This is a genomic window from Streptomyces sp. HPF1205, from assembly GCF_020400825.1.
Taxonomy (GTDB): domain Bacteria; phylum Actinomycetota; class Actinomycetes; order Streptomycetales; family Streptomycetaceae; genus Actinacidiphila.
Genome location: NZ_JAINVH010000006.1, coordinates 57,672 through 113,632 on the forward strand (window position 1 = coordinate 57,672; position 55,961 = coordinate 113,632).

The 55,961-nt window shown below is 72.9% G+C and carries 53 protein-coding genes (2 of these 53 cut by a window edge); 28 read left to right on the top strand and 25 right to left on the bottom strand.

What is annotated here, in order from left to right; genetic code table 11:
- The 4 genes in view from K7G61_RS08945 to K7G61_RS08960 are tightly spaced (at most 13 nt apart) and all read left to right on the top strand, a layout consistent with a single transcriptional unit that may run on beyond the window.
- A protein-coding gene (locus K7G61_RS08945) for an ABC transporter permease (protein ID WP_225846166.1) crosses the window boundary here: on the top strand, window positions 1–802 show its 3' portion. The gene continues 122 nt to the left of window position 1, outside the view; only the last 802 of its 924 coding nucleotides appear in the window; the start codon falls outside the window, past its left edge; its stop codon occupies window positions 800–802.
- Window positions 795–1,796, top strand: coding sequence for an ABC transporter permease (locus tag K7G61_RS08950; protein ID WP_225846167.1), 1,002 nt, complete (start codon window positions 795–797; stop codon window positions 1,794–1,796). The genes K7G61_RS08945 and K7G61_RS08950 overlap by 8 nt, the downstream gene beginning before the upstream one ends.
- A gap of 13 nt (window positions 1,797–1,809) precedes the next feature.
- Window positions 1,810–2,871: an ABC transporter ATP-binding protein gene (locus K7G61_RS08955; RefSeq protein ID WP_225846168.1), complete on the top strand. Its 1,062-nt coding sequence runs from the start codon at window positions 1,810–1,812 to the stop codon at window positions 2,869–2,871.
- The gene (locus K7G61_RS08960) at window positions 2,834–3,922 is read left to right on the top strand and encodes a dipeptide ABC transporter ATP-binding protein (RefSeq protein WP_308190611.1); all 1,089 of its coding nucleotides are present in this window, start codon (window positions 2,834–2,836) and stop codon (window positions 3,920–3,922) included. Before K7G61_RS08955 ends, K7G61_RS08960 begins: the two co-directional genes overlap by 38 nt.
- Before the next feature lie 174 nt (window positions 3,923–4,096).
- Here K7G61_RS08960 and K7G61_RS08965 read toward each other — a convergent pair whose 3' ends face one another.
- The 5 genes from K7G61_RS08965 to K7G61_RS08985 all read right to left on the bottom strand — a co-directional run bounded on the left by K7G61_RS08965 (window position 4,097) and on the right by K7G61_RS08985 (window position 10,381).
- Window positions 4,097–5,209 carry an ABC transporter ATP-binding protein gene (locus K7G61_RS08965; protein WP_225846169.1) on the bottom strand — a complete coding sequence of 371 codons (1,113 nt, stop codon included), beginning with the start codon at window positions 5,207–5,209 and terminating at the stop codon, window positions 4,097–4,099.
- A 21-nt stretch (window positions 5,210–5,230) separates the two neighbouring features.
- Window positions 5,231–6,304, bottom strand: a complete 1,074-nt coding sequence (locus tag K7G61_RS08970) for an ABC transporter ATP-binding protein (RefSeq protein WP_225846170.1) — start codon at window positions 6,302–6,304, stop codon at window positions 5,231–5,233.
- Between the two features lie 52 nt (window positions 6,305–6,356).
- Window positions 6,357–7,334 (bottom strand): ABC transporter permease, encoded by a 978-nt coding sequence (locus tag K7G61_RS08975; protein ID WP_225846171.1) that lies wholly within the window; start codon window positions 7,332–7,334, stop codon window positions 6,357–6,359.
- Between the two features lie 156 nt (window positions 7,335–7,490).
- Window positions 7,491–9,281 carry an ABC transporter substrate-binding protein gene (locus K7G61_RS08980; protein WP_225846172.1) on the bottom strand — a complete coding sequence of 597 codons (1,791 nt, stop codon included), beginning with the start codon at window positions 9,279–9,281 and terminating at the stop codon, window positions 7,491–7,493.
- A gap of 71 nt (window positions 9,282–9,352) precedes the next feature.
- Window positions 9,353–10,381, bottom strand: coding sequence for an ABC transporter permease (locus K7G61_RS08985; protein WP_225846173.1), 1,029 nt, complete (start codon window positions 10,379–10,381; stop codon window positions 9,353–9,355).
- Window positions 10,382–10,952: 571 nt separating this feature from the next.
- Between K7G61_RS08985 and K7G61_RS08990 the strand changes: the two genes are divergently transcribed.
- From K7G61_RS08990 to K7G61_RS09015, 6 genes are all read left to right on the top strand, one after another.
- Window positions 10,953–12,167: a hypothetical protein gene (locus K7G61_RS08990; protein ID WP_225846367.1), complete on the top strand. Its 1,215-nt coding sequence runs from the start codon at window positions 10,953–10,955 to the stop codon at window positions 12,165–12,167.
- A gap of 464 nt (window positions 12,168–12,631) precedes the next feature.
- A complete protein-coding gene (locus K7G61_RS08995; protein WP_225846174.1) occupies window positions 12,632–12,826 on the top strand; it encodes a hypothetical protein in 195 nt (64 codons plus the stop codon).
- Between the two features lie 31 nt (window positions 12,827–12,857).
- Window positions 12,858–13,766, top strand: a complete 909-nt coding sequence (gene mshB, locus K7G61_RS09000; protein WP_225846175.1) for an N-acetyl-1-D-myo-inositol-2-amino-2-deoxy-alpha-D-glucopyranoside deacetylase — start codon at window positions 12,858–12,860, stop codon at window positions 13,764–13,766.
- Window positions 13,763–14,188, top strand: a complete 426-nt coding sequence (locus K7G61_RS09005) for a DUF6113 family protein (protein WP_225846176.1) — start codon at window positions 13,763–13,765, stop codon at window positions 14,186–14,188. Before mshB ends, K7G61_RS09005 begins: the two co-directional genes overlap by 4 nt.
- Before the next feature lie 150 nt (window positions 14,189–14,338).
- Window positions 14,339–16,564: a hypothetical protein gene (locus K7G61_RS36375; protein ID WP_263984112.1), complete on the top strand. Its 2,226-nt coding sequence runs from the start codon at window positions 14,339–14,341 to the stop codon at window positions 16,562–16,564.
- A gap of 194 nt (window positions 16,565–16,758) precedes the next feature.
- Complete coding sequence (locus K7G61_RS09015) at window positions 16,759–17,847, top strand: esterase family protein (RefSeq protein WP_225846177.1); 1,089 nt, start codon at window positions 16,759–16,761, stop codon at window positions 17,845–17,847.
- A gap of 41 nt (window positions 17,848–17,888) precedes the next feature.
- On the opposite strand, the gene K7G61_RS09020 is transcribed toward K7G61_RS09015, so the two are convergent.
- The 5 genes from K7G61_RS09020 to K7G61_RS09040 all read right to left on the bottom strand — a co-directional run bounded on the left by K7G61_RS09020 (window position 17,889) and on the right by K7G61_RS09040 (window position 23,839).
- Window positions 17,889–18,809 (bottom strand): hypothetical protein, encoded by a 921-nt coding sequence (locus K7G61_RS09020; protein WP_225846178.1) that lies wholly within the window; start codon window positions 18,807–18,809, stop codon window positions 17,889–17,891.
- 10 nt (window positions 18,810–18,819) lie between these two features.
- Window positions 18,820–20,082, bottom strand: a complete 1,263-nt coding sequence (locus K7G61_RS09025) for a sensor histidine kinase (RefSeq protein ID WP_225846179.1) — start codon at window positions 20,080–20,082, stop codon at window positions 18,820–18,822.
- 8 nt (window positions 20,083–20,090) lie between these two features.
- Complete coding sequence (locus K7G61_RS09030) at window positions 20,091–20,831, bottom strand: ABC transporter permease (protein ID WP_225846180.1); 741 nt, start codon at window positions 20,829–20,831, stop codon at window positions 20,091–20,093.
- The gene (locus tag K7G61_RS09035) at window positions 20,828–21,748 is read right to left on the bottom strand and encodes an ABC transporter ATP-binding protein (protein WP_225846344.1); all 921 of its coding nucleotides are present in this window, start codon (window positions 21,746–21,748) and stop codon (window positions 20,828–20,830) included. The genes K7G61_RS09030 and K7G61_RS09035 overlap by 4 nt, the downstream gene beginning before the upstream one ends.
- 222 nt (window positions 21,749–21,970) lie before the next feature.
- Window positions 21,971–23,839, bottom strand: a complete 1,869-nt coding sequence (locus K7G61_RS09040) for a multicopper oxidase family protein (RefSeq protein WP_225846181.1) — start codon at window positions 23,837–23,839, stop codon at window positions 21,971–21,973.
- A gap of 487 nt (window positions 23,840–24,326) precedes the next feature.
- Here K7G61_RS09040 and K7G61_RS09045 point away from each other — a divergent pair, with 487 nt between their 5' ends.
- From K7G61_RS09045 to K7G61_RS09055, 3 genes are all read left to right on the top strand, one after another.
- Complete coding sequence (locus K7G61_RS09045) at window positions 24,327–24,659, top strand: nuclear transport factor 2 family protein (RefSeq protein WP_225846182.1); 333 nt, start codon at window positions 24,327–24,329, stop codon at window positions 24,657–24,659.
- A 150-nt stretch (window positions 24,660–24,809) separates the two neighbouring features.
- On the top strand, window positions 24,810–25,205 hold the full coding sequence (locus tag K7G61_RS09050; protein WP_225846183.1) for a hypothetical protein: 396 nt from the start codon (window positions 24,810–24,812) through the stop codon (window positions 25,203–25,205).
- Between the two features lie 9 nt (window positions 25,206–25,214).
- Window positions 25,215–25,820, top strand: a complete 606-nt coding sequence (locus K7G61_RS09055; RefSeq protein WP_225846184.1) for a response regulator transcription factor — start codon at window positions 25,215–25,217, stop codon at window positions 25,818–25,820.
- 112 nt (window positions 25,821–25,932) lie between these two features.
- On the opposite strand, the gene K7G61_RS09060 is transcribed toward K7G61_RS09055, so the two are convergent.
- Together K7G61_RS09060 and K7G61_RS09065 are read right to left on the bottom strand one after the other, a co-directional pair.
- Window positions 25,933–26,757, bottom strand: a complete 825-nt coding sequence (locus K7G61_RS09060) for a transglutaminase-like domain-containing protein (protein ID WP_225846185.1) — start codon at window positions 26,755–26,757, stop codon at window positions 25,933–25,935.
- A complete protein-coding gene (locus tag K7G61_RS09065) occupies window positions 26,754–27,728 on the bottom strand; it encodes a GNAT family N-acetyltransferase (protein WP_225846186.1) in 975 nt (324 codons plus the stop codon). Before K7G61_RS09065 ends, K7G61_RS09060 begins: the two co-directional genes overlap by 4 nt.
- Before the next feature lie 108 nt (window positions 27,729–27,836).
- On the opposite strand from K7G61_RS09065, the gene fdxA reads away from it, so the two are divergent.
- Together fdxA and dapC are read left to right on the top strand one after the other, a co-directional pair.
- A complete protein-coding gene (gene fdxA / locus K7G61_RS09070; RefSeq protein ID WP_225846187.1) occupies window positions 27,837–28,163 on the top strand; it encodes a ferredoxin in 327 nt (108 codons plus the stop codon).
- A gap of 187 nt (window positions 28,164–28,350) precedes the next feature.
- Complete coding sequence (gene dapC, locus K7G61_RS09075; RefSeq protein WP_225846188.1) at window positions 28,351–29,451, top strand: succinyldiaminopimelate transaminase; 1,101 nt, start codon at window positions 28,351–28,353, stop codon at window positions 29,449–29,451.
- Between the two features lie 108 nt (window positions 29,452–29,559).
- Here the strand turns inward: dapC and K7G61_RS09080 are convergent, their stop codons facing one another.
- The 5 genes from K7G61_RS09080 to K7G61_RS09100 all read right to left on the bottom strand — a co-directional run bounded on the left by K7G61_RS09080 (window position 29,560) and on the right by K7G61_RS09100 (window position 33,816).
- Window positions 29,560–30,120 carry an ATP-binding protein gene (locus K7G61_RS09080; RefSeq protein WP_225846189.1) on the bottom strand — a complete coding sequence of 187 codons (561 nt, stop codon included), beginning with the start codon at window positions 30,118–30,120 and terminating at the stop codon, window positions 29,560–29,562.
- 454 nt (window positions 30,121–30,574) lie between these two features.
- Entirely contained in the window at window positions 30,575–31,786 is a 1,212-nt protein-coding gene (locus K7G61_RS09085) for an RNA polymerase sigma factor (protein WP_225846190.1), read from the bottom strand.
- Entirely contained in the window at window positions 31,783–32,124 is a 342-nt protein-coding gene (locus K7G61_RS09090; protein WP_225846191.1) for a YciI family protein, read from the bottom strand. Before K7G61_RS09090 ends, K7G61_RS09085 begins: the two co-directional genes overlap by 4 nt.
- Window positions 32,125–32,130: 6 nt before the next feature.
- A complete protein-coding gene (locus K7G61_RS09095; protein ID WP_225846192.1) occupies window positions 32,131–32,715 on the bottom strand; it encodes a dihydrofolate reductase family protein in 585 nt (194 codons plus the stop codon).
- Window positions 32,716–32,916: 201 nt separating this feature from the next.
- Window positions 32,917–33,816, bottom strand: a complete 900-nt coding sequence (locus tag K7G61_RS09100; protein ID WP_225846193.1) for a heavy metal transporter — start codon at window positions 33,814–33,816, stop codon at window positions 32,917–32,919.
- Window positions 33,817–33,900: 84 nt separating this feature from the next.
- Between K7G61_RS09100 and dapE the strand changes: the two genes are divergently transcribed.
- From dapE to K7G61_RS09115, 3 genes are all read left to right on the top strand, one after another.
- Window positions 33,901–34,968 (top strand): succinyl-diaminopimelate desuccinylase, encoded by a 1,068-nt coding sequence (dapE, locus tag K7G61_RS09105; RefSeq protein WP_225846194.1) that lies wholly within the window; start codon window positions 33,901–33,903, stop codon window positions 34,966–34,968.
- A 216-nt stretch (window positions 34,969–35,184) separates the two neighbouring features.
- Window positions 35,185–36,255: an esterase family protein gene (locus K7G61_RS09110; RefSeq protein ID WP_225846195.1), complete on the top strand. Its 1,071-nt coding sequence runs from the start codon at window positions 35,185–35,187 to the stop codon at window positions 36,253–36,255.
- A gap of 90 nt (window positions 36,256–36,345) precedes the next feature.
- A complete protein-coding gene (locus K7G61_RS09115; protein WP_263984114.1) occupies window positions 36,346–37,152 on the top strand; it encodes a TIGR00730 family Rossman fold protein in 807 nt (268 codons plus the stop codon).
- A gap of 27 nt (window positions 37,153–37,179) precedes the next feature.
- Here K7G61_RS09115 and folP read toward each other — a convergent pair whose 3' ends face one another.
- A complete protein-coding gene (gene folP, locus K7G61_RS09120; RefSeq protein WP_225846346.1) occupies window positions 37,180–37,992 on the bottom strand; it encodes a dihydropteroate synthase in 813 nt (270 codons plus the stop codon).
- Between the two features lie 146 nt (window positions 37,993–38,138).
- Between folP and K7G61_RS36910 the strand changes: the two genes are divergently transcribed.
- Entirely contained in the window at window positions 38,139–38,693 is a 555-nt protein-coding gene (locus K7G61_RS36910; RefSeq protein WP_308190612.1) for a DivIVA domain-containing protein, read from the top strand.
- A complete protein-coding gene (locus K7G61_RS09130; RefSeq protein ID WP_374204092.1) occupies window positions 38,686–39,288 on the top strand; it encodes a DNA-3-methyladenine glycosylase I in 603 nt (200 codons plus the stop codon). The genes K7G61_RS36910 and K7G61_RS09130 overlap by 8 nt, the downstream gene beginning before the upstream one ends.
- Window positions 39,289–39,355: 67 nt before the next feature.
- On the opposite strand, the gene K7G61_RS09135 is transcribed toward K7G61_RS09130, so the two are convergent.
- Together K7G61_RS09135 and K7G61_RS09140 are read right to left on the bottom strand one after the other, a co-directional pair.
- Window positions 39,356–40,138 carry an enoyl-CoA hydratase/isomerase family protein gene (locus K7G61_RS09135; RefSeq protein ID WP_225846196.1) on the bottom strand — a complete coding sequence of 261 codons (783 nt, stop codon included), beginning with the start codon at window positions 40,136–40,138 and terminating at the stop codon, window positions 39,356–39,358.
- A gap of 189 nt (window positions 40,139–40,327) precedes the next feature.
- Window positions 40,328–40,912, bottom strand: coding sequence for a PadR family transcriptional regulator (locus K7G61_RS09140; protein WP_225846197.1), 585 nt, complete (start codon window positions 40,910–40,912; stop codon window positions 40,328–40,330).
- Between the two features lie 217 nt (window positions 40,913–41,129).
- Here K7G61_RS09140 and K7G61_RS09145 point away from each other — a divergent pair, with 217 nt between their 5' ends.
- Together K7G61_RS09145 and K7G61_RS09150 are read left to right on the top strand one after the other, a co-directional pair.
- Window positions 41,130–41,990, top strand: coding sequence for an SDR family oxidoreductase (locus K7G61_RS09145; protein WP_225846198.1), 861 nt, complete (start codon window positions 41,130–41,132; stop codon window positions 41,988–41,990).
- Window positions 41,991–41,998: 8 nt separating this feature from the next.
- Entirely contained in the window at window positions 41,999–42,874 is an 876-nt protein-coding gene (locus K7G61_RS09150) for an SDR family NAD(P)-dependent oxidoreductase (RefSeq protein WP_225846199.1), read from the top strand.
- Between the two features lie 109 nt (window positions 42,875–42,983).
- Here K7G61_RS09150 and K7G61_RS09155 read toward each other — a convergent pair whose 3' ends face one another.
- Entirely contained in the window at window positions 42,984–43,664 is a 681-nt protein-coding gene (locus K7G61_RS09155; protein ID WP_225846200.1) for a BTAD domain-containing putative transcriptional regulator, read from the bottom strand.
- A gap of 359 nt (window positions 43,665–44,023) precedes the next feature.
- Here K7G61_RS09155 and K7G61_RS09160 point away from each other — a divergent pair, with 359 nt between their 5' ends.
- Complete coding sequence (locus K7G61_RS09160) at window positions 44,024–44,773, top strand: AfsR/SARP family transcriptional regulator (protein WP_225846201.1); 750 nt, start codon at window positions 44,024–44,026, stop codon at window positions 44,771–44,773.
- Window positions 44,774–44,896: 123 nt separating this feature from the next.
- On the opposite strand, the gene K7G61_RS09165 is transcribed toward K7G61_RS09160, so the two are convergent.
- Window positions 44,897–45,619: an AfsR/SARP family transcriptional regulator gene (locus K7G61_RS09165; protein ID WP_308190613.1), complete on the bottom strand. Its 723-nt coding sequence runs from the start codon at window positions 45,617–45,619 to the stop codon at window positions 44,897–44,899.
- Between the two features lie 134 nt (window positions 45,620–45,753).
- Window positions 45,754–47,355 (bottom strand): FAD-binding oxidoreductase, encoded by a 1,602-nt coding sequence (locus K7G61_RS09170; protein WP_225846203.1) that lies wholly within the window; start codon window positions 47,353–47,355, stop codon window positions 45,754–45,756.
- A 674-nt stretch (window positions 47,356–48,029) separates the two neighbouring features.
- Here K7G61_RS09170 and K7G61_RS09175 point away from each other — a divergent pair.
- The 5 genes from K7G61_RS09175 (at window position 48,030) to K7G61_RS09195 (ending at window position 52,892) form a co-directional block, all read left to right on the top strand.
- Window positions 48,030–49,592, top strand: coding sequence for a beta-ketoacyl reductase (locus K7G61_RS09175; RefSeq protein WP_225846204.1), 1,563 nt, complete (start codon window positions 48,030–48,032; stop codon window positions 49,590–49,592).
- 151 nt (window positions 49,593–49,743) lie between these two features.
- Window positions 49,744–50,745 carry a phosphotriesterase gene (locus K7G61_RS09180; protein WP_225846205.1) on the top strand — a complete coding sequence of 334 codons (1,002 nt, stop codon included), beginning with the start codon at window positions 49,744–49,746 and terminating at the stop codon, window positions 50,743–50,745.
- Window positions 50,735–51,235 (top strand): hypothetical protein, encoded by a 501-nt coding sequence (locus tag K7G61_RS09185; protein WP_225846206.1) that lies wholly within the window; start codon window positions 50,735–50,737, stop codon window positions 51,233–51,235. Before K7G61_RS09180 ends, K7G61_RS09185 begins: the two co-directional genes overlap by 11 nt.
- A gap of 2 nt (window positions 51,236–51,237) precedes the next feature.
- Window positions 51,238–52,083, top strand: coding sequence for an SDR family NAD(P)-dependent oxidoreductase (locus K7G61_RS09190; RefSeq protein WP_225846207.1), 846 nt, complete (start codon window positions 51,238–51,240; stop codon window positions 52,081–52,083).
- Window positions 52,080–52,892, top strand: a complete 813-nt coding sequence (locus K7G61_RS09195; RefSeq protein WP_225846208.1) for a thioesterase II family protein — start codon at window positions 52,080–52,082, stop codon at window positions 52,890–52,892. The genes K7G61_RS09190 and K7G61_RS09195 overlap by 4 nt, the downstream gene beginning before the upstream one ends.
- A 76-nt stretch (window positions 52,893–52,968) precedes the next feature.
- Here K7G61_RS09195 and K7G61_RS09200 read toward each other — a convergent pair whose 3' ends face one another.
- Both K7G61_RS09200 and K7G61_RS09205 read right to left on the bottom strand, forming a co-directional pair.
- Window positions 52,969–54,738 (bottom strand): polyketide synthase, encoded by a 1,770-nt coding sequence (locus K7G61_RS09200; RefSeq protein ID WP_225846209.1) that lies wholly within the window; start codon window positions 54,736–54,738, stop codon window positions 52,969–52,971.
- A gap of 35 nt (window positions 54,739–54,773) precedes the next feature.
- Window positions 54,774–55,961 carry the 3' end of a type I polyketide synthase gene (locus tag K7G61_RS09205; protein WP_225846210.1) on the bottom strand. It continues 5,196 nt past the right edge of the window, so the window shows 1,188 of its 6,384 coding nt (coding positions 5,197–6,384); its start codon lies off the right edge, out of view — the gene reads right to left on this strand; the stop codon is at window positions 54,774–54,776.

Sequence of the window (55,961 nt, forward strand, 5' to 3'; positions counted from 1 at the left end):
CGCGCCCGACCCGGCCACGGCCGCGCGGATCCGGGCCGACCTGCACCTCAACGACTCGCTGGGCGAGCAGTACCTCATCTACATGCGCAACATCTTCACCGGCGACTTCGGCACGGCCTTCAACGGGCAGTCCGTCACCAGCCTGATGGCGAGCGCCTTCCCGGTGACCATCAGGCTGACGATCGTGGCGATCGTCTTCGAGATCATCATCGGCATCACGCTGGGGGTTCTCACCGGGATGCGGCGCGGCCGGCCGGTGGACACCGGGGTGCTGCTGCTGAGCCTCATCGTGATCTCGGTGCCGACGTTCGTCACCGGCTACGTGCTGCAGTACCTGTTCGGCGTGCAGTGGAAGCTGACCAGCCCCTCGGTGTCGCCGAGCGCACCCCTCAACGAGCTGATCCTGCCCGGCCTGGTGCTGGCCCTGGTGTCGCTGGCCTACGTCACCCGGCTGACCCGTACCTCGATCGCCGAGAACACCCGGGCCGACTACGTGCGCACCGCCGTCGCCAAGGGCCTGCCCCGGCACCGGGTGATCACCCGGCACCTGCTGCGCAACTCGCTGATCCCCGTGGTGACCTTCATCGGCACCGATATCGGCGCCCTGATGGGAGGCGCCATCGTCACCGAGCGGATCTTCAACATCCACGGCGTCGGCTACCAGCTCTACCAGGGAATCCTGCGCAACAACGCGCCGACCGTGGTCGGCTTCGTGACCATCCTGGTGCTGGTCTTCCTGATCGCGAACCTGCTCGTCGACCTGCTCTACGCGGTCCTGGACCCGAGGATCCGTTATGCCTGACGGGAAAGACCCCCTTGAGCCGCTCGACCCCAAACAGGCGGTGGCGCCGGCCGGCGGCTACGGCGGCGGCTTCGACCTGGCCGCCGCCGACGCGCAGACCCTGGAACGCGAGCCGGGTCACGAGCAGGAGCCCGGCGGCCCGCTGGCCAAGCCGCGCAGCCTGTGGTCGGACGCCTGGCACGACCTGCGGCGCAACCCGGTCTTCATCGTCTCCGCGCTGATCATCCTGTTCCTGCTGTTCATCGTCATCTGGCCGCAGGCGATCACCACCCAGGACCCGCTCAGGGCCAACCTCGCCAAGTCCCAGGCCGGCCCGTCCTCCGGGCACCCCTTCGGCTTCGACAACCAGGGCCGTGACGTCTACACGCGGGTGGTGTACGGGGCCCGGGCCTCGGTCAGCGTCGGCGTGGCCGCCACCGTGGGCGTGGTCCTCGTCGGCAGCCTGCTGGGCGCGCTCGCCGGCTTCTTCGCCGGCTGGTGGGACGCGGTCCTGTCCCGGATCAGCGACGTGTTCTTCGGCATCCCGGTGATCCTCGGCGGCCTGGTGTTCCTGTCGGTGATCACCAACAGCACCATCTGGCCGGTGGTCGGCTTCATGGTGCTGCTGGGCTGGCCGCAGGTCGCCCGTATCGCCCGCGGCTCGGTGATCACGGCCCGGCAGAACGACTACGTGCAGGCCGCGCGCGCCCTGGGCGCCGGCAACACCCGCATGCTGGTGCGGCACATCGCGCCCAACGCGGTCGCGCCCGTCATCGTCGTCGGCACCATCGCCCTGGGCACGTACATCGCGCTGGAGGCCACCTTGTCCTACCTGGGGGTGGGGCTGCGGCCGCCGACCGTCTCCTGGGGCATCGACATCTCCGACGCCTCCACCTCGATCCGCGACGCGCCGCACATGCTGCTGTGGCCGGCCGGCGCGCTCAGCCTGACCGTACTGGCGTTCATCATGCTCGGCGACGCCGTGCGCGACGCCCTCGACCCCAAGCTGCGCTGAGGAGACCGGACCGATGGGCACGAGCCTGGAGAGGGAACCCGCGTCCGAGGGGGCGGGGGAGGGGCCGCTGCTGGAAGTGCGCGACCTGCACGTGGAGTTCCGCACCCGCGACGGCGTCGCCAAGGCCGTCAACGGCGTCGACTACGCCGTCGGCGCGGGCGAGACGCTGGCGGTGCTCGGCGAGTCGGGCTCGGGCAAGTCGGTCACCGCGCAGGCCGTGATGGGCATCCTGGACAGCCCGCCCGGCTTCGTCACCCGCGGCGAGGTGCTCTTCCGCGGCCAGGACCTGCTGAAGATGTCCGCCGAGGAGCGGCGCAAGGTGCGCGGCGCCAGGATGGCGATGATCTTCCAGGACGCGCTGTCCGCGCTCAACCCGGTCCTCACCGTCGGCGAACAGCTCGGCGAGATGTTCCGGGTGCACCGCGGGGCGTCCCGCAAACAGGCCCGCGAGAAGGCCGTCGAGCTGATGGAACGCGTCCGCATCCCCGCGGCCCGCGAGCGGGTGCGCAGCTACCCGCACCAGTTCTCCGGCGGCATGCGCCAGCGCGTCATGATCGCGATGGCGCTCGCGCTGGAGCCGGACCTGATCATCGCGGACGAGCCGACCACCGCGCTGGACGTGACCGTGCAGGCCCAGGTGATGGAGCTGCTGGCGGAGTTGCAGCGCGAGTACCACATGGGCCTGATCCTCATCACCCACGACCTCGGCGTGGTCGCGGACGTCGCCGACAGGATCGCGGTGATGTACGCGGGCCGGATCGTGGAGACCTCGCCGGTCCACGACATCTACCGGGCGCCCGCCCACCCGTACACCAGGGGCCTGCTGGACTCGATCCCGCGGCTGGACCGCAAGGGCCGCGAGCTGTACGCGATCAAGGGCCTGCCACCGAGCCTGCTGCACATCCCGCCCGGGTGCCCCTTCCACCCCCGCTGCCCGCAGATGCGCGGGCGCGAGGTGTGCCGCACCGACCTGCCGCCGCTGTACCGCGTGTCCGCCGGCCGGGCCAGCGCCTGCCACTTCTGGAAGGAGACCCTCGGTGACGACAGCGCCGCGGCCCACGACACCGCCACCTGAGGGCGGCGCGGCCGGCTCCGGCGGCGAGCCGATCCTGCGGGTGCAGGGCCTGGTCAAGCACTTCCCGCTGACCCGCGGCATCGTCTTCAAGAAGCAGGTCGGCGCGGTCAAGGCCGTGGACGGCGTCTCCTTCGACCTGCTCGCGGGCGAGACGCTGGGCATCGTCGGCGAGTCCGGCTGCGGCAAGTCCACGCTGGCCAAGCTGATCGCCCACCTCGAAGCGCCCACGGCGGGCGGCATCCTGTACAAGGGCGAGGACATCACCCGGCTGTCAGGCAAGGCCCTCAAGGCCGTCCGCCGGAACATCCAGATGGTCTTCCAGGACCCGTACACCTCGCTCAACCCGCGGATGACGGTCGGCGACATCATCGGTGAACCGTACGAGATCCACCCCGAGGTGGCGCCCAAGGGCGACCGCCGCAGGAGGGTGCAGGAACTGCTCGACGTCGTCGGGCTCAACCCCGAGTACATCAACCGCTATCCGCACCAGTTCTCCGGCGGCCAGCGCCAGCGCATCGGCATCGCCCGCGGGCTGGCGCTGCGGCCGGAGGTGATCGTCGCCGACGAGCCGGTCTCGGCGCTGGACGTGTCGGTGCAGGCGCAGGTGGTCAATCTGATGGAGAAGCTGCAGGACGAGTTCGGCCTGTCGTACATGTTCATCGCGCACGACCTGTCGATCGTGCGGCACATCTCCGACCGGGTCGGGGTGATGTACCTCGGCAAGATCGTGGAGATCGGCCCGGACGAGGCGATCTACGAGCACCCCACCCACCCGTACACCCAGGCGCTGCTGTCGGCGGTCCCGGTGCCGGACCCCGAGGCCCGCGAGTACCGCGAACGCGTCATCCTCAGCGGCGACGTGCCCTCGCCGGCCGATCCGCCGTCCGGCTGCCGGTTCCGCACCCGCTGCTGGAAGGCGCGGGAGCGGTGCGCCCTGGAGGAGCCGCTGCTGGCCGTCCCCTCCGTCTACGCGGGCAGCGGCACCCCGGCCGCCCACGAGTCGGCGTGCCACTTCGCGGAGGAGAAGCGGGTCGTACCCCCGGGGGAGTGAGCGCGGCGCGGGCGGGCGGGTCCGGGAACGGAGGGGCTCGGCGGCCCCGGGTACGGACGAGCGGCGGCCCCGGGCGCGGACGGACCCGGCCCCGGACACGCCGATGGCCGCATCCCGGGAAAAGGGGTGTCCGGGATGCGGCCTGGCGCCGAGCGGAAGCGGTCCGAGCCCGGGTCAAGGGGTCTGGTCAGCCGCCTCCTCGATCGCGGCCAGAGCGGGGTCGAGGACGATGTCCTCCTCCCGCGCCGTGATCGTCGGTTCCTCCGGGAAGTGGCAGGCCGTCAGATGGCCCGCCGCGCTCCCGCCGAGCTGGACCAGCGGCGGCTCCTCGGTCGCGCACTTGTCCTGCGCCTTCCAGCAGCGGGTGCGGAACCGGCAGCCGGAGGGCGGGTTGATCGGGGAGGGCACGTCGCCGGCCAGCCGGATCCGCTCCCGGCCCTCGCCGTCCGGGTCCGCCTCGGGCGCCGCGGACAGCAGCGCGTGCGTGTACGGGTGCCGGGGCCGCTCGTAGATCGAGGTGCGGTCGCCGACCTCGACGATCTTGCCCAGGTACATCACCGCGACCCGCTGCGAGAAGTGCCGCACGATCGCCAGGTCGTGCGCGATGAACAGGAACGCGATGCCCAGCTCCTCGCGCACCTTCTGCAGCAGGTTGACCACCTGCGCCTGGATCGACACGTCAAGCGCCGAGACCGGCTCGTCGGCCACGATCAGCTTGGGGTTGACCGACAGCGCCCGGGCGACGCCGATGCGCTGCCGCTGCCCGCCGGAGAACTCGTGCGGGAAGCGGTTGTAGTGCTCCGGGTTGAGGCCGACGATCTCCAGCAGCTCGCGGACTCGCTTCTCGCGTCCGCCGGACGGGGTGATCCCGTTGATCTCCATCGGCGCGGCGATGATGTTGCCGACGGTCTGCCGCGGGTTCAGCGACGCGTACGGGTCCTGGAAGATCATCTGGATCTCGGACCTGATCGGCGCGAGCTGCTTGCGGTTGGCGTGCGTGATGTCCTGCCCGGCGTACGTCACCTTGCCCGCGGTCGGCTCCAGCAGGCGGGTCACCAGCCGGCCGGTGGTCGACTTGCCGCAGCCGGACTCGCCGACCATGCCAAGCGACTCGCCGGCGGCTATGGAGAAGTCCACGCCGTCCACCGCCCGCACGTCCCCCACCTTGCGCTTGACCAGGAAGCCGCCCGTGACCGGGAAGTACTTCCGCAGGCCGGCGACCTCCAGCAGGGGCTCCCCGGGGGCGGGGCGCGGCGCCGAGACCTTGTCCAGGGTCTGTTCACTCATTGGTTTTCCCTCGACTCCTGGTCAGCGCAGCCGCGGCTTGATCTGCTCGGTGAAGATGGTCTGCTTCTGCTCGGCCGTCAGGTGGCACGCGGAACCGCGGCCCGCGGGCAGCGCCGGCCGCTCGGCGCTGCACCGGTCGCCACCCACCTCGCCGGTGAACTCGCACCGCGGGTGGAACGGGCAGCCGGACGGCGGGTTGAGCAGGCTCGGCGGGGAGCCGGGTATGGGCGCCAGCGGCACATTGACGTCCGCCGACAGCCGCGGGATGGAGCCCAGCAGGCCCCAGGCGTACGGGTGCTCGGGCGTCTTGAGGATGTCCCGCACGGTGCCGCGCTCCACGGCCCGGCCCGCGTACATCACCACCACGTCGTCGGCGGTGTTGGCGATCACGCCGAGGTCGTGGGTGATGAGGATGATCGCGGTGCCGGTCTCCTGCTGCAGGTCCTTGAGCAGGTCCAGGATCTGCGCCTGCACGGTCACGTCCAGCGCGGTGGTCGGCTCGTCCGCGATCAGCAGTTCGGGATCGCAGACCAGGGCCAGCGCGATCATCGCGCGCTGCCGCATACCGCCGGAGAACTGGTGCGGGAAGTCGTCCACGCGGGTCTCCGGCTGCGGGATGCCGACCTTGGCCAGCATCTCGATCGCCCGCTGCCGGGCCTCCCGCTTGGAGGCCCCGGTGTGCTTCATGAACGGCTCGGCGATCTGCCGCCCGACGGTGTAGTACGGCGACAGGGCGGTCAGCGAGTCCTGGAAGACCATGGCCATCTTGTTGCCGCGCAGCTTCTCCAGCTGCCGCTGGGTGGCGCCGGTCAGCTCCTGGCCGTCCAGCATGATCTCGCCGGTGATCGTGGTGTTGCGCGGGTTGTGCAGGCCCAGGATCGCCAGGTTCGTCACGGACTTGCCGGAGCCGGACTCGCCGACGATGCCGAGCGTCTGGCCGCGCTCCAGGTCGAACGACAGACCGTCGACGGCTTTGACGACGCCGTCCTCGGTCGCGAACCGCACGTACAGGTCGCGTACGGACAGGAACGGGCCGCCGCCTGCCTGGGAACCGCCAGGCGCGGAGGCGGGGTCCGGCTTGGTCAGGGTGGTCACTTTCGGGCTCTCCTCGGGTCCGGAACCGGGGTCGGTACGACGTTTGCCGGGTTCATGCGAGCCGGATCCGTGGGTCGATGAAGGCGTAGCAGGCGTCGATGATGATGTTGAAGAACACGATGAGCGCGGCGCCCACCAGCATCACGCCCATCTCCAGCGGCAGGTCGGTGGCCTGCACCGACGAGACCGCGAGGTTGCCCAGGCCGTGCAGGCTGAAGGTCGCCTCGGTGATGATGGCCCCGCCGAACACCGAGCCGGCGTCGATGCCGAAGATGGTGATGATCGGGCCCATCGCGCCGCGCAGGGCGTAGCGCATGAAGACGTAGCGCGAGCTCATGCCCTTGGCCCTGGCGGTGCGGACGTGCTCCTCGGACAGCTGCTCGACCATCAGGGAGCGGGTCTGGCGGCTGTAGTTCGACCAGAAGATCACCGACATGATCACGCAGGGCAGGATCATCCCCTGGACCGAGCCCCAGATGTCGTGCGACCAGTCGGGGTCCGAACCGCGCTTGAGCCAGCCGAGCTTGAAGACGAACAGGTACAGCGCGAGCGGGCCGATGAAGTAGATCTGCACCGACTGGCCCAGCAGGGACAGCGAGCTCGCCACCCGGTCGAAGACCGAGCCCTGCTTCCACGCGGAGATCAGGCCGAGTCCCACGCCGATGATCAGGAAGATGGCCGATCCGCCGACGGCCAGCGACAGCGTGGTCGGGTAGCGGTCCTTGATCAGCGCCCACACCGAGGTGTCATTGGTGAACGACAGCCCGAGGCACGGCGCCGGGCAGTTGCCCAGCGGCAGGTGGCGGCCGCCGAAGATGCCGACGACGTAGTCCCACCACTGCACCGGGACGGGCTTGTCCAGGCCGAGGTTCTTGTGGATCTGGGCGATGTTCGTGGGGTTGCAGTTCTTGCCGCAGGAGAGCAGCGCCGGGTCGCTCGGCAGGGTGAAGAACAGCAGATAGGTGACGAAGCTGATCAGGAGGAGGATGACGGCGGCGCCTAGCACCCGGCGTACGAGGAAACGGAGCATGGGTCGGGCTCTTCCGTAGGGGTGCCGCTGGCTGTGCGGCGCCGGTCGGGAGCGGATGGAGGGGGCGCCCCCAGTCCGGCGTCCGGCCCCGCGGACCTGCCGCGGGGCCGGACACCGGTGGAGGCTGTTTCGGCGGTACTGCCGTACTGCCGGGGGCTACTTCACGAAGACGGTGTTCGGGCTCAGGGTGCCGAGCGGCGAGTTGTAGCTCACGCCACCGAGGCCGTTGCCGTAGACGTTGTAGTACTTGTCGTACAGGTACGGGACCGACGGGACGTCGTTGCCCTCGATGTACTCGGCCAGCTTCTGCCACTCGGCGGTCTGCTGGGTCAGGTCGGCGATGTTGTTGATCCGGTCGATCTCGCTGTTGACGTGCGGGTCGTTCAGGTGCGAGTAGTCCGGGTCGTCATCGGCGACCAGTCGGCCGTCCTGGGTCGGCGGGATGACCGTCGAGGCGTTCGGCCAGTCGGCGCCCCAGCCCGTGCGGTACATGTCGTACGGGTTGTTCACCTTGCCGATCAGCGTGTAGTACTGCGTCGAGTCGATCGGCGTGGCGTTCAGCGTGATGCCGGCCTTCGCGAAGGCGTTCTTCAGCGTGGTGGCCACGTTCTGCCAGCGCGGGGTGTTGGAGTAGGCGTAGGTCAGCTTGAGGTTGGTGACCCCGGCCTCCTTCAGCAGCTCCTTGGCCTTCTCCGGGTCGCCGGTCGGCTTGGTGAGCTTGCCGAACGGGTCGGCCGGCTTGAACCCGGCGACCGTCGGGCCTATCAGGTTGGTGCCCAGGTCGCCCTGGGTCGGGCCGCCGAGCGCGGTCTGCACCTGCTGCAGCGGGAACGCGTACTCGATGGCCTTGCGGACCCGGACGTCCTTGACGCGCGTCACGTTGATGTTGAACACGTCGACGAACGGCTGGACCTCGTTGACCAGGCGCGGCTTGAGCGAGGCGTCACCGGCGATGACCGAGGTCTGCGTCGGCGAGGCCGAGGCGACCAGGGCCAGCGAGTTCTTGTCGTCGCCGGACGAGGCCTGCAGCCGCTGGGTGAGGCTGTCCTGGTCGATGCCGAGCTGGATGTCCCACTTGTTCGGGTAGGCGTTGCGGATCGGGTCCGAGTTCGGGTCCCACTGCGTGTTGCGGACCAGTTCCAGCGCCTTGCCCGCCTGGTAGCTGGCGATCTTGTACGGGCCGTCGGAGAACGGGGCGGTGTCGTACTTCGGGCCGGTGTCCTTGGACTTCAGGATCGGGCCGGAGCCGGACAGGGCCATCGCGTACGGGGCGTCGGCGTGCGGCTTGAGGAAGTGGAAGACCACGGTCTTCGAGTCCGGCGTCGCGATCACCGAGTCGGGCAGTTCCTTGCCCTTCTGCGGACCCTGGTAGACCTTGCGGAAGTTCTCACCGGACAGCCACACCTGCAGGTACTGCGGGCCGGCGGTCTCGAAGCTGGAGTAGAGCCGCTCGATGCCGTACTTGACCTGGTCGGAGGTGATCGGCGTGCCGTCCTCCCACTTCAGGCCGTCCTTGAGGTGGTAGGTCCAGGTCTTGCCGCCGTCGGACGAGGTGCCCGCGTCGGTCGCCAGGTCGCCGACCAGGACGGTCTTGCCCGTCGCCGGGTCGATCTTGTAGTTGGTCAGCTGGCGGCTGAACAGCTGCCCGATGACCTGCTCCTGGTTGACGTACGCCTGCGCCGGGTCCAGGTGGTTGATGCCGCTCTGCTCGAGGTCGTGGACGGTGCCACCCTGCTTGGCACCGCTGACCGCGAGGGCCGGGCCCTTGGAGTCGGCGGCAGTGCCGACCGTGATCTCCTGGACCTTGGCCTGGACAGCGGTGGGGCTGGCGCCGGACGAGTTGCTCCCGCCCGAGGGACCGCCGCCCCCGCCGCTGCTGCACGCGCTCAGGGCCAGTGCCCCCACCGACAGCACGGCTGCCGCGTATTGCGCCCTACGCTTATTCATTGATTCCTGCCTGTCATCGAACTGGCCTTGTCGTCCCCGGGTTCGGCAAGACGACCTGGACACTCATGAACTCAACGGATGGTCTTGGGATCGAGAGCGTCCCGGACGGAGTCCCCGAGCAGGTTGAAGGCGACGACGAAGATGACCATCGCGATGCCGGGGAAGAACATGTAGGTGATGTCGGCCTGGTAGTTGGCCGCCGCGTCCTGGAACATCAGGCCCCAGTCGGGGGTCGGCTGGCGCATGCCCACGCCGAGGAACGACAGGCCGGCCTCCGCGGTCACGTTGACCGGGAGCAGGAGGGTCGACTGCACCAGGATGGTGGTCCACAGGTTCGGCAGCAGTTCCTTGCGGATGATGCGGCCGGTGGAGGCGCCCGACAGCCGCGCCGCCTCGATGTACTCGCGCTCGCGCAGGCTCAGCACCTGCGCGCGCACCAACCGGCCCAGCGACATCCAGCCGAGCAGGAACATCACCAGGACCAGGGTGAGGAAGCGCAGCGACGTCGGCTCCTCGCTGCCCGGCTTGACGAACAGCGACAGCAGGACCGGCGTGAAGGTGATGTAGAACAGCTGCTGCGGGAACGACATCATCAGGTCGGAGAAGCGGCCGAGGAAGTAGTCGGTCCGCCCGCCGAGGTAGCCCTGGATCAGTCCGATGGCGACACCGACGACGACGGACAGCACCGTCACGGCCAGGGCCACGCACAGCGAGGTGCGGATGCCGTAGATCAGCAGGGCGAAGATGTCCCGCCCGAGGTGCGGCTCGATGCCGAACCAGTGGTCCCCGCTGATGCCGCCGTTGGGCTTGATGGGCATCCCGTAGGCGTTCAGCAGGCCGTCGTCCTGGCCGTAGAGGGCGTACGCGTTCTTCCCGTACAGCTTGACGATCAGCGGGGCGAAGATCGCGATGAACACGAACGCGCCGACGACGAAGGCGCAGATGACCCCCACCTTGTCGCGCTTGAACCGTATCCAAGCGAGCTGCCGCGGCGACCGCCCGACGAGTTCCGGGGACTTGCCCGGGCCGCCGGAGTCGCCGCCCTCGGGGTCGAGGGTGAGGCTGCCCGAGCTCTCAGCAGCCTGACTTGGACTTGTCATCACACTTCCCCAGGACCGTAAAACGTGCGTGCGGCACCGATGCGCAACGCGGGTTGAGCGGACTTTCGCAATGGAATGAACTTGCAGTCAAGAGGGGACGGAGGGAAGAAAGCTTGTTGTTTGGCATCTTGAGCGAAGGTTTTGCAGATCGTCCCCAAGGCGTGCTTGACAGAGATCCATCCCAAGCCGCATATCGGACATGTCGTATCGAACCGCGTTAACATTCCGGCAACTTGACTGTCGCAACACCGATATACGGACCGAGCAGTCTGAACAACGTACGGCCGTGCGGGTGCCGTAGGCCGGCCGGAGCGTGTCGAGCGCTCCGGCCGGCCGCTCCCGCGGCCCTTCCGGACCCCCCTTCGGGGGGTGGCTGTTCCTCCCCGGTGTGTGCGGGTATATCTGAGGCAACATCGGGCCCCGGGGGAGCAGGCCAATGCAACAACCCATGCAACAACCCATGCAGTACGGCGCCGGCACGGGCGCTGGAGCGGGACAAGGTTACGGAGCCGGTGCGCGCGGGGCGCTCGCCCCCGGCGCGCGGGCCGCCGGAGCGGCACTCTGCGCGGCCATGCTGGCCGTGGAGATCGCCTGGGTGATCAGGGACCTCAAGGCGGTCGGGCTGCACGACACCCTGTGGACCTGGCTGGGCCTGCTGCTGCCGGGCAACGAGCACGGGCTGCTCGCCACCGGCGGACTGGACGCGGTCCTGATCGTCGTGCTGGCCGGCGCCCTCGTCGCGTCCCGGCGGCCGAGCGCCGGCTGGGCGTTCGTCGCCGCCGGCCTGTTCGCCGCGGTCTACCGGCTGCCGGAGGTGTGGATCTTCACCGCCGACTGGACGAAGGGCGCGCCGCTGCACGACCGGGCGCTGAGCACCGGCATCGGCTTCGTCGTGGCGGGTATCGCGCTGATCGTCCTCGGGCTGGCCGGCCGGCGGCCCGCGGACGCCCCGCCGCCCGGCCCGTACCCGGCGTACGGTGCCTACCAGGGCCCGGCCGCGGCCCCGGCGCCGTACGGCGGGGGCGGCGCGGCGACGGGCGGGCAGGTGCCCGCGCGCCCGGGTGACGGGCCCGCCGTCGTCGCCGGACTGCTGGCGCTGGCGCTCGCCCTGGAGCTCACCGGCTGGCAGTTCTACTACGTCCAGAAGTACAACGACCCCGGCTACGGCGAGCCGCACCTGTACAAGCACCTGATCACCGGCGAGCGGACCATCGAGTACCTGCTCGCGGCGCCCACGTACTACGGGGCCTGGGCCGCGGTCGCGCTCGGCGTGGTGCTCGCGGTGGCGGCCCTCGCCCGCGCCCCGCTGGCCCGTACCCTCGGGACGGCGCTCGGCTTCCTGGTGGCCCTCAACGCCGTGATCTCGCTGGACGCGTGGCACAAGGAGAGGCTGCTGTTCAAGGACGGGATACCCACCTTCTTCGTCGCCCAGCAGGGCTTCGAGATCGGCGAGCTGGTGGCCGGGCTGCTGCTCCTCGTGCTGCTGATCCCGAAGGCCGGCGGCCCCCGTCCGGCGCCCGCGCCCGCCTGGGGACCGCCGCCCGCCGGCGGCTTCCCGCACCCCCCGCAGGCACCGCCGCCACCGGCCTACGGGGGCGCCGCCGACACTCCCGGAGCCTTCGGCCCGCCGCCGAACTTGCCGCCCAACTTGCCCCCTCAGCAGTCACAACCACCTCAGCGGCCACCGGCGTCCTACGGTTACCCGCCGAGCGCGCCGCCGAGCACCCCGCCCCGCACCCCGCCGAACGCGCCGCCCCCGCCGGCCGAACCACCGCGCGGCCAGTAGTCGAACGACGATGGGAACAAGCCAAGTTCGTTCATTCGCGCCGGTCGGACCCGCCGCCCCGGGCGCCCGCGGCCCGCTCGCCCGCCCACCCGCCGGCCGGTGAGCGGGCGCCGCCCCGAGGACCCCCGTACTCCGGGGCGGCGCCCGCCACGCACCCCCGCGCCACCGGCCGGCGCCGGCCCGGCGGATGAGAGGTACGTCATATCCGTGACACTAGGGGAGACCACTGACAACGGCCGCCCCGATGCCGCCTGTTGGCCGCCCACCCGGCGCCACCTGCGGCGAAGTCCCGCGGTGCGGCGCGGTGGCCCTTCCGGCCGGTGGCCGGATCCGGTCATGCGCCCCCGTGTGCTTCCGTGCTCCGACATATGCGGTCGCACGGAAAGTTATGATCCGTAGCCGTGGGTGGGTAATAAGCATGTGGCAACTGACATGAACCCTGCGTACCTGGGAGGTGAGCCGCTGTGGCGCTGTCGATTTCGGCGGTACTGCTGCTGCTGATCGTCGTGGTCCTGCTGGTCCGCCGCTCGGGGCTCAAGCCAGGCCACGCCATCGCGTGCACGCTGCTCGGCTTCTACCTCGCCAGTTCCTCATGGGCGCCGCAGATCACCGACCTGACGACCAACGTCGCCCAGACCATCTCCAACATCAAGATCTGACGCGACCGGGATCGGGCCGTAGGCTTCGGCCATGACCGATCTTCCGGCGAGTCCTCCGGCGGGCCTTCCGGCGCGGCGGCTGCTGCTCGTCCACGCACACCCGGACGACGAAACGATCCAGAACGGCGTGACCATGGCCAAGTACGCGGCCGAGGGCGCGCTGGTCACCCTCGTCACCTGCACCCTGGGCGAGGAGGGCGAGGTGATTCCCGAGGAGCTGGCGCACCTCGCCGCCGACCGGGACGACACCCTCGGGCAGCACCGGATCGGCGAGCTGGCCGCCGCCATGGCCGAACTCGGCGTCACCGACCACCGCTTCCTCGGCGGCCCCGGCCGGTACCGCGACTCCGGGATGATGGGCGTGCCGCAGAACGACCGCCCCGACTGCTTCTGGCAGGCGGACCTGGACGAGGCGGCCGGCCACCTCGCCGACGTCATCCTCGACGTCCGCCCCCAGGTACTGATCACCTACGACGACTTCGGCGGCTACGGCCACCCCGACCACATCCAGGCCCACCGCGTCGCCATGCGCGGCTACGAACTCGCCGCCGAGCGCGGCCACCGCGTCGAGCGCGTCTACGAGACCCGCGTCCCGCGCTCCGTGGTCGAGGCCGGGTTCGCCCGGCTCGCGGCAGCCGGGAAGGACTTCCCCTTCCAGGGCATCGCGACCGTGGACGACGTGCCCGGCGTGGTGGACGACGACCAGATCGGCGTGGCCGTGAACGGCGAGGCGTACGCCGACCGCAAGACCGCCGCCATGCGCGCCCACGCCACCCAGATCGCCGTCGACGGCCCCTTCTTCGCCCTGTCCAACGACCTGGGCCAGCCGTTCTTCGCCGTCGAGTACTACCGCCAGGTGCGCGGCGAGGCGCTCACCGAGGGCCTGGGCACCGACCTGTTCCCGGCCGTCGCGGCCACGGCCCCGGAGGGCGCCCGGTGAACCCGGTGAACCCCGCGGGCAGGGCGGGAACGGCGGGAGCGAGGACAACGGCCGACCGCGCGCCCTCCCCGCGCACGCGCCTGCTCGTCTACGCGGGACTCGCGGTGCTCGCCGCCGTGGTCGCCGCCGCCGGCGCGCTGGTGCAGGCGGCCTGGTTCCCCGGCGGGCTGCTGCTCGCGCTCGCCGGGTGCCTGGCGCTGTTCTACGGCGGCGTGAAGGTCAGCGGCACCCGGCTCGGCGCCGTGGTGCCCGCCGCGGTGTGGGTGGTGTGCGTGATGCTGCTCAGCACCTCGCGGCCCGAGGGCGACTTCCTCTTCGCGGCCGGTGTGGGACCGTACATCTACCTGCTCGGCGGCGCGATGGGCGCGGTGATCTGCGCCACGGTGCCGCAACTTCCGCGGGGCGGCCCGAATCGCCTCTGACGTGGCACACGGGGCGCCGATCATGGTTGGCTGTCCCGGCCGCGTTCCCAGGGACGCGGGCCGCCTCCGCGCCCCGCTCGGTATGGTGGTCGCGCCGGCGAGCCGCCCGCTGTGCGATGAGGGCGGCGCAACCAACCGGGAGAGCCTGCTTTGAGTCGTGAAACAGACAGTTCGTCCTCCGGCCCCCAAGGGCGCGGCGGTGCCGCGTACCCGTCGGGCACGCCGCCGTACGGCACGCGTTCCTTCCCGTCGCTGCACCCGCAGGAGGAGCAGCCGGCCCCGGGCACTCCCGGCTCCCCGGAGGCCGCGCCCGAGGGGGGCGACGGGCCGCCGGCCGGCGAGCCCAGGACCGAGACGACCCTGACCACCCGGATCAGGATCAACATCCCCGGCTCCAGGCCGATTCCGCCGGTCGTGGTCCGCACTCCCGTCGAGGAGCCGTCGCCGGCCGCGGCGGCCCCCGCCGGCGACGACCCGACCGGCCGCACGCCGCTCCCGCAGCGCCCCGTGGCCGAGGCCGCGCCCGAACCGGAGAAGAAGGAACCGAGCGACTGGTTCGCCCCCCGCAAGCCGGTCACCCCCGCCCCGGGCCAGACCCCGCCGGGCGACCCGGAGTTCGGCGCGGGCGCGGACGCCGGCGGCGCGGACTTCGGTACGGGCATCGGCGGCTCCGACTTCGGCTCGGGTACGGGTACGGGTACGGGCGTCGGCGGCGACTTCGGCGCGACTCCCGGTGCCGGGCCCGACCCCATCGCCGCCGCCTTCGCGGCCGGGCCCGCGAGTCCCCCGCCCGCTCCCGCCGCTCCCGCCGGGCCGGGCGCCGACGACCCCACCGGGGCCTTCCCCGCCTTCGCTCCGCCGCCGCAGGCGCCGGCGGACGAGGCCGCGCGCGGGCCGCACGACACCCCGGCCGAGGGCTTCGCCTCGCCGTTCACCGGAACCGGTGGCGGCCCCGGCCTGCACGCACCCGACATCACCTTCGGCACCCAGGACTTCCCGCCCGGCGTGCCCCGGCCCACCGACCCGTTCGCGCCGCCGCAGGACCCCGGCCAGGACCTCGCCCAAGACGCCGGCCGGGACCCCGGCCGGAGCGGCGACAGCGGCACCGGCGAGCACTTCCTACCGCCGCCCGCCGGGCCCACGGCGGGACCGGCGACCGGGGACATGCGGATGCCCACGCGGCAGGCCGCGCCCGACTTCGCGGAGCCCGCGGGCGACTTCCGGCAGCCGCCGGAGTTCCCGCCGCCGGAGGAGCGGATCTCCGGGGACACCCTGGTCAGCGGCATCCCCGCGGTGCCGTCCGGCGAGGGGCGCGGGCCGCGGCCCACCGTGCCCGTCCCGGGTCCCGCCGCGGCCCCCGCTCCGGACCCCGTACCCGCCGCCAAGGCGAGCGCGCCCGGCCGGCCGGAGTCCGCCCCCGCCAGGAAGAAGGGCCGCAGCAAGCTGGTGCTCCTCGCGGCAGCGGCCGGCGCCGTGGTCGTGCTCGCGTACGGCGCGGGTCTGCTGATGAACCACGCCGAAGTGCCCAAGGGCACCACCGTGCTGGGCGTCGACATCGGCGACAAGACCAAGGCCCAGGCGGTCAAGACGCTGGACGACGCGCTGGGCAACCGGACGACCGCCCCGCTCACCCTCACCGTCGGCGGCCGCAAGGAGAGCCTCAAGCCGTCCGTGGCGGGCCTGTCCATCGACACCGACGCCACCGTCCGCAAGGCCGCGCACTCCGACTACAACCCGGTGTCCGTGATCGGCTCGCTGTTCGGCGGCAGCCGGAAGGCCGACCCGGTCATACTCGTGGACCAGGACAAGCTCAAGGTCGCGCTGCAGGGCATCGCGGGCCGCGGCAGCACGGGCTCCGACGCCATGGTCCGCTTCGAGGACGGCAAGGCCATCGGGGTGCCGGGCAAGCCCGGTACGTCGTTCGACGTGGGCGACGCCGCCGACCGTGTGGCCGCCGCGTACCGTACCCGCGCCGCGACCGGCGTCAACCGGACGGTCGCGCTCGACGTGCGGACCGTGCCGCCCAAGGTCAGCCAGGCCACGCTCGACGAGGCCGTCAACGGCTTCGGCAGGACCGCGATGTCCGGTTTCGTCACCGTCCGGGCCGGCGGCCACGTCATCCGCTTCGGCCCCACCAAGTCCCTGCCCAAGTTCCTGACCATGCTGGCGACCCCCGACGGCAAGCTCGCCCCGCACATCGACCTGGACGCGCTGAAGTCCCTGTGCAACGGCACGTTCGACCACGTCATGCTCGCCCGCGGCAACGGCACCACCACCCCGGTGACCATGCAGGACGTCGCGACCGCGATCATCCCGGCGCTGAACTCCACCAAGCCGGCGGACCGCGACGTGACCCTGCCGAACGTCGCGCCGTAGCGGCACCCCCGTCACCCTCGGTTACCGGCGCCCCTCGCGCTGAACCTCCCGCCGCGAACACCCCTCTAACGGGGGGAAGCGGTTCCCCCTGGGGGACCGGAGCAACTCGGTGACCGCGAAGGCCGCCGGGGCCGCACAGGTTGCGGCCCCGGCGGCCGGCCGGCCCCGAAGGGTGCATACGCGAGGGATACGGGATGAGTCTGACGGGCACGGCCTTCTTCGTGCTGTGCGTGGCCCTGGTGCCGGTCGTGGTGGCGGGCATGCTGCTGGCCTGGAACCGGGTGCCCGGCCCGCCGGCGGCACGCGTGTCCGCGCGCGTGGCCATGGTGGTGCTCGGCCAGGCGGCGGCGGTGCTGGCCGTACTGGTGTGGGTGAACAACACCTACGGCCTGTACGAGTCGTGGAGCGACCTGATGGGCGACAACGGCCAGGTGCGGATGAACGCCGCCGGGCCGGACGCGGCCGGCGCCCCGCTCGCCGCCTCCTCGGCGGCGCGGCACCTGCGCTTCTCCCCGGCCAAGGGCGGCGCCCTGAAGACCGATGCCACCGGCCCGCGCTCGGGCATCACCGGCACCATCGAGGTCTGGCTGCCCCCGCAGTACGACCAGCCGGCCTACCGCAACCGCAGGTTCCCCGTGGTCGAGCTGCTGCCGGGCTTCCCCGGCAGCCCGGGCGCCTGGTTCGGCGCGATGGGCGCGGGCCACGAGATGACCGCGCTGATCCGGTCCCACCAGGTGCCCCCGATGATCCTGGTGGCGCCCAAGATGAACGTGCTGGGACGGGTCGACCCCGGCTGCGCGGACGTCCCCGGCCACAGCCTGACCTCGACCTGGCTCGGCGCGGACGTCCCGGCCCTGATCGGGTACAACTTCCGGGTCCTGCCCGGCCCGCGGCACTGGGCCACGATGGGCTACTCGGCCGGCGCGTACTGCGCGGTAAACCTCGCCCTGCACCACCCGCGGCAGTTCCGCGCGGCGGTCAGCCTGTCCGGCTACAACGCGCCCGAGTCCCCGCTGGTGACGCGGGACCCGGCGCTGAACCGCGCCAACAACCCGTACCTGGAGCTGCGCGACGCCAAGCGGCAGCCCGGCGTGGTGCTGCTCATGGCGGGCAGCTACCAGGACAGCGACACGGTCTTCGCGGCCAAGTCCCTGCTCGGCGTGCTGCGGCACCCGGGTACGAGCCGGCTGATGACGATCGCCAAGGGCGGGCACAACACCGCCGTCTGGAAGGCGATGGAGCCGGCGGCGCTGATCTGGATCTCCCAGCAGACTGCCCGCTGAGGCCCCGCGCCGCCGTCCCCGGCGGTAACCGGCCGGACCGGTCAGCCGCGCTGCCACCAGTGGCGTCTGCGGCCGGGGGAGAGGTGGTGGATCGCCGGGCGGAGCATGTCGAAGGTGACCAGGGTGGCCGGTTCGCCGGGGCGGACCAGGCCCAGGCAGACCAGCTTCAGGCCCTGTTCGTGCGGCAGGCCGGCGAAGACGGGGGCGCCCGCGCAGCCCTCCGGCAGCGGGCCGTCCCACCTGACCACGCCCTCGGCGTCGCGGGTGACGGTCCCCGCCAGCAGCGTCTGCGGCCGGCCCGGGTGCCGGGAGTCCGGCTCGGTGACCTCGTGGCCCAGCAGATACGCGGGCAGCGGCTCGGGGCCCAGCGCCTCGATGTCCTCCGGCCGCGCCGCGAGACCGTCGGTGACCTCCTGCACCGACCAGGTCCAGCCCTTGCGCTCGCCGTGCAGGTGCAGGTCGACCGTGGGCATCACGGCCACCCCGAGCTCCTCGATCCGGAACCACTTGCGGGAGAAGCCGGGCAGCACCAGCTCGTCGGCGGGCAGTTCGGGCGAGATCAGGCCCTCGCGCAGGGTGAACTGCCCGATCTCGTACCGGGTGTGCGGTTCGGTCGTCACCAGGTACTGCCGGATCGTCTCCCGGTCGTCGTCGACCTCGATCAGGTCGTTGTACCAGAAGGCGGTGCCGAAGTTCCGGTCCGCGCGGGCGGCCTGCAGCGGGAGGGTGGCGCGCCCGGCCACGTCCGTCACGGCGTCGCTGACGACGCGGTCGGGAGAGGGACCCCCGAAGGCGTCGCCGGCGGACGGCTCCCCGGGCGGCGTGTCCATCGTCGGCGTCTCCTGGGCGGGCGTGTCCTGGGCCGGCGGCTTCGCGGACGGCTCCCCGGAGGCGGGGCCCGGGATGCGGCCCGGGGTGGGATCGGGGGCGGAGCCGGAGGTGGGGTCGGGGGTTTCTGCCACGTCCCGGACCCTACTCCTGCCCGTGGTGCCCGGGCTCGGCGCCCACCGGCGCCGCGCCCGCCGCCGGATCGAGCGGGACGGCGGCGGTCAGGGTGAACCCGCCGTCGCCCGACCTGGCGGTCCGCAGCGAACCGCCGGCCAGCAGCAGCCGCTCGGACAGGCCGGTCAGCCCGTTGCCGGGTACGTGGCCGGGGGACGGCCCGCGCCCGTCGTCGGACACCGCCAGCCGCGCCTCCCCGTCCGCCGCGGTGAGCGCCACCACGCACGTGGCCGCGCCGCTGTGCCGTACGGCGTTGGTCACGGCCTCCCGCAGCGCCCAGGCCAGCGCGCCCTCGCCGTCGGGGGTCAGGCCCGGCAGCCGGTCGGGTACGTGGAAGCGCGCCCGGATCCCCGCCGAGGCCAGGGCGGTGCGCGCCCCGGCCGCCTCGGTGGCCAGGGTCGCCCTGCGGTAGCCGCTGACCGCCTCGCGCACGTCCACCAGCGCCTGGCGGCTGACCTTCTCGATGTCGGCGACCTGCGCCGCCGCGTCCTCGGGCCTGCCCGGCAGCATGCGTTTGGCGAGTTCACTCTTGAGAGTGATCAAGGAGAGCGAGTGGCCGAGCAGGTCGTGCAGGTCGCGGGCGAGCCGCAGCCGCTCCTCGGTGGCCGCGAGCTGCGCCACCGTCTCGCGCGCGGCCCGCAACTCCTGCATGGTCCGGACCAGTTGCTTCACGCCGACCATCGCGAACCCGCCGAGCAGCGCCGGGATCACCAGACCCGGGTAGAGGCTCCCGCCGGCCGCCACGGACGAACCGACCGCGACCAGCGCGAGCGTCATGGCCGGCACCGCCCACCGCGACTGCCGGCCGGGCAGCGCCGCCCCGCACGCGACCGCCACGTACACGAACAGCACGAGCCAGTTCTCGCCGAGCGACGCCGACAGGGTCACGGCCAGGGCGCTCAGCACGCCGAGCAGTCCGTACACCCACCCATGCGGCTGCTCGGAGCCGGCGCTGGTGCGCAGGAACACCAGCGCCAGGTAGCCGAGGACGAAGCCCGCCAGCCCGACCGCCGCCACCACCGTGACCGGCGCCGAGTGGTTCCCGGCGGTCATGTCGCTGACCGGCGCGCCCAGGTAGAGCAGCCAGATCCCGATCCAGGCCAGTTTGACCAGTGCCTGCTTGCGGTTCTCCGGGGGCCGCCCGATGGCGGCGGACTCGGTGGAGTCGGCGGCCTGGGCGTTCCGCCGCCACGGGGGCCACGGTTCGCGTCCTGGGCGCGTGCGGTCGTTCATGGCGGAGGTCACGCCTTCTGGGTGTCCTTGCGGTAGAGCCAGGCCGCGGTGCCCGCGAACAGCAGCAGGTAGACGACCAGGACCGTGATGTCCTTGGCGTGTGGCGCGTCGCCGAACTCGATGGACTGGCCGATCGCCGTGTACGCGCGGCCGGGCAGGTAGCCGGCGAAGGTCTGCAGCCAGTGCGGGAAGCTGCTGAACGGCACCCACAGCCCGCCGAGCGCCGCCAGCACGAAGTAGCACAGCATCGAGATCGGCCGGGCGACGTCGGCGGTGGCCACGTACCCGATCGCCACGCCCAGCGCGGCGAAGACCATGCTGCCGGCCCAGATGGCCAGCAGGATCGACACCCACTGCCAGGCGTCGAGCCGCACGTTCTTCACGGTCGCCCCCACCAGCAGCACGACCACGATGGACGGCAGGCTGACGGTCGCCGCCGAGGCGATCTTCGCTGTCACGTAGCCGCGGCCGGGCAGCGAGGTCAGCCGCAGCTGCCGCACCCAGCCCTTCTCGCGCTCGCGGGCGATCCGCTCGGCGTTGCCCATCAGCACCGCGGTCATCGCGCCGAAGGCGGCCATCGCCACCATGTAGTACGCGACCAGGGTCAGGTCCAGGCCGTCGAGCTTCTTGTTCTTGTCGGCGCCCGCCGTGAAGATCAGGAAGAGCAGCGCCGGGTAGAGCACGGAGAAGAACATGAACCTCTTGTTCCGCAGCGTGCGCACGATCTCCAGCTTGACCAGGGTCTTCATCGGTTCCCCGCCTCCTCGGCGGCTTCCCCGGCGGGGGCGTTGGCGGCTTCTGTGATGGCGAGGAAGGCCTGCTCCAGGCCGAGCCCGGAGACCTCCAGGTTGCGCGGGTACAGCCCGGCGGCGTAGACGGCGTGCATCGTGGCGTCCGCGTCGTGGGAGCGGATACGGACGGTGGGGCCCGTCACGTCCAGGCCGGCCACGTGCGGCAGCGCCCGCAGCGCGGCCTCGTCGACCGTCCCCTCCAGGTCGAAGGTGATCCGGCGGGCCCCCGCCCGCGCCTTGATCTCGGCGGCGGTGCCGTCCGCGATCAGCGAGCCGCGGTGGAGCACCAGCACGCGGTCGGCGATGGCGTCGGCCTCCTCCAGGTAGTGCGTGGCGAACAGCACGGTCCTGCCCTGGTCGACCTGGGCGCGCATGGTGGCCCAGAACGCCTGCCGGGCCGAGACGTCCATCCCGACGGTCGGCTCGTCCAGCACGATCAGGTCGCCCGCGCCCGCGGTGGCCAGCGCGAACCGCACGCGCTGCTCCTGGCCGCCGGACAGCTTGTTGACCTTGCGGTCGCCGATGTCGGCGATCCCGGCCCCGGCCAGCACCTCGTCCACGGGGTAGGCCCGCGGGTGCAGGTCGCACGCCAGGCTCACCAGCTCCCGCACGGTCACCTCCTCCATGAGCCCGCCGCTCTGCAGCATCGCCCCGACCCGCCCGGCCGCGATCGCCTTGGCCGGCGTCGTGCCGAAGACGTCGATCCGGCCGCCGTCGGGATTGCGCAGCCCCAGCAGCAGGTCGAGCGTGGTGGACTTGCCCGCCCCGTTCGGCCCGAGCAGCGCCACCGTCTCCCCGGCCCGCAGCTCCAGGTCCAGCCCGGACACGGCCCGGACCGCCCCGAAGCTCTTGCTCACCCCGCGGAAGGACACCACGGGTGCCCCCCGCTCCCCGTTCCCCCCGCCGCCGTTCCCGGCGGTCACCGCTGCAGATATCGCGCTCATGGCACCAAGAGTGGCCGACCCGCGTCCTCGCGCGCAGTGCCGCGGCTCGTGTCTTCGGCATGACAGATGTCACGGGTCGGGGGGCGGGCAGGCAGGCGCGTCGGCGGGTCGGCGGGTCGGCGGGGAGGCGGGCGTGGCTCGGGTGTCCGCCCGTCAGCCGGCGGGGGCCACGATCGTCCAGGGGCGCATCAGGTCGTTGTCCTCGTGTTCCAGCAGGTGGCAGTGGTGGACGTACGTCGCCGGGAACTCGGTGCCGCTCCCCGGCAGCGACGCGATGGTGCCCGTCGGCGGGGAGAACTCCGGGACGACGATCCTGGTCACCGTCTCCGGATAGGCCTTGACCGTGTCCTTCCTGGACAGCGCCTCGTCCGGCTCCGGCGGGATCGGCGGGCCGGTGAGGTGGTTCGCCAGGACCGGCCTGTCCTGCGGTCGCCGGCCGCCGTCGAGCCACTTCTCGTAGTCCGCCCGGTAGCCGGCCGCGTCGAACGGCTGCCTGTCCAGCACCTGGAAATCGACGAGGTGGACGTGCATCGGATGGGCGTCGCGATTGAGGTTCACGTACTCCCAGATCTCCGTCGCGCCCGACGTGACGAAGTCCTCGGACGGCGCCGCGAACGGCACAGCGTTGAACGTCATGGTGCCGGGCAGCTTGTGCTGGTACACGACCCACTCCCGCCGGAAGGTGCCGGGAGCCGGCGAGGCGGGCGCGACCGCGGGGGGCTTCAGCTTCCTGGGCGGTGTCGTCGTGTCCCCGCCGCCGGACAGGGGTCTGGTGACCCGGAACCGCATGACGTCCGAGATCTCCGGTCCGTCACCGCCGGGGAAGTGGACCCGCGCGTCGTAGTTCGTCAGCGTGACGTCCGTACCCATCGGCAGCGGGCCGAAGTCGACGATCAGGTCGTACCGCTCGGCCGGTCCGATCAGGAAGTTCCGCATGGACAGCGGGGCACGCAGGCCGGAGTCGGTGCCGATCAGCCAGAACGGCAGCGAGGGCTGCGGGAGCACGCCCGCGGGGACGTCGAACCGCAGCCGCCAGAAGCGCTCGTTGGAGGCGTTGAGGACGCGCAGCCGGTAGCGCCGCGGCTCGACCTCCAGGAAGGGGTACGCCTTCCCGTTGACGACCGGCGTGTCCTCGCCGTCCCGCTGGGTCATGGTGTACGCGAGCGAGCCGTCCGCGTGGAAGGTCCGGTCCTGCAGGATCAGCGGGACCTCGAACTCGCCCCGCGGCAGCCCGAGCCCGTCGTCGGCCGGGTCGCGGACGAGGTAGAGGCCGGCCAGGCCCGCGTAGACGTTGACGGTGGTCATCCCCATGGCGTGGTCGTGGTACCAGAGCATGGAAGAACGGTCGTGGCCGGCGTAGGCGTAGATCGCCTCGTTGGGCGCGGCCCGGCCCGGGTCCAGGGTGCCGTAGTCCTCGGCGTGGAAGCCGTCCGGACCGTACGACTGCTTCGGCAGGCCGTCGGACTGCGGCGCCGTGCGACCGCCGTGCAGGTGGACGACGTTCCACACGTTCACGTTCGGCGGGAAGGGCGGTTCGCTGGTGTACGGGGGCGGGGCGACCGGGGTGAGCCGCGGGTCCCCGTCGCGAATGGCGTCGATCACGGACTGGAACAGGTGGGTGGCCGGCAGTTCGTTGCGGTACTTGACGACCGTGGGCCGGCCGGTGGCCGCGACGAGGGTCGGCCCGAGACAGCCCATGCCGATCGGGCCGGAACCGCCCGGGCCCGCGGCCCAGTAACCCCACACCGTCGCCGGCCCGAGATCCCGGTGGAAGCGCCACGAGCCCTGCCGCATCGTGACCTCGTAGTAGTCGGCGCCCGGATATGCGGACGGATCGGGGACGGCGGTGGGCGGCACGGGCAGCGGGTCGACGAACTTCTCCAGCGCGGGCGTCCGCGGCACCGGGGTGCCGGCGGCCGCCGCCTTCCTGCTCCCGTTCCCCGTCCCCGCACGCGCGTACGCCCGTGCCGCCCCCGGGCCCACCCCCGGGAAGAGAGCCGCCCCGCCCGCGGCGCCGGCCATGAGGAACTCCCTGCGCCCGACCATCGTCCCCAGCCTTCCGTCGCCTCATAGGGTCCGAAAGCAGGAGATACCGCCCGGTTCCGCCCCGGCCCGCCGCAGCACGCCGATCCACCCGGAGAAGCCACTCATTGGGCCGACAGCGGCACTGTCCAAGGCGGTGCGGGGCGACCGGACCGTCGGATCCCTGATCGAAGACGCGCGGCGCGAGGGCATCCCGGTCGGCCCAGTCCCTCCGCCGGGCGACGGGCATGCTACGTCGTCGACACCTTCCTGGCCGTGACGGCCATCGACCAAGCCGGTGCGGTGATCGTCTTCACCTCCGACGTCGACGACCTCGCCGAGCTCCTCGCCGACTGCCCCCGCGTGACCGTCCAGGAGATCTGAGCCCGGATCCGGCGGCCGGGCCGGCAGGGCCTCGGAGCCGCCGCCGCGGCCCCGGGCGGGGGCAGCGGTGGGCATGGTGGACCGATCGGCGTTGACTGGGGGTATGAGCACTTTGCCTTCGATGCTGCCCGTCCCGGTCGCGGCCGCCCTGGAAGCGGCCGACGCCGGGAACACCGAGGACTTCCTCGCCGCCTTCGCCGAGCAGGGGGTGGTGGACGACTGGGGCCGGGAGTTCCGCGGACGGGACGCGATCCGCGGCTGGAGCGACGCCGAGTTCATCGGCAAGGAGGTGACGCTGCGGGTCACCGGGGTGCGTGACGACGGGGACACGACCACGGTGAGCGCCGAGGTCGGCGGCAAGGGGTTCAACGGACCGTCCGACTTCGCCTTCACGGTGGCGGGCGACCACGTGGCGCGCATGACGATCAGGGGCTGAGAGGGCGGTGAACCGGCGGTACGGGCGCGGGGCGGGCGCCGGGCCGTCCGGTACGGGCGCGCTGGGCCGGGCGGGTGAGCCGGCCGACCGACCGTAACGGAGCCCGTACGGACCGGCGTCATTCGCCGCCTGTCGGCCTAGCATCGACGGATGACTCGCAGCAGCAGGACCCCACGCCCGCTGACCGTCGACGGCGAGACCTTCCTCTGGACGCTGCGGCACGAGCACGACGACGCGCGGACCGGGGACGGGTTCGAGGACTGCCGCGAAGTCCTCACCATCCGCCGCGCGGGCGCCCTCGGACGGCTGGAGATCGTCTTCACCTGCGGCCCCGGCCACCTCGTACCCGACCGGCACGCCCGCTCGGGGGCCGTCGGCACCCCCGACGGCGCCTGGCTCGACCTCCATGAGCCCGGGACGGTGGACGCCCTGCTCGCCGAGGCGCACGACCGCGGCTTCGGCGCGGACAGCGCGGCGGTCTACGAGGTCGACGGCTGGACACTGTTCCCCGCCGTCGCCGCCCGCCGGGCGGAGGGCACCCGGTAGCCTTCCGCCGTGATCCGCGTTCTCCTGGCCGACGACCAGTCCATGGTGCGCGAGGCGCTGGCCACCCTCCTGGGGCTGGAGGACGACATCGAGGTGGTCGCGCAGGTCGCGCGCGGCGACGAGGTCGTGGCCGCCGCCTTGGCGCACCGGCCCGACGTGGCGCTGCTGGACATCGAGATGCCCGGGATGACCGGCATCGAGGCGGCGGCCGGGCTCCGCGAGGCGTGCCCGGGCGTGAAGGTCGTCATCGTGACCACCTTCGGCCGGCCCGGCTACCTGCGCCGGGCCATGGAGTCCGGGGCGGAGGCCTTCCTCGTCAAGGACGCGCCCGCCGCCCGACTCGCCGACGCCGTACGCCGGGTGCTCGGCGGGCAGCGCGTCATCGACCCCACCCTCGCCGCCGCCGCGCTCGCCGAGGGCCCCGACCCGCTCACCGCCCGTGAACGCGACGTCCTCAACGCGGCGGCCGACGGCTCGGTCAACGCCGACATCGCCCGCCGGCTCCTGCTCTCCGAGGGCACCGTCCGCAACTACCTCTCGACCGCCATCCAGAAAACGGGCGCGCGCAACCGGACGGAGGCCGTCCGCATCGCCCGCGAGAAGGGCTGGCTGTAAGGAGCGCGGCGCGCCTTGGCGCGGGCGTGCTTCGATCCGTTGGCCCCTCGGCCCGGGCGGGCCTCACTTCGGGCGCCCCTCGGCTCGGGCGTCCCCTCGGCTCGGGCACCCCTCAGTTCAGCAGCGCCCGCGCCGCGCGGGCCTCGGAGCGGATGCCCGCCGCGGATTCCGGGTCGAAGGTCGCGATGACCTCGGCGTATTCGTCCATGGCTGCCGCGCCGCCGAGGAAGTCGCCTCTCTTGACCAGCAGCCGGGCGCGTTCGAGGCGCAGCTTGGCCGGGTGGCGCGGCAGCAGCAGCGCCAGGTCGATGGTCCACAGCTGGACCGCGAGGCGCTCGGTGCGGGGGGCGGCCCAGGCCCGGATGTTGGCCAGGACGCGCTGGACGATGTCGAGCGGGTCGGCGGGGGTGAGCATGCCGGGGGACAGGGCCGCTCCCGTGGTCGACGCGACGAGGAGCTCCGCGTCGTCGGCCGACAGGACGCGTCCGCCGTTGAACGGGTCGGCCAGGACGTGCGCGCCGGCCGGGTCGCCGAAGCCGACGACGAAGTGACCGGGCAGGGCCACGCCGTGGACGGGCGCGCCGGCCCGCCGGGCCACCTCCATCCAGACCACCGACAGCAGGATCGGCAGCCCGCGCCGGCGCCGCAGCACCTCCTGGAGCAGGGAGGACGACAGCCGCCGGTAGTCGGAGGAGGTGCCGTGGAAGCCGTGGCCCACGCCGAGGACCTGGTGCAGGGCGGCGGCCCAGGCAGCCGGCGTGGCCAGGCCGTAGGGCAGCAGCCCCGCCAGCCGGTCCAGCTCGATCTGGGCGAGGTCGGCGGGCGCGCCGTCCAGCGCCGGGTCGGCCTCCGCGCCGATGAGCAGGCACAGTTCGGCCAGGTCGGGCCGCTCCTCGCGGGCGGCGGCGGCGAAGCGTTCGCGCACGTTCCCGGTCATGGCCGTGGCAGCCGCAGGTAGTGGTAGCCGTGGTGGTCGGTGAAGCCGAGCCCGTCGTAGAGCGCGCGGGCGGCCGTGTTGTCCGCCTCCACCTGCAGACAGGCCGCGCCGGCGCCCTCCTCGTACGCCCGCCGGGCCAGCGCTCCCATCACGGCCCTGGCAAGGCCCCTGCGCCGGAACGCGGGCTCCACCTCGACCGCGCCGAACAGCGCCCAGCGCCCGTCCACCACCGCCCGCCCGATCGCGCCGGGCGCGGTGGCGAACCACACCGAGGGGCCGCCCGAGACGACCGCGAGGGCCGCGCCGGCCAGGTCGCCCGTGCGGTGGTAGGCCGCCAGCCAGGCGGCCTCCGGCACGCGGGACAGCGAGACCCCCTCCCGGGGCAGCTCCAGCAGGGGGGCCAGCGGCGCCGTGCGCACCACCGTGTCGCCCTCCCGTGCCCAGCCCAGGGCGGCCGCCCCGGCGGCGTGCGGGGAGCGGTCCGGCATCTGCAGGTACGGCGGCAGCCCCCGCTCCCCGTACCAGCGGGCGACCGCGTCCAGCGCGTCCGGGAGCGGGCGTCCGGGGTCCCCGGCGACGAGGACGGAGTTCGCCCGCCGCGTGAAGCCGCCGGAGGCCCGCAGCGTCCACTGGCCGAGACGGGCCGTTTCGGTGGCGGGCCAGGCGCGGGACGCGAGCTCGTCGAGCTCCTGGTCCGTGACGGCGGGCACGCGGGCCCCGGCACGCGCGGGAGCCGGTGGAACCACCTTCCCCGCGACCAGCGAGGACTCCTCGATCCGCACGGTCTCGCCGGTCCGCCGTGTGACGGACACCACGCCCGCATCCCAAGACGCGAGAACACCGACCGTATCGGTGAACATAGGATGCCCGTCGGTGGTCCCGATCACCTGCCGTACCGATATGCGTTTGCCCACGTCAGCGGGGGTGATTCGGATCTCGAGCCGGGCTCCGGACGAGAAATCCGCTGTCATGCCTGCCCCTCCTGTTCGGATCGTGCCCAGGAACGGAGATACTAGGTGCGGGCATCGACGACGCCGCGCTCCCGCGCGAGATGAGCCCTATCGAGGAGGAACGACAGCGTGACCTACGTCATCGCGCAGCCTTGTGTCGACGTCAAGGACAAGGCGTGCATCGAGGAGTGCCCGGTCGACTGCATCTACGAGGGCTCCCGGTCCTTGTACATCCACCCGGACGAATGTGTCGACTGCGGCGCGTGTGAGCCGGTCTGCCCGGTCGAGGCCATCTTCTACGAGGACGACACCCCGGAGGAGTGGAAGGACTACTACAAGGCGAACGTCGAGTTCTTCGACGAGCTCGGCTCGCCCGGCGGTGCCTCCAAGCTCGGGCTCATCGAGCGGGACCACCCGCTGATCGCGGAGCTGCCCCCGCAGAACCAGGACCACTGACGGACCGCTGAACGCCCCGGCGCCGCGCGTGCGCGACGCCGGGACGGACGCGACCGCGCCCGGGCCCCGTACGGCAGCACCGCCGTGCGGGGCCGCGGCGTTCCGGGCGGGCGCCCGCTCCCGGCCGGGCGAGCGGCCGCCCCCGGACGTGCGGCCGGGCCCCCGACGACAGAACGAGAGTGAGCACGTGAGCATCTCCGCCCGCCTCCCGGTGTTCCCCTGGGACCGCCTGGAGCCGTACAAGGCCGCGGCCGCCGCGCATCCGGACGGCGTGGTCGACCTGTCCGTCGGCACGCCGGTGGACCCCGTCCCGGACGTCGTACGGCAGGCCCTGACGGCCGCCGCGGACAGCCCCGGCTATCCGCTGACGTACGGCACGGGCGCGCTGCGCGAGGCCGCGGCGGGCTACCTGCGGCGGTGGCACGGCGTCACGGGCGCCGACCCCGCGCACGTCCTGCCGCTGATCGGCTCCAAGGAACTCGTCGGCCTGCTGCCCGTCCTGCTCGACCTGCGCGAGGGCGACCAGGTCGGCTACCCGCGGCTCGCCTACCCCACGTACGAGATCGGCGCGCTGTTCGCGCGGGCCGAGCCGGTCACCTACGAGGACCCGGTCGCCGACCTCGACCCGGCGCGCGTCAAGCTGCTGTGGCTCAACAGCCCCTCCAACCCCACCGGCCGCGTGCTCACCGTGGAGGAACTGCGGCGGATCGTCGCCTGGGCCCGCGAGCACGGCATCCTCGTCGCCGCCGACGAGTGCTACATCGAACTCGGCTGGGAGGGCGCCGAGCCGGTGTCGGTGCTGCACCCGGACGTCTGCGGGGACGGCCACCACGGCCTGCTCGCCGTCCACTCGCTGTCCAAGCGCTCCAACTTCGCCGGGTACCGCGGCGCGTTCCTGACCGGAGACCCCGCGCTCGTCGCCGAACTCCTGGCCGTGCGCAAGCACCTCGGCATGATCGTGCCGCGGCCGGTCCAGGCCGCGATGACCGCCGCGCTCGGCGACCGCGCCCACGCGGTGGAGCAGAAGGAGCGCTACGCCCGGCGCCGCGCGGCCCTGCGGGCGGCCTTCGAGAGCGCCGGATTCCGCATCGAGCACAGCGAGGCGAGCCTGTACCTGTGGGCGACGCGCGACGAGGAGTGCTGGGAGACCGTGGGCGACCTGGCCAAGCGCGGCATCCTGGTCGCGCCCGGCGAGTTCTACGGCCCGGCCGGCGAGCGCTTCGTCCGCATCGCCTTCACGGCGACGGACGAGCGGGTGGCGGCGGCGGTGCGGCGGCTGGCGTCGTAGCCGGCCCGCCGGGAGCACGTGAGGGGCGCGGGGAGGATCCTTCCTCCCCGCGCCCCCTGTGTTTCCGGTGTCCGGGTGTCCGGGTACGGCCCCGGACGCCCCGGACGCTCAGACGACCGGGAGGCCCTGGACGGGGAGGTTCCGTACGGGGAGGTTCTGGACCGGCAGGCCCTGGACCGGGAGGCGGTCGAGGGACGGCAGGCCCTGGGTGGGCAGGGCCCGGGTCGGCAGGCCGCGGGTGGGAAGGCCGCTGACCGGGAGGTCGCGGCCGGCCGGCAGGGCGGTGGCCGGCAGGGTCTCGGCGCCGGGCACGGCGCCCGCGGTGGACTCGGCGGTCGCGCCGAGGAAACGGCCGGCGGTGTCGTCGGCCTGGGAGGCCGCGTGCTGGGCGGCGGGGAGCAGGGTCCTGCCCGTGGTGCCGACGAGGCGCCCGGTGGTGGGCAGCGCCGTCCGCATCGCGTCCGAGCCGGTGGTGGCCGCCAGGCCCGTCGCCTTCTGCGACGCGCCGTCGACGGTGGAACCGAGGGCGCCGTCCACGGCGGTCGGACCGCCCAGGCCCTGCTGGTGCGGGGCCGCGGCCTGTGCGGCGCCGGCCCCGACCAGGGGAGCGGCGGCCGCGCCGAGGAGCAGGGCGGCCTGGGCGATCCGGCGCGGGAGGGGGAGGGACATGGTGTGCTGACTCCTTCTACGGGGTTCTGCGGGGTTCTACGGGGCTGTACGGGGCTCTACGTGTTCCGCGGGGTTTCGCGGGTGCTGCGGGGGATGTGGTGGGGTAACCGCGGTCGGGCTGACAACCGCTTCCGACGGGCCTGAGGTTGCGGGCGCGCCCGGTAAAGAATGGGTAATGCGTCGCATAATAGGAATCCGGCAGTTCGGGTATAAGCGGACGACTCATACGAGCGTGCGGAAACGTCACTTCCCTTGCGGAGCAGGGGATTCGGCGTGGCGCGAGTCGGCCGCGGGCCGTGGACGCGCCGGCGTCTTCGCGCGGTGGCGCACAACTCGTCCGGGTGAGGCAGCGCACCTGTGTGTGATTCGCGGTTTCAGGACGAGGCCCCTTGAGGCCCCTTGCTGGGTGCCTGACGGCCTTCCCGCTGCCGCGATCCGATGGATCGGCCGAGGGTCAGTACGGCTGGCCGAGTTGGTTGCGCCGGGCGATCAGGAAGGTGCGTTCCGACTCGTTCCCGGTGAGGCGGGCCGCGGTGTCGAGGGCCTGACCGGCTTCTCGGGTTCGTCCGAGGCGGGCGAGGAGGTCTCCGCGGATCGCGTGGAACAGGTGGTAGTTCCCGAGGTCCAGGTCATCGACCACGCGAAGTGCCTCTGCCGGGCCCTGGACCTCGGCGAGTGCGACCGCGCGGTGGAGCGCGACCACCGGGCCGGTGTCGACGTGCACGAGCTGGTCGTACAGGGCGAGGATCTGCGTCCAGTCGGTGACGGGCTCGGTGTGCACGGCGTTTATCGCGGCCAGGATCTGGTAGCGGCCGGGCTGGTTGCGGCGCAGGCAGGAGCGGACGATCGAGCGGCCCTCGGTGACCAGGCCGGCGTTCCAGCGGTGGCGGTCCTGGTCGGCCAAGCGGACCAGGTTGCCGTCCTGGTCGGTGCGGGCGTCGCGGCGGGCCTCGATCAGCAGCATCAGTGCGAGCAGTCCCGCGGCCTCCGGCTCGTCGGGCATGAGCTCGACCAGCAGCCGGGCCAGGCGGATCGCCTCGGCGCACAGGTCGGCGCGGGCGAGTTCGGCGCCGGAGGTGGCGACGTAGCCCTCGTTGAAGATCAGGTAAAGCACCGCGAGCACGGCGCTGAGGCGGCCGGGCAGGTCGGCGTCGCGGGGCACCTGGTAGGGGATTTTGGCGTCTCGTATCTTCGCCTTCGCCCGGACGATGCGCTGTGCCATCGTCGGTTCGGGTACGAGGAAGGCACGGGCGATCTCGGGCGTGGCGAGCCCGCCGAGCAGGCGCAGGGTGAGCGCCACTTGCGCGGGCATCGCCAGGGCCGGGTGGCAGCAGGTGAACATCAGCCGGAGACGGTCGTCGCGCACGGGCCCCTCGTCTTCTTGTCCGTCCGGGCTGTGGAGGCGTTGAGCCTCGGCGTGTTTACGGGCACGGACCGATTCGCGGCGCAGCTCGTCGATCGCCCGGTTGCGGGCGGTGGTGATGATCCAGCCGGCCGGGCTCGGCGGCATGCCGTCGACCGGCCAGCGCCGCAGAGCAACGGTGAACGCCTCGGCAACGGCGTCCTCGGCCGTGCTGATATCGCCGAGCCCGCGCGTGAGTACGGCAACGGCTCTGCCGTACTCGGCGCGGAACACGGCCGCGATCTGCTGCGGTGTGGGACTCAATACGGTTCGACGTCCTGGAACGGGCGGACTTCGATCGGGAGCCCGGTCGCCGCGGATGCCTTGCGGCCCCATCTCAGTGCGACGTCCAGGTCGGGTGCGGTGATCACCCAGATCCCGCCGACGTGCTCCTTGCCCTCGACGTAGGGACCGTCGGTGAGCATGCCGTCGGTGCGCACGACAGTGGCCGTGCCGGGCGCGTGCAGGCCGCCGGTGAACACCCACGAGCCGCTTTCGCGCAGTTCCTCGTTGAGCCGGTGCAGATCGGCCTTGATCTTCTCCATGGCCTGGGGGCCCGGCTTGCCTTCGGGCTGGTAGATCGAGAGCAGGTACGTGCCCATGGTTGCCTACTTGCGGGAGTAGTGGGCGATGATCACGCCCTTGGTGGTGGTGACGCTGTGGGTGAGCTCGAACTCGGTCAGCGGGGCGGGGCCCTCGAACAGCCGCATGCCGGTTCCCAGGGTGAGCGGGTGGATCAGCAGCTGGTAGTTGTCGACCAGGCCGGCGTTGTGCAGCTCGCGGACCAGAGTGGCGCTGCCGATGATCGTCAGGTCCCTGCCGTCCTCCGCCTTGAGCTTGGCGACCGTCCCGGCGGCGTCGCCCTTCAGCAGGACCGAGTTCCGCCAGGCGTCCGCGTTCTCCAGCGTACGGGAGCAGACGTACTTGGTCGCCGCGTTCATGTACGTGGTGAAGGGGTTGCCGTCGGTGCGGGTGCTCCAGGCGGTGATGAAGTCCGCCCAGGTCCGGTGTCCGAACAGCATGTCCGTGGGCCTGGACATGCCCTTGCCCATCTCCATGCCCATGACCTGGTCGTTGTACTTGCCCCCCCAGCCCCCGTGAGTGAAGCCACCGCGAGTGTCCTCGTCCGGACGGCCAAGGCCCTGGACGACCCCGTCGAGAGTGATGGACAAGGTGGCTGTGACCTGGCGCATGACGTGCTCCTTGCGCTTATGGACCGCTCTTCCGCGGCCCGCTTCACCGCCTACACGAAGAGCCACCCGCGAAATCGACACCCGGCCGAATCTTTTTCCGGTCTTTTTCCGGCAGGATCACCATGAGCGGAAGCAGCCCGCGACCGGAGCGGGCAGACCGGCGTTCGCGGCGCCCCGCGCGGCTCCCCGGAAAGCCGTGCGCTACCTGGCCACCGTGATGCGGACGAGGCCGTCGGGGCGCCCGGCCGGGGTGAGGGGCTGCCAGCCCCTGGAGGCGTGGGCCGCCTGCCAGCGCCTGCCCGCGTAGGCGACCTGCTCGACCTTGAGGTCCCGGGCCTGGGCCACCGCCCACTGGGCCACTTCCCAGCCGCGCGGGGGGCCGCCGGACTTCGCCGCGCCGCCCGCGGGCGCGGCGGGCACCGCGACCGTACGGGCCGCCGCGTCGGTGCGCGGCCGTACCCGGCCGCCGAACTCCCGGTGCAGCCGGGCCGTCACCCGTGCCGGATCACCGCCCGGGCCGCCCGCGCCGTCCGGCCGGTCCGCCCCCGTCGTACAGCTCAGCGCCCCGCCCTCGCGCCCGGTCAGGGCCCGGGACAGCAGCGTGGCGTCGGCCTCGTGCTTGGCGTACGCCTCCGGGTAGCCGCTCCGCTGGACGCGCTGGGCGGCCTCGGTCAGCGGCAGCCGCGTGTAGTCGGGGACCTTCACCAGGGTGGCGAAGAACTCGCCCGAGGCGTGCACCGGATCGAGGATCTGCGCGGCCGTGCCCCAGCCCTGCGAGGGCCGCTGCTGGAACAGCCCGAGCGAGTCCCGGTCGCCGTGGTCGAGGTTGCGCAGCCGCGACTCCTGCATCGAGGTGGCCAGCGCTATCGTCACCGCCCGCTCCGGCAGGCCGCGGGAGGCCGCCACCGCGGCGATCGTGGCCGCGTTCGAGGCCTGTTCCAAGGTGAGTGCCAGCGTGCCGGCCTCGGCCGTCACCGTGCACCCGGCCCCCGCGGGGCCCTTGGCCGCGAAGTGGTACGCGACGAACCCGATGACGGCGAGCACGGCGAGCAATGTGGCGACAAAGCGCAAGGGGTGACGCTTTTTCGGGGGGTTCGGCACGACGGTGAGAGTAGCGAATTCACGCGGGTGCCCCGGACCGCGCCGACCACGTGGCGCCCGGCGCGGCTTCGTTAGCCTTCTGCCATGCATACCGGACTCGATCTCGCGCAGGACGCGGTCGCGCTGACCGCCCAGTTGGTGGACGTGCCGTCCGTGAGCCGGGAGGAGAAGGCGCTCGCGGACCTCGTGGAGGCCGCGCTGCGGGACGTGCCGTGGCTGCGGGTGGAGCGCGACGGGGACGCGGTCGTGGCCAGGACCGAACTGGGGCGCGCGGAAAGGGTGGTGCTGGCCGGGCACCTGGACACGGTGCCGATCGCGGACAACCTGCCGAGCCGGATGGACGCCGGCGGGCTGCTGTGGGGGTGCGGGACCTCGGACATGAAGGCGGGCGTGGCGGTGCAGCTGCGGCTGGCCGCGACGCTGGAGGCGCCGAACCGCGACGTGACGTACGTCTTCTACGACGCGGAGGAGATCGCGGCCGAGTTCAACGGGCTGAAGCGGCTGGTCGACCGGCATCCGGACTGGCTGGCCGCGGACTTCGCGGTGCTGATGGAGCCGACCGCCTGCCGCGTCGAGGGCGGCTGCCAGGGGACGCTGCGGGTGGAGGTGCGCACGACGGGGAAGCGGGCGCACTCGGCGCGCAGCTGGCTCGGCGAGAACGCGATCCACAAGGCCGCCCCGATCCTGTCCCGGCTGGCCGCCCACGAGCCGAGGCGGGTGGAGATCGACGGGCTGGTCTACCCCGAGGGCCTCAACGCGGTGCTGATCAGCGGCGGCCACGCCACCAACGTGATCCCCGACTTCTGCACGGTGACCGTGAACTACCGCTTCTCTCCCGACCAGACGCAGGAGGAGGCGCTGCAGCGGGTGCGCGACCTGTTCGAGGGGTACGAGGTGGTGCTCACCGACAGCGCCCCGGGGGCCCTGCCCGGGCTGTCCCACCCGGCCGCCGCCGCGTTCGTCGAGGCCATCGGCACCGAGCCGACCGCCAAGGCGGCGTGGACGGACGTGGCCCGCTTCTCCGCGCTGGGGATCCCGGCGGTCAACTACGGCCCCGGCGATCCCGCCCTGGCCCACACCCGCGAGGAGCACGTGGCCGCCGCCGCCGTACTGGAGGCCGAGGAGAAGCTGCGCGGCTGGCTCGCCGGCTGAGCGGCGCCGGCGCCCGCGCCCCCTGGCCGACCGGAACCCCTGGTCGGTCCCCGCGGGCCCGCGTAATCTGTCCGTAACGCGAAAACACACTGGTCAGCGCCCTGATGATGGCTCTCACCGCCCCGCGGAGCAACCGAACTGGGGTGCGTCCGGGTCCTCATTCCCGGCAAGGTGTGATCGGACACGTCACGGTCGGATGGGGGGAAGAGGCGCGTCGTGGGGCTGACCAGCAGATGGTTCGCAGTACTGCTCTTCGTCATCGCGATAGGGGCGATGGCCGGCGCCGTGATCCTGTGGTCCAAGGTGCGCGGCCCGCGACCGCTGAAAGTGGCCGCGCGCGTCGGGATGATCGTCCTGTGCCAGATCACGGCCATCCTGGTGGTGATGGTCATGGTCAACAACCAGTACGGCTTCTACGCCTCCTGGGACGACCTGCTCGGCAACGCCAACAGCGGCGGGAAGGCCACCCCGACGGCAACGACCACTCCGGTCAGGCCCGATTACCGCGTGAGGTTCACCGACTACTCCCAGGGATTCCAGCGGGCCAGCGTGCGCGGCTGGGACTCCGGCACCAAGGGCGACGTGATCGTTTGGCTGCCGCCACAGTACGGCAAGAAGGAGTTCGCGCACACCCGGTTCCCGGTGATCGAGGTGCTGCACGGCATACCGGGCACCCCGCACAGCTTCCTGCGCGGCATGCGGCTCGGGCAGATCATGCAGGACGAGATCACCGCGGGCCGGGCGGAACCGGCGATCCTGGTACTCCCGACGATCACCCCGGACCGGGTCAACACCGGCTGCGCCGACGTGCCGGGCAAGAGCAAGGTCGGCACCTGGCTCACCGACGACGTCGTCAAGACCGTCGAGCACAACTTCCGCGCCCTGCCCGCGCCCCGCGGCTGGGCGGTGATGGGCATCTCCACCGGCGGCTACTGCGCGGCCCGGCTCGCGCTGGAGTACCCGAACCGGTTCGCCGCGGGCGCCGCCCTGGCGCCGGACAACCCGGCCGACGGCGTCCGCTCCCCGCTGTGGCTGGCCCGCAACACCCGGCCCGACACCCAGCTCCTGGTCGAGTCCAGCCTCCAGGACCCGGAGAGCCCGCCGGCGTACGCCGACCAGATCACCGTCGCCGCGCAACCGCCCACCGTCGTCACGACGATGCGGGTGAAGAACGGCGGGCACAACTGGAAGACGTGGGGGCGGATGTTCCCCGATGCCTTCACCTGGGTCAGCGGGCGGATAGAGGCGCCCAGGGCCGTCCCCCTGGCGCCGTCCGCCGCGCCCTGACCGGAGCGCCCGCCGCCTCCTGACCGCGGCTCCGGCCGCCTCCGCCCGCCGCGTCCGCCAGGCGCGGGCGGGTGCGTACGCTTGCGAGGTATGACTGACGCTTACGAATCGGACGAGGCCCAGGAGGCCGCGGCCGCGGCGAACGCCGCGGCCCAGCAGGTGTCCTCCGGGCAGGGCTGGCCCGAGCGGCACACCGGCCCCGTGGTGCGGCGACGCGGCCACATCCAGTCCGGCACCACCGACCAGCGGCTGCTGGACAGCCACGGGCCCACCGACTGGGTGCACGGCGACCCCTGGCGGGTGATGCGCATCCAGTCCGAGTTCGTGGAGGGCTTCGGCGCCCTGGCCGAGCTCGGCGCGGCCGTCAGCGTCTTCGGCTCCGCCCGCACCCCCAGGGACTCGTACGAGTACGACGCCGGGGTGCGGATCGGCCGGGCGCTGGCCGAGGCCGGCTTCGCGGTGATCACCGGCGGCGGCCCCGGCGCCATGGAGGCGGCCAACAAGGGCGCCCTGGAGGCCGGCGGCGTCTCCGTCGGCCTGGGCATCGAGCTGCCCTTCGAGCAGGGCCTCAACCCCTACGTCGACATCGGCGTGAACTTCCGCTACTTCTTCGTCCGCAAGACGATGTTCGTGAAGTACGCCCGGGGCTTCGTCGTGCTGCCCGGCGGCTTCGGCACCCTGGATGAGCTCTTCGAGGCCCTCACGCTCGTCCAGACCAAGAAGGTCACCCGCTTCCCGATCGTCCTGTTCGGCACGGACTACTGGGGCGGCCTGGCCTCCTGGGTCCGGCGCACCCTGGTCGCCGAGGGCAAGGCGTCCCCCGCCGACCTGGAGCTCTTCCACGTCACGGACGACGTGGACGACGCGGTGGACCGGGTGACGAAGGAAAGCGCCTGAGGGAACCGGCCGGGGGCCGCCGGGGGGCTACGCCAGCCCCCGCCGGGCGACGGCGGGGGGACGGTCGCCCATGATCGCCGAGACCATGTCGAGCACCTCCCGGGTCTCACGGACCTCGTGCACGCGGTAGACCCGGGCGCCCAGCCACGCCGAGACCGCCGTCGTCGCGAGGGTCCCGATCAGCCGCTCCTTGACCGGGCGGTCGAGGGTCTCGCCGACGAAGTCCTTGTTCGACAGCGACACCAGGACCGGCCAGCCGGTGGCGGTCATCTCCGGCAGCCGCCGGGTCGCCTCCAGCGAGTGGCGGGTGTTCTTGCCGAAGTCGTGCCCGGGGTCGATGAGGATGGCGTCGCGCCGCACCCCGAGGGCCAGCGCCCGCTCGGCCAGGCCGACGGTGACCCGCAGGATGTCGGCCATCACGTCCTCGTAGCCGACCCGGTGCGGCCGGGTGCGCGGCCGCGCGCCGCCCGCGTGCGTGCACACCAGGCCCGCGCCGTGGCGCGCGGCGACCTCGGCGAGCCGGGGGTCCACCCCGCCCCAGGCGTCGTTGAGCAGGTCGGCGCCCGCCGCGCAGACCTCCTCGGCGACCTCGTGCCGCCAGGTGTCGACGCTGATCACCACGTCCGGGTGGCGCCGCCGTACCTCCGCGACGAAACCGGCCGTGCGGCGGATCTCCTCGGCCGCCGACACCTCCTCGCCAGGACCCGCCTTGACGCCGCCGATGTCGATGATCGCGGCACCCTCCGCGACGGCCGCGGCGACCCGTTCCAGGGCCGGCTCGTCGGTGAACGTGGCCCCCTGGTCGTAGAACGAATCCGGCGTCCGGTTGACGATCGCCATGATCACCTGCTCCCGCGGGCCGAATTCCCGGGTGCCCAGCCGAAGTGCCACTGCCGCTCCTCATCTCAGACTCATGCGATCGTGGCACGATCGTGCCTGACACGTCCTGACGGACAGGGCGCAAGGGCCGCACCCGGGAGATCGACTTGTTCTGGTTCATGCTCATCGCGCTGGTCGCGGTGGTCGCCGCGGTGGCGTTGGCGGTGCTCGGCGACGGTGGCGCGCTGAAGGAGGCGGTGCCCGACCGGCTGGAGGACCGGCTGCCCCCGGACCGGCCGCTGGTCCGCTCGGACATCGACGCGGTGCGCCTGCCGGTCGCGGTGCGCGGCTACCGGATGCTCGACGTGGACGAGGTGCTCGACCGGCTCGGCGCGGAACTCGCCGAGCGCGACGCCCGGATCGCCGAGCTGGAGACGTCGCTGGCCGGGTCGCGCGCGGGCCGCGGGCCGGGGGAGTACGCCGAGGCGTCGGCCGAGCACGTGCGCGGGCAGGAGTCCGCCCAGGCTCCCGGCCAGGAATACGGACCGGAGTACGCGCAGGACTACCGGCAGGACCATGGCCAGGACTACGGGCAGGACTACGGACAGCCGTACGGTCCGCGGTACACGCAGGGGCACACGCCGGACGGCGGGCCCGGCGGCCAGGAGCCGGGCGCGGGCGACCACGGGGAGCGGGGCGCGCCAGGGGGTTCCGGTGAGTGAGCCGGTGGCCGGCGCCGTGGTCGGCGAGGACGGGCTGGCCCGCTGCGGGTGGGGGCTGTCCGCGCCGGACTACGTGGACTACCACGACCGCGAGTGGGGCCGGCCCGTGCACGGCGACGACGCGCTGTTCGAGCGGATCTGTCTGGAGGCGTTCCAGTCCGGGCTGTCGTGGATCACGATCCTGCGCCGCCGGGAGAGCTTCCGTACCGCCTTCGGGCACTTCTCGATCGACGCGGTGGCGGCGTTCACCGACGCCGACCGGGCGCGGCTGCTGGCCGACGCCGGCATCATCCGCAACCGCGCGAAGATCGACGCCGCCATCGCCAACGCGGCGGCGGCCGCCGCCGTACGGGACGGCTACGACGGCGGCCTCGACGCGCTGATCTGGTCCTTCGCGCCCGACCCCGCGGCCCGCCCGGCGCCGCGCGCCCTCGCCGACGTGCCCGCGACCACCCCGGAGTCGACCGCGCTGGCCAAGGACCTCAAGAAGCGCGGTTTCCGGTTCGTCGGCCCGACCACCGCCTACGCGCTGATGCAGGCCTGCGGGCTGGTCAACGACCACTTGGCGGACTGCTTCGCGCGCGAGCTGCCGTAGCGGACGCCGGGCGCGGGGGCGGGCGCGGGGGCGGGCTCGCAGGCCGACCGCGTGCCCGGTCGCGCGGTCAGCGGCCGGTGAACCTCGGCGTGGTCTTGTCGAGGAAGGCGGCCACCGCCGCCCTGTGGTCCTGCGAGGCCCCGGCCCTGGTCTGCAGCTGGTCCTCCTTGGCCAGGGCCTCGGGTAGCGAGTGGTCGGCGCCGTACGCCAGGGACTCCTTGACCGCCGCGTAGGCGAGCGTCGGCCCCTGGGCGAGCCGGCGGGCGACGGCGGCCGCCTCCGCGGGCAGTTCGGCGGCCGGGACGACCCGGTGGACCAGGCCGAGGTCCAGGGCCTCGGCGGCCTTGACCGCGCGGGGGAACAGCAGGAGCTCCTGGGCGCGGCCGAAGCCGACGAGCCGGGAGAGGGTCCACGACATGCCCGAGTCCGCGGTGAGCGCGACGCCCACGAACGAGGTGTTGAACGAGGCGGTGTCCGCGGCGATCCGGTAGTCCGCGGCGAACGCGAAGCCCGCGCCCGCCCCCGCGGCCACCCCGTTCACCCCCGCGACGACGGGTTTGCGCATCGTCGCGATGGCCGTCGCGATCGGGTTGTAGTGCTCGGCCACGGTGGCCATGCCGCCGCCCGCCGCCAGGATCTCCACGTGCTCCTTCAGATCCTGGCCGACGCAGAAGGCACGCCCCTTGCCGGTCAGGAGCACCGCGCGCACCGCCTCGTCGCCGGCCGCCTCCCGCAGCGCGTCGCGCAGCGCGTTCTTGGTCGCGGTGTCGAGCGCGTTCATGGCGTCGGGCCGGTTCAAGGTGACGGTGGCCAGTCCCTCGGCCACCTCGTACAGCACGCTGTCGGCCATCGCACAACCCCTTCGTCGCGGTGAGCGCAGGTGAGCGCCGGTAAGTGTCCCGGCCAGCATGCCGGACGGCGGCGCGCGCGGACACGACCGGGCGGGCTCTGCGACCAGGACGCGGCCGCGGACGGCGGCTGCGGACCGGTTGCGGACCGGTTGCGGACGGCGGCTGTGGACCCGGTTGCGGACCGGCCGCTACGGGGCCTCCGGCTCGGAGCCGGTCGCGGCCGGCTCGCCCTTGCCGAAGTTCTCGTCGGTCATGACGTCGCTCTCCTGGGCCCATCGGGCCCAGTCGGCCAGGGCCTCGTTCATCCGGATGGCCGCCTCCACGGCGATCCGCTGCGCCCGGGTGCGGCGGCTGGTGCCCCATTCGCCGCGGTCCTTGGCGCCCGCGTAGGCGCGCAGGGTGCTCGCGAACTGCTCGAAGTACTTCTGCTCCTCGGCGAGCCTGGACTTCAGGTCGTCCGGGTCCATCAGCCAGAAGAAGAAGGACCGCAGCAGGATCTCCATCCGGACGCTGTGGTCGACCTCGTCCTCGCTGAGCCAGCGCCGCACCTCGGCCAGGCCCGCGTCGGTGATGCGGTAGGCGGTGCGGCGGCGCGGGCCGTGGCTGTCCACCTCGATCAGCCCGGCCTTGGACAGCCGGTTCAGCTCCGAGTAGATCTGCGGATGCTGCGCGGGCCAGACCGAGCCGATGCCCTCCTGGAACCGCCGGGCGAGGTCGTAGCCACTCGCCGGCCCTTCCGCCAGCAGGCCCAGCAGGCCATGACGCAGCGACATCGACACGCTCCTCGCCAGCGATTTCGTCTCGGATTCCCCATCTTGGCACATGGCCACGCGACACGGGAACCATGACATGTAGATACGCACATGTGGTTGACATCATGTACGGGTGACCATGTACCGTCGACCATGTGCCGACAACATGTCGCACGGCTCATGTTCCACAGTTCATGTCGCACGGTCCCGTCTTACGAACCATGTCGAGGCGATCTTGATGTCGAACAACGAAACCTCTCGCGCGGTCCTGCTGACCGGCGCGTCCGGTGGCGTCGGCCTGGCCACCACGCGTGCCCTGGCCGAGCAGGGCTACCGGGTGTACGCGGGCGTCCGGAACGTGAACGAGTTCCAGGGCGCGAAGCGCAACGTCCACCCGATCCGGCTCGACGTCACCGACCCCGAGAGCATCGCGGCCGCGGTCGAGTCGGTGTACGCCAAGGGCGACACGGCGCTCGCGGGCATCGTCAACAACGCGGGCATCATCATCCAGGGCCCGATGGAGCTGGTCCCGGCCGACGACCTGCGCCAGCAGTTCGAGGTGAACGTCCTCGGTCCCGCGGCGGTCACCCAGGCCTTCCTGCCGCTGCTGCGCCGCGGACGTGGCCGGCTGGTCAACATCACCGCGTCCACCGCCCGCGTCCCCGGCCCCTTCTTCGGGCCGATCTCGGCGAGCAAGGCCGCGCTGCAGGCGCTGTCGGACGCGCTGCGGCTGGAGCTCGCGTACTGGGACATCCCCGTCGTGGTGCTGGAGCCGGGCGCCCTGGAGACGCAGATCTTCGCCAAGGCCGCCGCCGCCCAGCAGAAGGCCAACGCGGCGCTCGCCCAGGAGCAGCTCGACCTGTACGCCGAGCAGCTGGAGGCGGTCGGCGCGGCGATGGCGAAGATGAAGCCGTCCCCGCCGTCGATCCTGGCCGACGCCGTCCTCAAGGCGCTCACCGTGAAGAAGCCCAAGCCGCGCTACAAGGTCGGGCCCGACACCCGCCTGGTGGGCGTGATCTCCCGGCTGCCGCTGAGCACCCGCGACGGCATGCTCGCCGGCGTGATGGGGATCAAGAAGCTGCACGCCGCGGACGCCTGAGCCGTCCGATGAGCGTCCGCGACAACCGAGGGGGGCAGCGCACGATCGTGCTGATCGGCGCGACCTCCGGCATCGGCCGCCACGCCGCGGCCCGGCTGGCCGCGCAGGGACACCGGTTGTTCCTGTGCGGCCGGGACGCCCGGCGCGGCCGGTCGCTGGTCGCCGACATCGGTGCCGGCAGCCCGGTGAAGCCGGTGTTCGTCGCCGGTGACGTGTCCACCGGGGCCGGCGTGGCGGCGGTGGCCGAGGAGATCGGGTCGCTCACCGACCGGGTCGACACCCTGCTCAACAACGCCGGGGTGATGCTCTCGCACCGGCGGCTGACCGAGGAGGGCGTGGAGACCAATTTCGCCGTGCACCACCTGGCCCCCTGGTCGATGACCCAGCAGTTGCTCCCGCTGCTCCGGCGGGGCGACGGCCGGATCGTCAACACCAACTCCGAGGGGCACCGGGCCGCGCTGTTCTCGGCCGGCAGCACCGCCCTGGACTTCGACGACCTGCAGATGGAGCGCGGCTACAGCACCTTCCTCGCCTACGGCCGCAGCAAGCTGGCGAACCTGCTGTTCACCTACGAGTTCCAGCGGCGGTTCGCGGACCTGACCATGGTGGCGGTGCACCCGGGCATGGTCCGCACCCGGCTGGTCCGGTCGGTGCGCAATCCGGGCTTGCGGCTGCTGACCGCCGCCACCCACTGGTTCCTGCTGCCGCCGGGCCAGGGCGCGAAGCCGCTGGCGCACCTGGCGACCGCGCCGGACGTCGAACGCGGCCGCTACTACGACCGCTTCATGCCCAGCCACTCCGCACCGCAGTCGATGGACCGGGGGGCCGCCCGCCGGCTGTGGGAGGTGACCGAGCGGATGCGCGGACCGATGGCGCCGCGCTGACCGCCCACCCGCTCCCCGTCGGCGGAGCCGGACCCCCGACCGGTCCGCCGACGGGGCCGCCGTCCGCGGGCGCCGGCGCACACCCCGGTGCCGCACCCGCGCCCGCGGGTCAGCCGCCGGAACCGGCGCCGAACCACCGCTGGAGCACCAGGGCCCGGGCGTCGGAGGCGAACAGGCGCCGGGTGGCGGGACTCGGATCGACCCCGAGCTCCAGCGCGAGATGGGCCGCGTACTCCTCGTACTGCTTGCGGGCCTGAGCCAGATTCCCCTGCCGGAGGTACGCCCGGATGACTTGTTGGCACGAACTCTCCCGAAGCGGGTCGGCGGCCAGCGCGGCCAGGCCCGCCTGCAGCGCCATCCCGGGCCGGCCGCGCGCGATCAGCACGTCGGCCGCCGTGTCCAGGGCGTCCAGCCGCAGCTGCCGCAGCCGGTCCCGGTCGGCGGCGATCCACTCGTCCAGCCACAGCGGCAGCAGCTCGCCGCCGCGCAGCAGGACCGTCAGATCCGGCGGCAGGTACCCGTCCTCGTCCAGCACCCGGCGCGCGGTCGCCGACAGCTCCTGCACGTCGGTGGTGACCTCCTCGTGCAGGCGGGGGACGCCGCCGCGGACGTCCAGCAGGCCGGGGAACTCCCGGCGCAGCCGCCATATCCCGGTGCGCAGCGACCCCAGGGCCCGCTCCTGCGGCGCGTCCGGCCACAGCGCGCCGGCGATCCGCTGGCGCGCCGTCGGCCCGTGGAGCGCGAGGTAGGCCACCACGCGCAGCGGACTCGCGGACGAAACGGAAGGCATCCATTCGTCAATGGAGAATCCGTCGAGAAGAGAGATCCTGTGAAATGTACCCGCTACGGTGCCCAGCATTGCGACGGTTACCCCCGAGTCCTGCGCAACGGAATTTGCTTGTTCATTGATGTTTCCTGGCCGACCTAAGCGCCGGCCAGTCTGCGACTATCGAGAGGGGACTCCGGGAACGATGGCTTCCCGGTACAACAGGCCGATAAGTGTGCAACCGGACACATGAACGCGTGCATTGACAATGCTATGATTCCCGACGGGTGTCATCCTGTGACGCCCGGTAACCGGGGGAACGGGGGCCCGAGTTGGAGTTCAACGTTCTAGGTTCACTGGAAGTACGGTCCGGTGACCGTCGCATGACGCCCAAAGCATCCAAGCAGCGGAAATTACTCGCCGTGCTCCTGCTGAACGTCAATCACATGGTGCGGGTGAACACGCTGATGGGAGAGCTGTGGGACAGTAATCCGCCACGCAGCGCCGCGGCGACCCTGCAGACCTATGTGAGCCAGCTCAGACGTTTCCTGGCCGCCGCCGCGGACGGCGAACGGCGCGAGGACCTGGCCGGGCAGGTCCTGCTCACCGAGCCCGGCGGTTACGTGCTGCGCTCGCCGCAGGCACTGGTGGACTTCGCGCGGTTCGAGCAGAAGGTGGGGCAGGGCCGGCTGGAGGCCGCCCGGCACAACTACGACGCCGCCGCGGCCTGCCTGCGCGATGCCACCTCCGGCTGGACCGGCCAGGTGCTGGAGAACGTGGCCCACGGCCCCGTGGTGGAGGTCCAGGTACGGCGGCTCGAACAGCTCTGGCTGAGCAGTGTGGAGCAGCGCTTCGAGATCGAGCTTCGGCTCGGCCGGCACCGGGAGATCCTTCCCGATCTGACCGGTGTGGCCGCCGCCAACCCGCTGCACGAGAACCTGCACGGGCAGCTCATGACCGCCCTGCACCGCTCGGGCCGGCGCGCCGCCGCCCTGGAGAGCTTCCGCGCGCTGCGCGGCCGCCTGGTCGACGAACTCGGCCTCGAACCCACGGACCACCTGGAGCGGCTGCACCAGGAGATCCTCGCCAACCACCGGGTGCCGGGCGAGATCGCCCTCATGCCCGCCTCCTGAGCCGGCCCGTTCCGGCAACGTCCCCACCTCCCGCGCCCGTTCCGCCCGCAGCGCCGTACGGGCGGCCGCCCGGGCCGCCGCCCCCGTACGCACGGGAGGCGGCGGCCCGGGTGCCACCGGCTCCTACACCGCCATCGGCAGCGTCGGCACCGTGGCGTCGGCCAGGATCGCCTCGTGCAGCTTGCGCAGCCCGCGGCCCGGCTCCACACCGACCTCCTCGATCATGGTGCGGCGCGCCCGCATGTAGACCTGGAGCGCCTCGGCCTGCCTGCCGCAGTGGTAGAGCGCCAGCATCAGGTACTGGTAGAAGCCCTCCCGCAGCGGATGCTCGCCGATCAGCGAGGTGAGCTGGCTGACCACCTCGCGGTGCCGGCCGAGCCGCAGCTTGGCCTCGATCAGCAGTTCCGTGCACTCCAGACGGGCCTCCTCGACCCAGGCGTCCAGCGTGGCGAGGGCGGGTCCGGTGGCCATCCCGCCCAGTACCGGGCCCCGCCACAGCGACAGCGCCCGCTCGAAGGCGGCGGCCGCCGCCCGGTGCAGGTCCCGCCGCAGCTTGTTCCTGCCCTCGGCCATCGCCGCCTCGAACTCCTGGAGGTCCAGGCAGTCCTCGCCGAGCCGCAGCAGATAGCCCGGGTTCCTGGTGACCACCGGACTGGGCGCGTCCGGCCGTTCCGTCAACTGCTCCAGGAAACGGCGCAGTTGGGAGATGTGGACGTGCAGTCCGGCGTCGGCGCGGCGCGGCGGATTGCCGTTCCACAGTTCCACGGCCAGTTGCCCGGAGGGTATGACCTGATCGGCACGTGCGAGCAGGGTGCCCAGCAGTTGTTCGGTCTTCGGTGCGGTCAACGAATGCTCAGCGTCATTGCTGATGACTCGTAGCGGCCCCAGGATCTCGTAGCGCATGATGAAACAGCCCCCGCATGCTTGTCACTCGTACTGGGAGTACTGGGAGTACCGGCCGATCCGGTCGGCACCCCGGCCTACGGCCGGATCGACAGCGAATGGCGGAACACGTCCCCCGGGTCGTACGTCCGCTTCACCGATTGCAGCCGGGCGTAGTTGCCCTTGAAGTACAGGCTGGACCAGGAGATCCCCGAGGTGTTCAGGGACGGGTCGGCGAGGTCGGTGTCCGGGTAGTTGATGTACGTCCCGTCGGTGCCCGTGTCCGGCGCGGGCACGCCCCCGGTGCCCGCGTACAGGTCCTGGTAGAAGGAGCGGACCCAGGCGACGTGCTCGTCGTCCTGGCTCGGGTCGGACCAGTAGGTGGCCAGGTAGCTCAGGATGACCGAGTCGCGGTGCGGGTTCGCCGTCGCCGCCGGCGCGACCGCGTTGGCCTGGCCGCCGTAGGAGAACAGGACGATCGCGCCGAGCCCGGAGTACGTGTCGCTGGACAGGTACGTGTACAGCGTGCCGATCTGGTCCGCGGTGTAGGGCTCGCGCAGGTAGGCGCCCTTGCCCTTGCTGCGGTTGTTGGCGCTCGGCGTGCCCCCGTACAGGCCGGCCACCGCCGCGTCCATCCACGGCATGGTGCTCTGCTGGACGGCGTAGTCGACGCCCGTGCCCTGGTTGACCGCGGTGAGCATGTCGCTCATCAGCTGCTTGGCGTTCGCCAGGGTGCCGTCGATCTCGCAGATCAGCGCGACCGTGCCGAGGCTGGCCTGCTCCAGCAGCAGTCCGCTGAACAGGCTGGAGTACGGTCCGCCGGGCGCGCTGTTGGCCGCCACCCAGGCGCCGTAGTTCGCCACCAGGGTGCTGAACGAGGTCCGGTCCAGCTTCGACCAGGACCACACCGCGGTGGTGACCAGGGTGGTGGCGGGAGGCGCGGGCAGCAGCGCCGACGGGCTGGTGGTGCTGGTCACCGCTACCGGCGAGCGGAACAGGTAGCGGGTCACCACCCCGAAGTTGCCGCCGCCCGCGCCCGTGTGGGCCCACCACAGGTCGTTGTGCGGGTCGCCCGGGTCACGGGTGGCCAGCACGACCGACGCCTTGCCGGCGGCGTTCACCACCACGACCTCGACGCCGTACAGGTGGTCCACGCACATGCCGTGCTGCCGCGTCATCGCGCCGAAGCCGCCGCCGGCGACGTAGCCGCCGACGCCCACGGTCGGGCACGTGCCGCCCGGGACGGTCACGCCCCAGCCCAGCAGCAGCGTCTCGTACACGTCCTGCAGCAGGGCGCCCGCCTCCACGGCGAACGCCTGGTGGGTGCTGTCGTAATACACCGCGTTCATCCGCGACATGTCGATGACGGTCTGGACGGACGGGTTGTCCACCAGGTCGTCGAGACAGTGGCCGCCGCCGCGTACGGCTATTCGCTGACCCGCGGCCACCGCCGACTCCACCGCCGCGACCACCTGGCCGGTGGTGAACACCTGGTGGACGTCGCTGGCCGTGCTGGTGAACCGCACGTTCTTGCCGCGGGTGGTCAGGTAGCCGTACCGCGGGTCGCTCGCGGTGACGGTGACCGCGTTCGGCGGTGTGACGCAGAAGGCGGTCGTCGTGGTGTCCGAGGTGCCCGCGGTGGTCGCGGCCGCCGGGGTGTCCGCGGCGGCCGGGCCGGCGCCGGTGAGCGCGAGACCCACGGCCGCGCTTCCCGCCGCCGAGGCCCCGATGAATCCGCGCCTGCTGATCAAGCCGGATCTGCCGGCGTCTTTGTCGCCTTCACCGCTTTTGCCGTTTTTGTCCTTCATGGCGCTCCCCCATAAGCAAGCCCGTGGACGAGGGACAGGACCCTCGGGGCGCACGCTTCGACGCTGATGTGCCGCCCGGTCCTTGTCCGCGGAATCGGACCGATTCCGAAGCCGTGTCTACCAGACCTCCCTTGCGACCCCTGTTCGGGATGGGGCGCCAGAGCATTCGTGATCACTGGGCGGCGGGCCGGCGTCACACCTGAAGCCGCACGTCCCAGCAGGGCCGCAGGGCCCAGTGCGGATGCGCTGGCGCGCGGCACAGGGGTGCGCTCAGCCGGACTGGAGGGCGGCTGCGGGCGTACTCACGGCCTGCTCCAGCCGTACTCAAGGAGCACTCAAGCCGCGCTCCAGCCTGTGACACCCGCTTGACGTGGAACGCCCCGTTCCAGCCCCGCTCAAGTGCCGCTCCAGGACCGCTCAAGCCCCGCTCCAGCGGCGCTGGCCGGCGGCTGCGGGGCCGGCCGGGACGGCGTTCGTAGGCTCCAAGGACGGCCCGGCGGCACGCCGGCCGGTCGGCCACGCCCGCGCACCCGCGCACAGCCCGCGCCATCGAAGGATGAGGACCGATGCCCACCCAGAAAGCGACCCAGGACCCGACCCGGGACTCCGGCCCGGCCACCGCGGGCGGCCCCGTCCGCGATCCCGCGCACGCGCGGCCGGACGCGGGGGCCGCCCCCGACCCGCGGACGGAGCGGAACGTGGCCGGCTGGCGCTACCGGATCGTGTGGAAGGCGCTGCAAGGCGACGCCGGGCCCGCCGCGCGGCCGGCCGGGACCTGGCTGCTGGCCGTACCGCCGGCCGTCGCGGACGACCCGCTGGTGGAGGGGTGCGCGCAGGCCCTGACGGCCGCGGGCGCCGCGGTCGTACGGATCGCCGTCGACGGGACGACCGCCGAGGCCGCCCCGCCCTCCGCCGCGCTCGTGGACGAACTGGCCGGCCTGGACTTCGCCGGCGTGCTGTCCTTCACGGGCCTGGACGAGCGGCGCCGAGCCGACCACCCCTCGGTGACCGCCGGTCTCGCCGCGACCGTGGCCCTGCTCCAGGCGCTCGGCGCCGCCGGACGGACCGCGCCGCTGTGGTGCGTGACCCGCGGCGCCGTCGCGCCGGGCGCGGACGAGCCGCTGCTCTCCCCGGTACAGGCGCAGATCTGGGGAGTCGGACGGGTCGCGGCGCTGGAGCACCCGGACCTGTGGGGCGGCCTGATCGACGTCACCGGCGAGTGGGACGCGGCCACCGCGGACCGGGTGCTCGGCGTGCTGGCCGGGCGCGGCGAGGACCAGGTGGCGGTGCGCCCCTCGGGCGTGCTGGCCCGCCGGCTCGCGCGGGCGCTGCCGGTACGGCACGAGGACGGCCGCGGCTGGCGGCCCCGCGGCTGCGTGCTCGTGACCGGCGGCACCGGAGGACTGGGCGCGGAGGTGGCCCGCTGGGCCGCCGCGCACGGCGCCGAGCACCTGGTGCTGCTGAGCCGGCGCGGCGCCGACGCCCCGGGCGTGCCGGAGCTGGAGGCCGAACTGGCCGCGGCCGGCGCCGCGGTCACCGTCGCCGCCTGCGACGTGGCCGACCGCGAGGCGCTGTCCGGGGTGCTGGCCGCGCTGCCGGACAAGTGGCCGCTGACCGCCGTGGTGCACGCGGCGGGGGTGGACTTCTCCGCGCCGCTGACCGGGACCGGGCCGGCCGAACTCGCCCGGTCCCTCGGCGCGAAGACCACCGGCGCCGCGCTGCTCGACGAGCTGCTGGGGGACACCCCGCTGGACGCCTTCGTGGTCTTCTCCTCCATCGCGGGCGTGTGGGGCGGCGGAGGGGGCCTGGGGGCGTACGGCGCCGCCAACGCCTTCCTGGACGCGCTGACCGAGCAGCGCCGCCGCCGCGGCCGTACCTCCATGGCGATGGCCTGGGGCCCCTGGGACGAGATCGGCATGGCCGCCCACAACACCGAGCACTCCGCCCAGTTGAACCGGTTCGGGCTCGCCTCCATGCCGCCCGCGTCCGCCATGGCGGCCTTCGCGCTCACCCTGGAGGGAGAGGACGGCGTGGTCGCCGTCGCCGACGTGGAGTGGGAGCGCTTCGCCCTGGCCTTCGCCTACAACCGGCCCAGCCCGCTGCTCGCCGACCTGCCCGAAGCCGGCTGACCGGCCCGCCCGCCCCGGCCGTCAGGCCGGGGCAAGGCCGGGCTTAGGACGCCTTCGGATCATTGTCGGGACCCGGGCGCGCGCCGACGCGTGCCCGCGGGGACCGGCAGCACCGGCCATTCGTAGCGGACATTCATCGGAGGGGGCCCTGATGGCAACCACGGACGCGTTCCAGGTACCGACCGTGCGCGGCGAGGTGGACAGCACCGCGCTGGGCGTGACGCTCTCGCACGAGCACCTGTTCGTCTGGAACCCGGAGATCCACCACAACTTCCCGGGCCTGTGGGACCGGGAGGCCGGGGTCGCGAAGGCCGCGGCGGAGCTGGAGGCGGCGTACGACCTGGGCGTGCGCACGATCGTCGACATGACCGTGCTCGGCCAGGGCCGCGACCTGGACCTGGTCCGCGCGGTCGCCGAGCGCACCCGGGTCAACATCGTCGTCGCCACCGGTGTCTACACCGTCGACGGCATGCCGCAGATCTTCCGTTACCGCGGGCCCGGTGAGATGCTCGACGGCCCGGAGCCGGTCGTCGACCTCCTGGAGAGCGACATCCGGAACGGCATCGCGGGCACCGGTGTGCGCGCCGCCCTGCTGAAGTTCGTCAGCGAGCGGCCCGAACCCGACGCCACGGTGCGGAGGCTGGCGGCCGCGGTCGGCGAGGTGCACCGCCGCACCGGGGTGCCTGTCGTGGTGCACACCGACCCGGTCGCGGGCAACGCGCTGCCGGTGCTGGAACTTCTCGTCAAGGAGGGTGTGGATGCCCACCAGGTCGTGCTTGCGCACGCGGGGGAGAGCACGGACGCCGGCTATCTGCGGGAGCTCGCGGCGAGCGGCGCGTACATCGGCATCGACAGGTTCGGGATGGAGGCGCTGCTGCCGGACGCGCAGCGCGTCGCGAACCTCACCGCGCTGAGCGCGCTGGGCGCCCTGGAGCAGGTGCTTCTCTCGCACGACTGCGCCTCCTTCATCGACCACGTCACCCCCGAGCAGCGGGCGATGCTCTCCCCCCAGTGGACCTATTCGCACCTGCACTCCCGGGTACTGCCCGGGCTCCGGGACGCCGGACTGGACGACACCGCGCTGACGACCCTCTTCGAGGACAACCCGCGGCGGCTGCTGCGCGGCGCGAAGGCGGCGACCGATGTCCACTGAGACGAGTACGGGCACGGGTACGGGTACGAGCACGAGCGCGCGATCCGCGGGCGGCGGCCCGGACGGCGACGTGGTGGAGCCGTGGGTCGCGCTCGGCACGGAGCTGCTGGTGGACGAGGAGTACGTCAAGGCGTGGGTGGAGCGCGTCGGCCCCGGTGAGCGCAGGCCCGCCCACACCCACCGCCACCCGTGGATCACCGTGGTGGTCTCCGGCGCGGCCGGCGAGTCGCGCACCCCGGACGGGGAACTCATCGCGGTGGGCAGCGCCGCCACCGGCGACGTCCGCTTCAACGGCCCCGACCGGCTGCCGTTCAGCCACTACCTCGCCAACACCTCGCAGGACACGCTGGTCATGGTCGCGGTGGAACTGCGCGACCCCGCCGCCCGCGCACACCTCCCCGTACCGGCACACCCGCACGCACACGTATCCGACGAACACCCCGAGCACCCCGAACAACCCCACGCACAACCTCCCTCAGCAAAGGACTGACCATGGCAGAAGCAGCCAGGACCGCTCTGGTCACCGGGGCGACCTCCGGGCTGGGCCGCGCCGTCGCCACCGCACTGGCCCAGCAGGGCGTGCACGTGCTGGTGCACGGCCGCGACCGGCAGCGGACGCAGGCCCTCGCCGAAGAGCTGGACGGTACGGCAGGGGGCGCGCGGCCGCTGGTCGCCGACCTGTCCTCGCTGGCGCGGGTGCGGGAGCTGGCGCTGGAGGTCCGCGCCAGGAACCGGCCGCTGCACGTGCTGGTCAACAACGCCGGGATCGGCGCGGGCCGCGCGCCGTACAAGCAGCGGGAGACCAGCGCCGAGGGCCACGAGCTGCGGCTGGCGGTCAACTACCTCGCCCCGGTGCTGCTGACCCGGCTGCTTCTGCCCGTGCTGTCCGCCTCGGCGCCCGCCCGGGTGGTGAACGTCGGCTCGGTCGGCCAGGCGCCGGTCGACTTCCGCGACGTCGACATGACCTCCGGGTACGGCGGCGCGGAGGCGTACTTCCGCAGCAAGTTCGCGCTGGCCGCCTTCACCGTCGACCTGGGCCGCTCGCCCGAGGCGAAGGACGCCGGGGTCACCGTCAACTGCCTGCACCCGGCGACGTTCATGGACACCAAGCAGGTCACCGAGGCCGGGTACGCGCCGTGGGTGCCGGTCAGCGCGGGCGTCGGCCCGGTGCTGGAGCTCGCCACCGGCGAGGCCGGCGGCCGGTACAGCGGCGAGTACTTCGACGGCAGGCGCCGCGCCTCCGCCCACCAGGCCGTCTATGACAGCGAGATCCGCGACCGGCTGCGCAAGGTCACCGACGAGCGGCTGGCGCCCTTCACCGCCGAGCCGGGCTCATGACGCCGCCGGCCGGGACCCGGCCGTACCCGCCCGCCGCGGCCGGATACGGGACGGCGGGCGGCTGGCTGACGATGCTGCGCCCGGCCGGGGCCCGCCCCGGCGGCAGGATGCTGGTCTTCCCGCACGCCGGCGCCGGGCCGTTCGCGCTGACCGGCCTGGCGGCCCTGGTGCCGCCCGACGTGGAGGTGCTGGGCGTCACCCTGCCGGGCCGCGAGCACCGGGCGGCCGAACCCGGCACCACCTGCGCCCGCCTGGTCGACGGCGTCGAGGGCGGCCTGCGGGCGCTGCCGCCGCTGCCCACGGCGTTCTTCGGGTGCAGTGTGGGGGCGCTGTTCGCGCTGCTGGTGGCCTCGCGCCGCCCCGCGCTGTGCGACCACCTCGTGGTGGCCTCCCAGACCCCCGGCCCGCAGCCGCGGGCCGCGCTGCGGGCGACCGGCGAACGCGACCTGATGCGGGTCCTCCAGGACGCGGGCGACACCCCCTCGGTGATCCTGGAGGACCCCGACATCCGTGCCTCGCTGCTGGCCCGCCTCGAAGGGGACCTGCGGCTGGGCGCCGAGGCCGAACCCGAGGCGGGCACCGCCCGCGTCGCCGCCCCGCTGACCGTCCTGGCCGGGCTGGCCGACCCGCTCGTCCCCGCGGACCGCCTGTCCGACTGGCCCCGGCACACCACGGCCCACTGCCGGGTGGTCGCCCTCAGCGGCGGCCACTTCGCGTTCCTGGAACGCGACCACGGCAGGATGGTGCGGGTGGTGCTCGACGACGTGCGGGCCGAACTCCTCGGAGCGCGGGCGGCCGGCACGGGCTGAGGCCGTCCCCGTACACGGACGAGGCCCGCGCCCCCGGAAGAAGGATCCGGGGGCGCGGGCCTTCGCCGTGGGGCGGCTACGCCTCGGCGGGGGCGAACCGCGCGGGCACCGTCACGTGCTCGCGGCGCTGCCAGGGGTAGGCCGGCAGGCTCAGCACCCGCCGCGGCAGGGGAGCCTCGGACGTGCCCGGGTCGTCGTTCTCCGAGAGGCCGACGTGCTCCGGGATCGCGCCGGAGGCCAGGGCGGCCAGCGCCGCGCGGGCGGCGGCCGGGTCGGTGGCGGTGATCCGGGCCCGGTGCCGGTGGCGGGCGCGGCCGAACGTCGCCGTGTAGGCGAACGCCGGGTAGTCCGCGTCCTTGAGGGTGTCCAGCACGGCCGCGTACCGCCCGGCCAGCTCGCGCAGCGCCTCGGGGGTACGGGCCGCCACCTCGAAGCCGGACACCGGCACCGGCTCCGGGTCCGGCGCGCCGGCCGCGGCCGGCCCGGGCGCGGGCGGCGGGCCCACGATGACCTGGGCGTTGGTGCCGCTCATCCCGAAGGAGCTCACGGCCGCGTGGCGGCCACCGCCGTCCCAGCCGGTCAGCGCGGTCGGCAGGGTGATGCCGGTACCGGTCAGGTCGATCCGCGGGTTGAGCGTCCTGAAGTGCGTCAGCGGCGGCACCGCGGCCTCGCGTACGCACGCGATCGCCTTGATCAGCCCCGCCACGCCGGCCGCCGACTCCAGGTGGCCGAGGTTGGCCTTGACCGAGCCGACCCGCAGCGGCGGGCCGCCCGCCGCCCGGTCCAGGCCCGCCACGATCGCCTCCATCTCGATCGGGTCGCCCAGCGCCGTACCCGTGCCGTGCGCCTCCACCAGGCCGATGTCGGCCGGGGTGAGCCCCGCGGAGGCCAGCGCCGCCCGAAACAGGGCGATCTGGGACAGCACGTTCGGCGCGGTGATGCTCGCCGAGCGGCCGTCCTGGTTCACCGCGGAACCGCTGATCACCGCGTGCACCCGGTCGTTGTCGCGGATCGCGTCGGACAGCCGCTTGAGCACGACCACCCCGCAGCCCTCGGACCGGGTGAAGCCGTTGGCCGAGGCGTCGAAGGGCTTGCACCGGCCGTCGGCGGCCAGCAGCCCGGACTGCGCGATCAGTTCGGTGGACGAGGGCGACACGATCAGGTTCACCCCGGCCGCCAGCGCGATGTCGCACTCCTTGCGGGCCAGCGCCTGCCGGGCCAGGTGGACCGTCACCAGCGACGAGGAGCACGAGGTGTCCACCGTCATGGCGGGCCCGGTGAAGCCCAGGGTGTGGGCGACGCGCCCGGCGGCGTAGCAGGGGTGGTTGCCCACGCCCCACAGGAAGTCGGACTCGGCCGGCCGCCAGTCGGCGTAGTCGTGGTTGGTGACGCCGACGAAGAAACCGGTGACGCGATCGCCGAGCGAGGAGGCCGGCAGCCCGGCGTCCTCCAGCGCCTCCCAGCCGACCTCCAGCAGCAGCCGCTGCTGGGGGTCGAGGTTGGGCGCCTCGCGGGCGCCGATCCCGAAGACGGGCGCGTCGAAGCCGAACACGTCGTCCAGGAAACCGCCTTGCTGCGGCAGGCCCTTCCAGTCCTCGGCGAAGGGGCCCTTGCGGTGCTCGGGCAGCGGCCGGATCAGGTCGCGCCCGGCGGCCAGGGCCTCCCAGTAGCCGTCCAGGTCGTGGATGCCGCCGGGCATCCGCAGCCCGATCCCGACCACGGCCAGCGGCTGCTCGCCGCGTGCCTCCTCGAGTTCCGCCCGCAGGCGTTTGATGGTGCTCAGCGCCCGGGTCAGCGCGGTCGCGCCGCCGGGGGAGCGGCTCTCCCCGCTCTCGTGCGTGGCCATGTCGCCGTCTCTCCTCCCATCTCGTCGTGGTGCCGTCAGGCGGGTACGGCGGCGGGCTCCGGCTCGCCCGCCGGGTCCGGGAACAGCCGCTCGGCCAGGGCGCCGGCCAGCGCGCGGACGTTTCCGTACGTCCACAGCAGCGTCGGGGAGAGCTTCAGCCCGAACGCGGACTCCAGGCGGTTGCGCAGCTCCAGGCCCATCAGCGAGTCCAGGCCGAGGGACTTGAACGGGCTCTGCCGGTCGATCGATCCCGGGTCCAGCCGCAGCACCCGGCCGGCCAGCTCCCGTACCCGGGTCTCCAGCAGGGCGGCCCGCTCCTCGGGGTCGGCGGCCAGCAGTCCGGCCAGCAGCTCGTTGCCCTCGGCGGCGCCGCCCTCCCGCCCGGCGGAGGCGCGCAGCACGCTCCAGCTCGGCAGGCCCGCGGTGTCCGGGTACGAGTCGAACCACTGCCGCAGGTCGAGGCGGACGTGGCCGACCACCTCGCGGTCGCCGGCGAGGTAGGCATCCAGCGCCTGCCACGCCTCCCGCGCGGTGAAGCCGCCCATGCCGCGCTCCTCCAGCCGGGCCCCGCGGTTGCCCTCCGCGGCGGCCAGGCCGATGTCGCTGAACGGGCCCCACTGCACGCTCAAGCCGGGCAGCCCCTGGCGGCGGCGGGCCACCGCGAGGGCGTCGAGGTAGGAGTTCGCGGCGGCGTAGGCGGCCTGCCCGGCGTTGCCGATCAGACCGGCCGCGGAGGAGAACAGCACGAAGCAGTCCAGCGGGTCCTCCCGGGTCGCCGCGTCCAGCAGCCTGGCGCCGTCCACCTTGGGCGCGAGCACCCGGGCCACCTGCTCGGGCCGCACGCCCGCGATGGTGGCGTCGTCGAGCAGGCCGGCGGCGTGCACCACCCCGCGCAGCGGCGGCAGTTCGGCCCTGATCCGGTCCAGCGCGGGCAGCAGCGCCGCCTCGTCGGAGACGTCCACCCGGTACGTCTCCACCCGCGTGCCGGCCGCGCGCAGCCGCTCGATCCTCTCCAGCGCCTCCGGCTTCGGGGCGCCGCGGCCGAGCAGCGCCAGCGCGCCCGCGCCCCGGCCGGCGAGGTGCTCGGCCAGGGACAGGCCGAGCGCGCCCAGGCCACCGGTGATCAGGTAGGTCCCGTCCGCCCGGAACGCGCCGCCGGCCAGCGGTTCCGGCGCGGTGGGCGGGGCGCTCGCGGGATCGGCGAGCAGCACGAACTTGCCGAT

What these genes read in the sequence shown, in the direction of transcription:
- K7G61_RS08950 (WP_225846167.1), top strand. Translation starts at nt 795, where the DNA reads ATGCCTGACGGGAAAGACCCCCTTGAGCCGCTCGACCCCAAACAGGCG.
- K7G61_RS08955 (WP_225846168.1), top strand. Translation starts at nt 1,810, where the DNA reads ATGGGCACGAGCCTGGAGAGGGAACCCGCGTCCGAGGGGGCGGGGGAG.
- K7G61_RS08965 (WP_225846169.1), bottom strand. Translation starts at nt 5,209, where the DNA reads ATGAGTGAACAGACCCTGGACAAGGTCTCGGCGCCGCGCCCCGCCCCC.
- K7G61_RS08975 (WP_225846171.1), bottom strand. Translation starts at nt 7,334, where the DNA reads ATGCTCCGTTTCCTCGTACGCCGGGTGCTAGGCGCCGCCGTCATCCTC.
- K7G61_RS08980 (WP_225846172.1), bottom strand. Translation starts at nt 9,281, where the DNA reads ATGAATAAGCGTAGGGCGCAATACGCGGCAGCCGTGCTGTCGGTGGGG.
- K7G61_RS08985 (WP_225846173.1), bottom strand. Translation starts at nt 10,381, where the DNA reads ATGACAAGTCCAAGTCAGGCTGCTGAGAGCTCGGGCAGCCTCACCCTC.
- K7G61_RS08990 (WP_225846367.1), top strand. Translation starts at nt 10,953, where the DNA reads ATGCTGGCCGTGGAGATCGCCTGGGTGATCAGGGACCTCAAGGCGGTC.
- mshB (WP_225846175.1), top strand. Translation starts at nt 12,858, where the DNA reads ATGACCGATCTTCCGGCGAGTCCTCCGGCGGGCCTTCCGGCGCGGCGG.
- K7G61_RS09015 (WP_225846177.1), top strand. Translation starts at nt 16,759, where the DNA reads ATGAGTCTGACGGGCACGGCCTTCTTCGTGCTGTGCGTGGCCCTGGTG.
- K7G61_RS09025 (WP_225846179.1), bottom strand. Translation starts at nt 20,082, where the DNA reads ATGAACGACCGCACGCGCCCAGGACGCGAACCGTGGCCCCCGTGGCGG.
- K7G61_RS09030 (WP_225846180.1), bottom strand. Translation starts at nt 20,831, where the DNA reads ATGAAGACCCTGGTCAAGCTGGAGATCGTGCGCACGCTGCGGAACAAG.
- K7G61_RS09040 (WP_225846181.1), bottom strand. Translation starts at nt 23,839, where the DNA reads ATGGCCGGCGCCGCGGGCGGGGCGGCTCTCTTCCCGGGGGTGGGCCCG.
- K7G61_RS09045 (WP_225846182.1), top strand. Translation starts at nt 24,327, where the DNA reads ATGAGCACTTTGCCTTCGATGCTGCCCGTCCCGGTCGCGGCCGCCCTG.
- K7G61_RS09050 (WP_225846183.1), top strand. Translation starts at nt 24,810, where the DNA reads ATGACTCGCAGCAGCAGGACCCCACGCCCGCTGACCGTCGACGGCGAG.
- K7G61_RS09060 (WP_225846185.1), bottom strand. Translation starts at nt 26,757, where the DNA reads ATGACCGGGAACGTGCGCGAACGCTTCGCCGCCGCCGCCCGCGAGGAG.
- K7G61_RS09065 (WP_225846186.1), bottom strand. Translation starts at nt 27,728, where the DNA reads ATGACAGCGGATTTCTCGTCCGGAGCCCGGCTCGAGATCCGAATCACC.
- K7G61_RS09080 (WP_225846189.1), bottom strand. Translation starts at nt 30,120, where the DNA reads ATGTCCCTCCCCCTCCCGCGCCGGATCGCCCAGGCCGCCCTGCTCCTC.
- K7G61_RS09090 (WP_225846191.1), bottom strand. Translation starts at nt 32,124, where the DNA reads ATGGGCACGTACCTGCTCTCGATCTACCAGCCCGAAGGCAAGCCGGGC.
- K7G61_RS09095 (WP_225846192.1), bottom strand. Translation starts at nt 32,715, where the DNA reads ATGCGCCAGGTCACAGCCACCTTGTCCATCACTCTCGACGGGGTCGTC.
- dapE (WP_225846194.1), top strand. Translation starts at nt 33,901, where the DNA reads ATGCATACCGGACTCGATCTCGCGCAGGACGCGGTCGCGCTGACCGCC.
- K7G61_RS09115 (WP_263984114.1), top strand. Translation starts at nt 36,346, where the DNA reads ATGACTGACGCTTACGAATCGGACGAGGCCCAGGAGGCCGCGGCCGCG.
- folP (WP_225846346.1), bottom strand. Translation starts at nt 37,992, where the DNA reads ATGGCGATCGTCAACCGGACGCCGGATTCGTTCTACGACCAGGGGGCC.
- K7G61_RS09135 (WP_225846196.1), bottom strand. Translation starts at nt 40,138, where the DNA reads ATGGCCGACAGCGTGCTGTACGAGGTGGCCGAGGGACTGGCCACCGTC.
- K7G61_RS09140 (WP_225846197.1), bottom strand. Translation starts at nt 40,912, where the DNA reads ATGTCGCTGCGTCATGGCCTGCTGGGCCTGCTGGCGGAAGGGCCGGCG.
- K7G61_RS09145 (WP_225846198.1), top strand. Translation starts at nt 41,130, where the DNA reads ATGTCGAACAACGAAACCTCTCGCGCGGTCCTGCTGACCGGCGCGTCC.
- K7G61_RS09150 (WP_225846199.1), top strand. Translation starts at nt 41,999, where the DNA reads ATGAGCGTCCGCGACAACCGAGGGGGGCAGCGCACGATCGTGCTGATC.
- K7G61_RS09155 (WP_225846200.1), bottom strand. Translation starts at nt 43,664, where the DNA reads ATGCCTTCCGTTTCGTCCGCGAGTCCGCTGCGCGTGGTGGCCTACCTC.
- K7G61_RS09160 (WP_225846201.1), top strand. Translation starts at nt 44,024, where the DNA reads ATGACGCCCAAAGCATCCAAGCAGCGGAAATTACTCGCCGTGCTCCTG.
- K7G61_RS09175 (WP_225846204.1), top strand. Translation starts at nt 48,030, where the DNA reads ATGCCCACCCAGAAAGCGACCCAGGACCCGACCCGGGACTCCGGCCCG.
- K7G61_RS09180 (WP_225846205.1), top strand. Translation starts at nt 49,744, where the DNA reads ATGGCAACCACGGACGCGTTCCAGGTACCGACCGTGCGCGGCGAGGTG.
- K7G61_RS09185 (WP_225846206.1), top strand. Translation starts at nt 50,735, where the DNA reads ATGTCCACTGAGACGAGTACGGGCACGGGTACGGGTACGAGCACGAGC.
- K7G61_RS09190 (WP_225846207.1), top strand. Translation starts at nt 51,238, where the DNA reads ATGGCAGAAGCAGCCAGGACCGCTCTGGTCACCGGGGCGACCTCCGGG.
- K7G61_RS09195 (WP_225846208.1), top strand. Translation starts at nt 52,080, where the DNA reads ATGACGCCGCCGGCCGGGACCCGGCCGTACCCGCCCGCCGCGGCCGGA.
- K7G61_RS09200 (WP_225846209.1), bottom strand. Translation starts at nt 54,738, where the DNA reads ATGGCCACGCACGAGAGCGGGGAGAGCCGCTCCCCCGGCGGCGCGACC.